Annotated in this window: 53 protein-coding genes (1 of these 53 only partly in view); 21 read left to right on the forward strand and 32 right to left on the reverse strand. The window is 66.3% G+C overall.

Annotation, left to right across the window (positions count from 1 at the left end):
• Positions 1-458: 458 nt before the first annotated feature.
• Complete coding sequence (locus ACODTJ_RS11700; protein ID WP_454654112.1) at positions 459-647, forward strand: hypothetical protein; 189 nt, start codon at positions 459-461, stop codon at positions 645-647.
• Positions 648-891: 244 nt separating this feature from the next.
• A protein-coding gene (locus ACODTJ_RS11705; RefSeq protein ID WP_454654114.1) for an IS3 family transposase occupies positions 892-2039 on the forward strand; the annotation gives its coding sequence in 2 pieces (ribosomal slippage) (positions 892-1138 and positions 1138-2039; 1149 coding nt in all).
• On the opposite strand, the gene ACODTJ_RS11710 is transcribed toward ACODTJ_RS11705, so the two are convergent.
• The 3 genes from ACODTJ_RS11710 to ACODTJ_RS11720 form a co-directional block, all read right to left on the reverse strand.
• Entirely contained in the window at positions 2031-2297 is a 267-nt protein-coding gene (locus ACODTJ_RS11710; protein WP_454654115.1) for a CopG family ribbon-helix-helix protein, read from the reverse strand. The two genes, ACODTJ_RS11705 and ACODTJ_RS11710, sit on opposite strands and share 9 nt — an antisense overlap.
• 269 nt (positions 2298-2566) lie before the next feature.
• A complete protein-coding gene (locus ACODTJ_RS11715; protein ID WP_488848975.1) occupies positions 2567-3556 on the reverse strand; it encodes a 3'-5' exonuclease in 990 nt (329 codons plus the stop codon).
• Positions 3557-3784: 228 nt separating this feature from the next.
• On the reverse strand, positions 3785-4159 hold the full coding sequence (locus ACODTJ_RS11720) for a VOC family protein (RefSeq protein ID WP_454654117.1): 375 nt from the start codon (positions 4157-4159) through the stop codon (positions 3785-3787).
• Positions 4160-5364: 1205 nt separating this feature from the next.
• Between ACODTJ_RS11720 and ybaK the strand changes: the two genes are divergently transcribed.
• Both ybaK and ACODTJ_RS11730 read left to right on the forward strand, forming a co-directional pair.
• Complete coding sequence (gene ybaK / locus ACODTJ_RS11725; RefSeq protein WP_488848885.1) at positions 5365-5838, forward strand: Cys-tRNA(Pro) deacylase; 474 nt, start codon at positions 5365-5367, stop codon at positions 5836-5838.
• 234 nt (positions 5839-6072) lie between these two features.
• Entirely contained in the window at positions 6073-7695 is a 1623-nt protein-coding gene (locus ACODTJ_RS11730; protein ID WP_488848887.1) for an ABC-F family ATP-binding cassette domain-containing protein, read from the forward strand.
• Between the two features lie 250 nt (positions 7696-7945).
• Here the strand turns inward: ACODTJ_RS11730 and ACODTJ_RS11735 are convergent, their stop codons facing one another.
• The 4 genes from ACODTJ_RS11735 to ACODTJ_RS11750 form a co-directional block, all read right to left on the reverse strand.
• Positions 7946-8875, reverse strand: a complete 930-nt coding sequence (locus tag ACODTJ_RS11735) for a glutaminase (RefSeq protein ID WP_454654120.1) — start codon at positions 8873-8875, stop codon at positions 7946-7948.
• Positions 8876-8984: 109 nt separating this feature from the next.
• Positions 8985-10178: a GGDEF domain-containing protein gene (locus ACODTJ_RS11740; RefSeq protein ID WP_488848888.1), complete on the reverse strand. Its 1194-nt coding sequence runs from the start codon at positions 10176-10178 to the stop codon at positions 8985-8987.
• 144 nt (positions 10179-10322) lie between these two features.
• Positions 10323-11117, reverse strand: coding sequence for a class I SAM-dependent methyltransferase (locus ACODTJ_RS11745; RefSeq protein WP_454654122.1), 795 nt, complete (start codon positions 11115-11117; stop codon positions 10323-10325).
• Between the two features lie 121 nt (positions 11118-11238).
• Complete coding sequence (locus ACODTJ_RS11750) at positions 11239-11994, reverse strand: Crp/Fnr family transcriptional regulator (RefSeq protein ID WP_488848891.1); 756 nt, start codon at positions 11992-11994, stop codon at positions 11239-11241.
• A 181-nt stretch (positions 11995-12175) separates the two neighbouring features.
• Here ACODTJ_RS11750 and ACODTJ_RS11755 point away from each other — a divergent pair, with 181 nt between their 5' ends.
• Positions 12176-12457, forward strand: a complete 282-nt coding sequence (locus ACODTJ_RS11755) for a hypothetical protein (RefSeq protein WP_454654125.1) — start codon at positions 12176-12178, stop codon at positions 12455-12457.
• 84 nt (positions 12458-12541) lie between these two features.
• Here the strand turns inward: ACODTJ_RS11755 and ACODTJ_RS11760 are convergent, their stop codons facing one another.
• Genes ACODTJ_RS11760 through ACODTJ_RS11770 form a run of 3 tightly spaced genes read right to left on the reverse strand, consistent with a single transcriptional unit; the run spans position 12542 to position 14992 of the window.
• On the reverse strand, positions 12542-14191 hold the full coding sequence (locus ACODTJ_RS11760) for a histidine kinase dimerization/phosphoacceptor domain -containing protein (RefSeq protein ID WP_454654127.1): 1650 nt from the start codon (positions 14189-14191) through the stop codon (positions 12542-12544).
• Positions 14191-14805 (reverse strand): sigma-70 family RNA polymerase sigma factor, encoded by a 615-nt coding sequence (locus ACODTJ_RS11765; RefSeq protein WP_454658899.1) that lies wholly within the window; start codon positions 14803-14805, stop codon positions 14191-14193. The genes ACODTJ_RS11760 and ACODTJ_RS11765 overlap by 1 nt, the downstream gene beginning before the upstream one ends.
• Positions 14792-14992 (reverse strand): NepR family anti-sigma factor, encoded by a 201-nt coding sequence (locus tag ACODTJ_RS11770; RefSeq protein ID WP_454654129.1) that lies wholly within the window; start codon positions 14990-14992, stop codon positions 14792-14794. The genes ACODTJ_RS11765 and ACODTJ_RS11770 overlap by 14 nt, the downstream gene beginning before the upstream one ends.
• 257 nt (positions 14993-15249) lie before the next feature.
• On the opposite strand from ACODTJ_RS11770, the gene ACODTJ_RS11775 reads away from it, so the two are divergent.
• The 3 genes from ACODTJ_RS11775 to ACODTJ_RS11785 all read left to right on the forward strand — a co-directional run bounded on the left by ACODTJ_RS11775 (position 15250) and on the right by ACODTJ_RS11785 (position 17211).
• Positions 15250-16044: a response regulator gene (locus ACODTJ_RS11775; RefSeq protein ID WP_454654131.1), complete on the forward strand. Its 795-nt coding sequence runs from the start codon at positions 15250-15252 to the stop codon at positions 16042-16044.
• 139 nt (positions 16045-16183) lie between these two features.
• On the forward strand, positions 16184-16348 hold the full coding sequence (locus ACODTJ_RS11780; protein WP_454654133.1) for a hypothetical protein: 165 nt from the start codon (positions 16184-16186) through the stop codon (positions 16346-16348).
• A gap of 200 nt (positions 16349-16548) precedes the next feature.
• Positions 16549-17211, forward strand: a complete 663-nt coding sequence (locus tag ACODTJ_RS11785) for an extensin-like domain-containing protein (protein ID WP_454654135.1) — start codon at positions 16549-16551, stop codon at positions 17209-17211.
• A 5-nt stretch (positions 17212-17216) separates the two neighbouring features.
• On the opposite strand, the gene ACODTJ_RS11790 is transcribed toward ACODTJ_RS11785, so the two are convergent.
• Complete coding sequence (locus ACODTJ_RS11790; protein ID WP_454654137.1) at positions 17217-17447, reverse strand: hypothetical protein; 231 nt, start codon at positions 17445-17447, stop codon at positions 17217-17219.
• Between the two features lie 181 nt (positions 17448-17628).
• Here ACODTJ_RS11790 and ACODTJ_RS11795 point away from each other — a divergent pair, with 181 nt between their 5' ends.
• Both ACODTJ_RS11795 and ACODTJ_RS11800 read left to right on the forward strand, forming a co-directional pair.
• Positions 17629-18063, forward strand: a complete 435-nt coding sequence (locus ACODTJ_RS11795) for a DUF992 domain-containing protein (RefSeq protein WP_454654139.1) — start codon at positions 17629-17631, stop codon at positions 18061-18063.
• Positions 18064-18227: 164 nt separating this feature from the next.
• Positions 18228-18608: a response regulator gene (locus tag ACODTJ_RS11800; RefSeq protein WP_454654141.1), complete on the forward strand. Its 381-nt coding sequence runs from the start codon at positions 18228-18230 to the stop codon at positions 18606-18608.
• 9 nt (positions 18609-18617) lie between these two features.
• Here ACODTJ_RS11800 and ACODTJ_RS11805 read toward each other — a convergent pair whose 3' ends face one another.
• The 5 genes from ACODTJ_RS11805 to polA form a co-directional block, all read right to left on the reverse strand.
• Entirely contained in the window at positions 18618-19973 is a 1356-nt protein-coding gene (locus ACODTJ_RS11805) for a sensor histidine kinase (RefSeq protein WP_454654143.1), read from the reverse strand.
• Positions 19974-20088: 115 nt separating this feature from the next.
• On the reverse strand, positions 20089-20511 hold the full coding sequence (locus ACODTJ_RS11810; RefSeq protein ID WP_454654145.1) for a hypothetical protein: 423 nt from the start codon (positions 20509-20511) through the stop codon (positions 20089-20091).
• A gap of 2 nt (positions 20512-20513) precedes the next feature.
• Positions 20514-20873 (reverse strand): glycine zipper domain-containing protein, encoded by a 360-nt coding sequence (locus ACODTJ_RS11815; protein WP_454654147.1) that lies wholly within the window; start codon positions 20871-20873, stop codon positions 20514-20516.
• Positions 20874-20992: 119 nt separating this feature from the next.
• Positions 20993-22126, reverse strand: a complete 1134-nt coding sequence (locus ACODTJ_RS11820) for an AI-2E family transporter (RefSeq protein WP_454654149.1) — start codon at positions 22124-22126, stop codon at positions 20993-20995.
• Positions 22127-22366: 240 nt separating this feature from the next.
• The gene (polA, locus tag ACODTJ_RS11825) at positions 22367-25411 is read right to left on the reverse strand and encodes a DNA polymerase I (RefSeq protein WP_454654150.1); all 3045 of its coding nucleotides are present in this window, start codon (positions 25409-25411) and stop codon (positions 22367-22369) included.
• Between the two features lie 95 nt (positions 25412-25506).
• Here polA and ACODTJ_RS11830 point away from each other — a divergent pair, with 95 nt between their 5' ends.
• Positions 25507-26172, forward strand: a complete 666-nt coding sequence (locus tag ACODTJ_RS11830; RefSeq protein ID WP_454654152.1) for a nitroreductase family protein — start codon at positions 25507-25509, stop codon at positions 26170-26172.
• A gap of 164 nt (positions 26173-26336) precedes the next feature.
• On the opposite strand, the gene ACODTJ_RS11835 is transcribed toward ACODTJ_RS11830, so the two are convergent.
• Positions 26337-27275: an aldo/keto reductase gene (locus ACODTJ_RS11835; RefSeq protein ID WP_336811570.1), complete on the reverse strand. Its 939-nt coding sequence runs from the start codon at positions 27273-27275 to the stop codon at positions 26337-26339.
• Positions 27276-27480: 205 nt separating this feature from the next.
• Between ACODTJ_RS11835 and ACODTJ_RS11840 the strand changes: the two genes are divergently transcribed.
• Positions 27481-28320, forward strand: a complete 840-nt coding sequence (locus ACODTJ_RS11840; protein ID WP_454654155.1) for a universal stress protein — start codon at positions 27481-27483, stop codon at positions 28318-28320.
• Positions 28321-28365: 45 nt separating this feature from the next.
• Here the strand turns inward: ACODTJ_RS11840 and typA are convergent, their stop codons facing one another.
• Positions 28366-30189, reverse strand: coding sequence for a translational GTPase TypA (gene typA, locus ACODTJ_RS11845; protein ID WP_454654157.1), 1824 nt, complete (start codon positions 30187-30189; stop codon positions 28366-28368).
• Positions 30190-30344: 155 nt separating this feature from the next.
• Positions 30345-31676, reverse strand: coding sequence for a TAXI family TRAP transporter solute-binding subunit (locus tag ACODTJ_RS11850; protein ID WP_454654159.1), 1332 nt, complete (start codon positions 31674-31676; stop codon positions 30345-30347).
• A gap of 68 nt (positions 31677-31744) precedes the next feature.
• Here ACODTJ_RS11850 and ACODTJ_RS11855 point away from each other — a divergent pair, with 68 nt between their 5' ends.
• The 3 genes from ACODTJ_RS11855 to ACODTJ_RS11865 all read left to right on the forward strand — a co-directional run bounded on the left by ACODTJ_RS11855 (position 31745) and on the right by ACODTJ_RS11865 (position 35784).
• Positions 31745-32422 (forward strand): phosphoribosylanthranilate isomerase, encoded by a 678-nt coding sequence (locus tag ACODTJ_RS11855; RefSeq protein WP_454654160.1) that lies wholly within the window; start codon positions 31745-31747, stop codon positions 32420-32422.
• 103 nt (positions 32423-32525) lie between these two features.
• Positions 32526-33743 (forward strand): tryptophan synthase subunit beta, encoded by a 1218-nt coding sequence (gene trpB / locus ACODTJ_RS11860; RefSeq protein WP_454654162.1) that lies wholly within the window; start codon positions 32526-32528, stop codon positions 33741-33743.
• Positions 33744-33900: 157 nt separating this feature from the next.
• Positions 33901-35784: a glycosyltransferase family 2 protein gene (locus ACODTJ_RS11865; protein ID WP_454654163.1), complete on the forward strand. Its 1884-nt coding sequence runs from the start codon at positions 33901-33903 to the stop codon at positions 35782-35784.
• Here the strand turns inward: ACODTJ_RS11865 and ACODTJ_RS11870 are convergent.
• From ACODTJ_RS11870 to ACODTJ_RS11900, 7 genes are all read right to left on the reverse strand, one after another.
• Positions 35729-36376, reverse strand: a complete 648-nt coding sequence (locus ACODTJ_RS11870; protein ID WP_454654165.1) for an SCO family protein — start codon at positions 36374-36376, stop codon at positions 35729-35731. The genes ACODTJ_RS11865 and ACODTJ_RS11870 overlap by 56 nt on opposite strands.
• Before the next feature lie 46 nt (positions 36377-36422).
• Positions 36423-36599, reverse strand: a complete 177-nt coding sequence (locus tag ACODTJ_RS11875) for a hypothetical protein (protein ID WP_156367053.1) — start codon at positions 36597-36599, stop codon at positions 36423-36425.
• A 234-nt stretch (positions 36600-36833) separates the two neighbouring features.
• On the reverse strand, positions 36834-38267 hold the full coding sequence (locus ACODTJ_RS11880) for an amidohydrolase family protein (RefSeq protein WP_454654167.1): 1434 nt from the start codon (positions 38265-38267) through the stop codon (positions 36834-36836).
• Positions 38268-38338: 71 nt separating this feature from the next.
• Entirely contained in the window at positions 38339-39928 is a 1590-nt protein-coding gene (locus ACODTJ_RS11885; protein WP_454654169.1) for an ABC transporter substrate-binding protein, read from the reverse strand.
• Between the two features lie 42 nt (positions 39929-39970).
• On the reverse strand, positions 39971-40894 hold the full coding sequence (locus ACODTJ_RS11890) for an ABC transporter permease (protein WP_454654171.1): 924 nt from the start codon (positions 40892-40894) through the stop codon (positions 39971-39973).
• Positions 40894-41835 (reverse strand): ABC transporter permease, encoded by a 942-nt coding sequence (locus tag ACODTJ_RS11895; RefSeq protein WP_454654173.1) that lies wholly within the window; start codon positions 41833-41835, stop codon positions 40894-40896. The genes ACODTJ_RS11890 and ACODTJ_RS11895 overlap by 1 nt, the downstream gene beginning before the upstream one ends.
• A 16-nt stretch (positions 41836-41851) precedes the next feature.
• Positions 41852-43498 carry an amidohydrolase gene (locus tag ACODTJ_RS11900; RefSeq protein WP_454654174.1) on the reverse strand — a complete coding sequence of 549 codons (1647 nt, stop codon included), beginning with the start codon at positions 43496-43498 and terminating at the stop codon, positions 41852-41854.
• Positions 43499-43823: 325 nt separating this feature from the next.
• Between ACODTJ_RS11900 and ACODTJ_RS11905 the strand changes: the two genes are divergently transcribed.
• The 6 genes from ACODTJ_RS11905 (at position 43824) to ACODTJ_RS11930 (ending at position 50984) form a co-directional block, all read left to right on the forward strand.
• Positions 43824-44402, forward strand: coding sequence for a cupin domain-containing protein (locus ACODTJ_RS11905; protein WP_454654175.1), 579 nt, complete (start codon positions 43824-43826; stop codon positions 44400-44402).
• A gap of 286 nt (positions 44403-44688) precedes the next feature.
• The gene (locus ACODTJ_RS11910; protein WP_454654177.1) at positions 44689-45552 is read left to right on the forward strand and encodes a helix-turn-helix transcriptional regulator; all 864 of its coding nucleotides are present in this window, start codon (positions 44689-44691) and stop codon (positions 45550-45552) included.
• A gap of 164 nt (positions 45553-45716) precedes the next feature.
• Positions 45717-47909 (forward strand): TonB-dependent siderophore receptor, encoded by a 2193-nt coding sequence (locus ACODTJ_RS11915; RefSeq protein WP_488848902.1) that lies wholly within the window; start codon positions 45717-45719, stop codon positions 47907-47909.
• 8 nt (positions 47910-47917) lie between these two features.
• Entirely contained in the window at positions 47918-48757 is an 840-nt protein-coding gene (locus tag ACODTJ_RS11920) for an alpha/beta hydrolase (protein WP_454654180.1), read from the forward strand.
• Positions 48754-49866 carry an ABC transporter substrate-binding protein gene (locus tag ACODTJ_RS11925; RefSeq protein ID WP_454654181.1) on the forward strand — a complete coding sequence of 371 codons (1113 nt, stop codon included), beginning with the start codon at positions 48754-48756 and terminating at the stop codon, positions 49864-49866. Before ACODTJ_RS11920 ends, ACODTJ_RS11925 begins: the two co-directional genes overlap by 4 nt.
• An 11-nt stretch (positions 49867-49877) precedes the next feature.
• The gene (locus tag ACODTJ_RS11930; protein WP_488848904.1) at positions 49878-50984 is read left to right on the forward strand and encodes a DUF2218 domain-containing protein; all 1107 of its coding nucleotides are present in this window, start codon (positions 49878-49880) and stop codon (positions 50982-50984) included.
• Between the two features lie 171 nt (positions 50985-51155).
• On the opposite strand, the gene tam is transcribed toward ACODTJ_RS11930, so the two are convergent.
• From tam to ACODTJ_RS11960, 6 genes are all read right to left on the reverse strand, one after another.
• A complete protein-coding gene (gene tam / locus ACODTJ_RS11935) occupies positions 51156-51941 on the reverse strand; it encodes a trans-aconitate 2-methyltransferase (RefSeq protein ID WP_454654184.1) in 786 nt (261 codons plus the stop codon).
• 161 nt (positions 51942-52102) lie between these two features.
• Entirely contained in the window at positions 52103-52897 is a 795-nt protein-coding gene (locus ACODTJ_RS11940) for a class I SAM-dependent methyltransferase (protein ID WP_454654185.1), read from the reverse strand.
• Positions 52897-53682 (reverse strand): ABC transporter ATP-binding protein, encoded by a 786-nt coding sequence (locus ACODTJ_RS11945; RefSeq protein WP_454654187.1) that lies wholly within the window; start codon positions 53680-53682, stop codon positions 52897-52899. Before ACODTJ_RS11945 ends, ACODTJ_RS11940 begins: the two co-directional genes overlap by 1 nt.
• A gap of 3 nt (positions 53683-53685) precedes the next feature.
• A complete protein-coding gene (locus tag ACODTJ_RS11950; protein ID WP_488848907.1) occupies positions 53686-54747 on the reverse strand; it encodes a FecCD family ABC transporter permease in 1062 nt (353 codons plus the stop codon).
• A 17-nt stretch (positions 54748-54764) separates the two neighbouring features.
• Positions 54765-55901, reverse strand: a complete 1137-nt coding sequence (locus ACODTJ_RS11955; protein WP_488848908.1) for an ABC transporter substrate-binding protein — start codon at positions 55899-55901, stop codon at positions 54765-54767.
• Positions 55902-56187: 286 nt separating this feature from the next.
• Positions 56188-56316 carry the 3' portion of a phosphotransferase family protein gene (locus ACODTJ_RS11960; RefSeq protein WP_454654190.1) on the reverse strand. It continues 909 nt past the right edge of the window, so only the last 129 of its 1038 coding nucleotides appear in the window; the start codon falls outside the window, past its right edge — the gene reads right to left on this strand; its stop codon occupies positions 56188-56190.

The raw sequence follows: 56316 nt of genomic DNA on the forward strand, positions 1-56316 counted from the left end.
AAACTTGGACGCCGATCCCCCGCCTCATGGGGTCAAACTTGCACGCCGAAACACATATGGTCGAACCGATGAGCATGGCGCCCCTATAGGCGGTAGCGTACCGCTAAGAAAAGAGGCGACCCGCAGCAGAATTTCCGCGTGGCTGAAGTAAAATTTAGCAGCAACCTAAAATTGAGCGGACCCGCAGAGGCTACTGCTGATCCCAACGCAGCGCGGCGCTCCCCGAATATGCTGCCGTGAGTCAATCTAACGCGAAGATGCAAACGCCAGGGTCCGACTTATGACTGGATCGTCCGCGCGGGAGTCCTGGTTTGGACGAAATCCGGGCCGCCTTTAGCGCTCGCAAAGCGTAAGCCCCAGCCAAGTTCGTCACGAGAACTGCCCCAGGCCGGAAAGGATTATCGACGCCGAAATTTTTTGAGGTATCACACCCCCTGAACCCATCGCTGAGGCCCATCGTGTATCAAGTTCGCTCTACCTTCCGCAGCTCAACCACCACCGACCGCGCCGCAACGGCGGTCGACGCGCTGCGGATTTTTCGCGAGGCGCAAGCCAAACCATTTCTGCGCGCCTGCGCTGTCCTGCGTAGGGGTGTGATTATGAGCCAGGACGAGCTCGAAAAAGCAGCCCGAGGCGAAAGCGCCTAAGTTTGACTGCCTTCTCGCGGTTCTCTGAACTGGCTGACCTCCGTGAGTGTGTATAGCTCGCCCGCAGCCAGCAATGACTCTGATCCCGTAGGTATCGTGCTTCCTCGGGGATGTGGGCTCTCGCCTCCGACGAACGCCAGACCTTCACCAAGAGACCTTGCTGCGAATGATTCTTTCCAGTTCTGGCCTGCTGCCGGTTTCGTGGACACCGAGATTGGGTGTTTCATGAAACCGGAGGTGGCGTATGCGGCGACGACAGTTTGGGCGTGAGTTCAAGATCGAGGCGGTTCGCCTGATCAAGGATCGCGGAGTGAGTGTGCCGCAGGCGTCTCGGGACCTGGATGTCCATGAGAACCAGTTGCGCAAATGGGTGAAGCTCTTTTCTGCCGATCCAGCGCAAGCCTTTCCCGGCCACGGCCAGATGAAGCCGGAGCAGCTTGAGATCGAGAAGCTGCGGCGCGAGGTGGCCAAGCTCAAGGCGGAGCGCGACATCTTAAAAAAGGCCGCAGCCTACTTCGCGAAGGACGTGACATGAGGTTCACGTTCATTGCGAAGCACCGGGGGATCTGGCCGGTGGCATGGCTTTGCGAAGCGCTGGATGTGTCGCGCTCGGGCTTCCATGCCTGGCTCAACCGATCACCGAGCCGTCGAGCACGCGACGACGAGGAGATCGGCAACAGGGTCCGGGCAAGCTTCCTTGGTTCGGATCGGACCTATGGTGCCAGGCGTGTCTGGCGGGACGTGCTGGCGGAAGGCATCGATTGCGGCCTGCATCGCATCGAGAGGCTGATGCGTGCCCAGGCTTTGCGTGCCAGGCCGCGTCGGCGCAGCCTGCCCAAGGACGGTGGCCAGCGATCGGCCATCGCGCCGAATACGCTCGGCCGGGAGTTCCATGCCGAGCGTCCGAACCAGCGCTGGATCGCCGACTTCACCTATATCTGGACCGCAGAGGGCTGGCTGTACGTTGCCGCCGTCATCGATCTCTTCTCCCGCCGTGTGGTGGGCTGGTCGATGAAGCCCGAAATGACCGCCGGGCTCGTGACCGATGCGCTGATAATGGCGATCTGGCGCAGAGGAAAGCCGGATGCCCTGCTGCAGCATTCGGACCAGGGCAGCCAGTATGCCAGCGAGCAGTTCCAGAAGCTCATGGCCGACAACGGCGTCACCTGCTCGATGAGCCGCTCCGGCAATGTCTGGGACAACGCCGCGATGGAGAGCTTCTTCTCGTCGCTGAAGACCGAGCGGATCAGAGGCAGGGTGTACCGGACACGTGACGATGCTCGTGCCGACGTGTTCGATTACATCGAGCGCTTCTACAATGCCGTTCGCAGGCACTCGACCATCGGCTACATCAGCCCGGTCGAGTTCGAAAAGAAGGTCGGGTTAGCTTAACTGAGCGTCCACGAAACCGGCAGCAGGCCATTCCGCGATCACGTCGTCAGAGTCGTGACCGCCGCCTTCCGCGGCCTCTTCACGTCCACGAAGTATCGCGAGGCAATCGGCTCCCTCGCTGGCCAGATACAACCGCAGCGCTCGAACGATCACCCAGGAGCGCGTGCGCTCGGAGACCTTGGCGATCTTCTCGATGTCAGCCAGGACGTCGACGGGGACCCTCAACGCGATCGGGTCGGATAGCTCAGCTTTGCTCATTTGGATAATCTCAATTTGTAATACAGCGTATAACAAAAGGGATACGCGTCAAGCTTGGCGCGCAGACTTGGCCTCACCGTCCCCGACCAAGCGGCGCGTATGTGCCGGCTGACGTCCAATCGCGATCCAGTGCTTGAGCGGATCCAACCATGGCACGTCCTGCACCCGCAGGTGATGGCGGTGTAGAGCCAGTTGGGATCGAGATTGAGGGCGTCGATCCTCAGCTACTTGAATGCGACGAGTTGGGCGCTTGAGAGAATTACGCCTACCTACGCGCGATATCGATCCAGCGCGGTTAGGCGCGAAGTGAGGGGCTCCGCGTCTTCCCAACCGTAGATGTCGGTACGAAGATAACGGAGCTCATCGTTGCAGAGCTCTTCATCGATCTCGATCCACCAGGCTCGGGGCCGACCGTCACTCCCGTCGGACCAGCGATAGCCTCGGCCTTTGAGGTGGTCCTTCATATCGAAGGGCGCGTTCTCCGCGTAGATGCGGACCCGACTCTGTTGGCTCGATCGGAGAAGCGCAGCGAAAGGCGAAAGCCCATCCTCTCCCACCGGACGGGCCAACACTTCCAGCAGCGCGTTACAATCGTCCGTCGCTCGATGCCCCTCATGAAACAGACCGGATTGTCCGACGAGGTAGCCGAGTTTGTTTCCCTCGAAGCCAAGATCCGCCCACGGGACCTCCCTGACGGAGCATGCCCAGGCCTTCGCAGCGAAAGTCCGCGAGAGGCTCTCGCAAAACGGCCTATCGAACGCAGCGTTGTGTGCGATCACCAGGTCCGCTGGATCCACCAGAGCATCGAGGGCGGGCAAGTCGATTTCCAGGCCCGCCACCAGCTCATCGGTGATCCCGGTCAGGCGCGTAATCTCGGCTGGGATCGGTTCCGACGGCTGGCGCAACCCGCTGTAGACGCCAACGACATCGCCGATCACTCCCTCGTTGTCGTAGGTGAACGCGACCGCCCCGATTTCGATGACCTCATCCTTGGCGTGGTTCAGACCCGTCGTCTCCGTATCGACCAGGACCGCAAGGTTCGGAAAGGCGCTTTCAGCCCGCGGGATGACGGCGCGCGGTACAAGCTTCCGTAGAATCCTGAAGCGCCCAGTCTGCTCTAGTCGTTGAGCGGCTTCGTCGTCGTCCCAGCCGACGTGTGGCGGCGCTGCAGGCTGACGCTTCCTCGGCGCTGGCCGCGGCGTCTCCCGGTAACCGGGCGCGTCATCAAACAGGTCGGCCTGAGCAGAGCTTGTCTTCATGTCGTTGTTGTCTATCCCTGCGCTCTGCACGCGCCGGTCACGATAGGAGCCGACGAGCCGGTGTGCCACCGTCCTTCTACCGCCGTCACTGGACTTCTAGAGCCTCGGCCTTCCTGCGTGGAGTCAGGATTTCTCGTCTCATGGATACCAGGAGTCCGATTTTTGCAGAAGAACTACGCGGAGAGACAACTATTTGCTGCGCACGGATCCCCGCGAGGCCGGCTTTGGTTAGTTCCTCGCCTGGGAGCGGGCGGTGAGCTTGTTGCCGTCGGGGTCGCGAAGGTAGGCCACAAAAGCTCCGTTCGGGCGCTCGCTGGGTGGGCTCTCGATCGCAGTCCCGCCATGCGAGGTGCCGGCCTGGTGCCAAGCGAGGACATGGTCACGGCTCGCAGCGGCGATGCCAATTGTCCCGCCATTGGCCGAGGTCGCCGGATTGCCGTCGATCGGCTTCGTGATCATCAAGCGGCCGCCTTCATGGGCATAAATCAGCCGGCCGCCGGCATCCATCTCGCCGGGCTCGCCGCCCAGCGCGGCGAATGTGGCGTCGTAGAAAGCGCGAGCCCGCTCTAGGTCGTTGCTGCCGATCATGACGTGAGTGAACATGCTTCTCTCCAATGACCTGTGCCGGACGATATCAGCGGTACGCGGAATGATCGGCTAGCCGTGGCTCGATCTGCAGAAATACCGGTTTGCCCCTCAATCCCTCGGGCACACCTTCGCAGACGGTAGCCGATTTTCCACTGTGGCGACCAACTGGGCTGAGTCAGGATTTTGCCGCTGCGGTCGGATTTGTGTCCGATTTCTGCGACAGTGTGCTCCTCGGAGGTAATCTTTTCCGTCAGCTGGGCTTCACGAGCCCAACTTACTCGTGAAGCGATCGTCAGGTCGGTAGCAGGCGTATCCTTGTGATTACGGGGATCCAGTTTGTGCAGGCGGCCCTGCCGAAATCAGCTGCCGCCTTCGGCACTGGAGATTCCCGTCGACCTGGCCGACGGTCCGTGCAGCCAACCTCCTGCATGCAATCCCCTGCCTTGAGGGCGTTTCAGCGGGCAAGTGCCGGGCTTCCGACCGCTCCGACTTGCTCAGCCATCGCCAAGCAGCCCGATCGAGACGATCGCGATTCACCGGTCTGGCGCTCGACAAGCTCTTTCGCTGTTCTGAGTCCGCTATCCGTTGAGGGAAGCCATCGAGTCCGAGTTCTGCGGGTAATCTTAGTGCTGGGGTGGCTTTTTCGGTGAACTCGGAACGATGGAACACTTTTTCGCGTGACACTCGATCTGAGAGTCGAGCGATCGTATAGCTGCGCCCAGGCAGTCCAGAGGGCATTTTTGACCTCCTCAGCAGCGGATGGGCGTCGATTCAAGGCAAAGGGCCAACGCGCCCGCTCCGGCCGAATGGGTCTGTCGCCTGCGGAGGCGCAGCGCTATCTCGGCTACGCCGGAGAAACCGCTTTTGACGTCACTCCAACACCTTGAGTCTGGCTTTCACGAGCAACCAGAGATCTTGGGGCATGGTTCTGCTGCAATTTACGCTATAGGGGCTGGCTTCTTCGACATCCCGCAAACCTGGACGCGGGTGGTTAGGCGTTAGACAGGCCGAATAGCCGTGCCAGAGAAGCCCTGGAGAGCAAAATTCTGCGGGGTTTTTCGTTGAGTCACGCTTTTGCGAGGGACCCTAGATCGAGTCTCGTAACTGCGTTTCGCGAGTCAGAGGATGTCGAACGCCTTCAGGCAAGACCCATTGATATTACGAGGAAATCTCTGCAGAGAGAGTCAGAGATTTATGTTCCCCCACACGACGTCCGGACGATGGCCCAGACGACGCCCGCCACGCTGGCGCTGAAGCAGCTCGGAATCCGTTTCGAGCTGCACAGCTATACCTACGATCCGAATGCCGAGCGCGTCGGGTTGCAGGCGGCGGAGGCGCTGGGCGAGCCGCCCCATCGCGTGCTCAAGACGCTGATCGCGCAGGTCGACGGCAAGCCGGTCTGCATCGTGCTAGCCTCCGACCGCGAGGCCAGCATGAAGAAGGTCGCAGCGGGTTTCGGCGGGAAGGCTGCGGCAATGATGCCGGTGCCGGATGCCGAGCGCCTGACCGGCTACAAGGTCGGCGGGGTCAGCCCCTTCGGCCAGAAGCGCAAATTGCCGACGATCGTGGACGAGGCGGCCTCTTCGGAAGCACTGGTCTATGTCAACGGCGGCCAGCGCGGCCTGCAGATCGCGCTGGCGCCCGCCGATCTCCTCAGCGCGGCCAATGCCCGCAGCGCGGTCATCTCGGCCTGATCACGGCCAATAGCCTTCCCCTGACCGCCTTCATCGCGTAGAGCGCTCTCCAATCAATTCATCCATCCTCCGTCATCCCGGACAAGCCGCGACGCGGCGCCGATCCGGGATCCATCGTAGAGCTTCGGCACCCCTCGATGGATCCCGGGTCAAGCCCGGGATGACGGCGCGGTTCCGCCAATCGTCGACCCACGGCGGCAATTGGCGCCGCACCTTCCAAGGTTCCCCATTTCCATGATCCGCCTCGAGAACATCAGCAAGCAGAACGGAAAGCAGATCGTCTTCATCGAGGCCTCGGCAGGGCTTCTGAAGGGCGAGAAGGTCGGGCTGGTCGGGCCGAACGGCGCCGGCAAGACCACGCTCTTCCGGATGATCACCGGCGAGGAAGCGCCCGACGAAGGCGTGGTCTCGACCGATCGCGGCATCACCATCGGCTATTTCAGCCAGGATGTCGGCGAGATGGCCGGGCGCAGCGCCGTCGCCGAGGTGATGGACGGCGCAGGCCCCGTCAGCACGGTCGCGGCCGAGCTTGCGGAGCTGGAAGCCGCCATGGTCGATCCCGACAGGGCCGACGAGATGGAAGAGATCATCACCCGCTATGGCGAGGTGCAGGGCCGCTTCGAGGAGCTCGACGGCTATGCGCTCGATGGGCGCGCGCGGGAGGTGCTCGCGGGCCTCGGCTTCAGCGAAGAGATGATGGAGGGCGATGTCGGCGGCCTCTCCGGCGGCTGGAAGATGCGCGTCGCGCTCGCCCGCATCCTCTTGATGCGCCCCGATGCGATGCTGCTCGACGAGCCGTCGAACCATCTCGACCTCGAAAGCCTGATCTGGCTCGAATCTTTCCTGAAGAACTATGACGGCGCCGTGCTGATGACCTCGCATGACCGCGAGTTCATGAACCGCATCGTCGGCAAGATCATCGAGATCGATGGCGGCGCGCTGACCAGCTATTCCGGCGATTACGAGTTCTACCAGCAGCAGCGGGCTCTGGCCGAGAAGCAGATGCAGGCGCAGTTCGAGCGCCAGCAGGCGATGCTCGCCAAGGAGATCGCCTTCATCGAGCGCTTCAAGGCGCGCGCCTCCCATGCCGCGCAGGTGCAGAGCCGGGTCAAGAAGCTCGACAAGATCGAGCGCGTCGAGCCTCCGCGGCGGCGCCAGAGCGTCGCCTTCGAGTTCCAGCCGGCGCCGCGCTCGGGCGACGACGTCGTCAGCATCAAGAACGTCAACAAGGCCTATGGCAGCCGCAGCATCTATGACGGGCTGAACTTCCAGATCCAGCGCAAGGAGCGCTGGTGCGTGCTCGGCGTCAACGGCGCCGGCAAGTCGACCCTGCTGAAGCTGGTCACCGGCACGACGGAGCCGGATGCCGGCACCGTCAATATCGGCGCCAGCGTCAAGCTCGGCTATTTCGCCCAGCACGCCATGGAGGTGCTCGACGGCGAGCGCACCGTGTTCGAGGCGCTGGAGGATCGCTTTCCGCAGGCGGGACAGGGCTCGCTGCGGCCGCTCGCCGGCTGCTTCGGTTTCTCGGGCGACGATGTCGAGAAGCGTTGCCGCGTGCTCTCCGGCGGCGAAAAGGCGCGGCTCGTCATGGCGATGATGCTCTATGATCCGCCGAACTTCCTGGTGCTGGACGAGCCGACCAACCACCTGGACATCGCCACCAAGGAAATGCTGATCACGGCGCTCTCGAACTACGAGGGCACGATGCTCTTCGTCAGCCACGACCGGCATTTCCTCGCCGCGCTGTCGAACCGCCTGCTGGAGCTGACGCCGGATGGCGTCCATGCCTATGGCGGCGGCTACACCGAATATGTCGCCCGCACCGGGCAGGAAGCGCCGGGCCTGCGGAGCTGACGGCAAGGCGCGCGTCTTTCCGCGGCAGGCCGCAGGCCTGAACCCGGAACCCATGAACACGACGCTGCTCCAGCTCGTCATGCTCGCCCTTGTGGCGAGCATCCACGTCTTGAACACCGCATGGCACGGAGGAAGACGTGGATGGTCGGGACAAGCCCGACCATGACGGAAACGCGTGTTCATGGATTCCGGGCTCGCCGCTGCGCGGCGCCCCGGAATGACCGAGAGGTTCCCGTTCGAATGGCAACCCCTACCGCGCGAAGACCGACCAGCCCGTCGCGTCCGCCAGGCGTTCCAGCGCCAGTGTGCCGAGCAGGGAATTGCCGTTGGCGTTGAGGCCGGGCGACCAGACCGCGATCGCGGCCTTGCCCGGCGCGATCGCCAAAATGCCGCCGCCGACACCCGACTTGCCGGGCAGGCCGACGCGGAAGGCGAAATCGCCCGAGGCGTCATAATGGCCGCAGGTCAGCATCAACGCGTTGATGCGCCGCGCCCGCTGGCCTGAGACGACGCGCGACCCGCCGGGCTCGTAATAGCCGCCATGCATCAGGAAGCGCCCGGCCATGGCGAGCTGGCGGCAACTCATCGCGATGGCGCATTGGTGGAAATAGACGCCGAGCGTCAGCTCGGGCGCATGGGTGATGTTGCCGAAGGCCTTCATGTAATTGGCCAGCGCGATATTGCGGAAGCCCGTCGCCTGCTCGGCCCGCGCCACCGCCTCGTCGATGATGATCGTGTCGTCATCGGCGAGATAGCGCATGAAGCGCAGCAACTCGCCGATGGCGACGCGCGGCTCGTGGCCGGCGAGGTTGATATCGGCGACGACGAGGGCGCCGGCATTGATGAAGGGATTGCGCGGCACGCCCTGCTCGCGCTCGAGCTGGACGATCGAGTTGAACGGCGTGCCGGACGGCTCGCGCCCGACCCGGCGCCAGAGCGTGTCGCCGACCTTGCCGAGCGCCTGCGTCAAGGCGAAGACCTTCGAGACGCTCTGGATCGAGAACGGCTCCTCGCTGTCACCGGACGCATGAATCTCGCCATCGGCCGTCACGACGCAGAGCCCGAACTGGCGGGGATCGATGCGAGCGAGCGGCGGGATATAGGTCGCGACCTCGCCGCGCTCCTCGGCACCGCGCATCTCGTCGGTGATGTCGCGGACCAGCCGCCCGATATCCGTCACGCTTCCCGCCCCGGCTGTTCCGTCTCGGCGCGACAGCCAAGCCCCAGCCCGCGCTTGCGGTCAAGCCGAACCGATGCCGGCGACGGAGCCTTGCGAGATCGAATAGCGGCTATTGCAGCCGCAACGAGCGCCCGCCCGAGACACGCGCGTCGAGGACGGAGCGCTGCCCGGCGATGACGCAGAGCGACTTGCCGCGCGACTTCGCCTGATAGAGCGCCGCATCGGCGGCCGTCATCAGGCTGTTCATGTCGCGGCCATGCTCGGGCGCCAGCGCGATGCCGACGGAGGCGCCGATGCTGAGCTGATGTCCGCTGTCGAGCTCGTAAGGTTCCGAGATCTCGCGCACGATACGCTCGCCGAAGCGCTGGAGCTGCACCCGCTCGGTCTGTTCGGACAGCACCACGAATTCGTCGCCGCCGATGCGCGCCGCGATATCGGTGCTGCGGACGAGGCCACGCAAGCGCTCTGCGACAAGCTGGAGCAGCGCATCGCCTGCCATATGCCCGTAATTGTCGTTGACCGCCTTGAAGCCGTCGAGGTCGAGATAGACCAGCGCCAGCCCCCGTGGCGCAGCCTCGCTTTCGAAGCGGGTGGCGAAGGCCTTGGCCAACCCGGTCCGGTTGGAGAGGCCGGTGAGCATATCGTGCCGCGCATGGAAGGCATTCTCGCGCTCGGCCCGCATGGTCGAGATCAGCATGGCGTTGAGCTTGTAGGCGGCGACCGTCATGCTGAAGAGATAGAGCGGAATCTGCATGAAGGTGATCAGCAGCATCGGCTCGGCCAGGAAGGGCGTCGCGAGCACGCAGGGGCCGAGCGTCAGCCCGATCATCACGCCGGCCATGCGCGGCGCGGCGAAGTTGCGGAAGCAGATGCCGCCGACCATCGCAGCGGCGGAGAGACAGGCGAGCGTCGCGGCGACCCAATCGCCGCTCATCAGGCACAGGAAAGTACCCGCCCCGATGCCGGCCGCCCAGGCGACGCCGAGCAGCAAATAGAGATCGGTCGGGGTCGAGGCGCCGCGCGCGGCCCGACGACGGGCATGGATCAGCACGACGAGGCGGATGCTGCAGCACACAAGCTCGAAGGCGCACCACAGCATGAAGGGCAGGGTCGGGATGCGCCAGGCGATCAGGAACGAGACCGCGAGCGAATTGATCACGCCGCCAGCAAAGATCGGCAGCGTGCCGTAAAGGCTACCGATCAGCGCGACCCGGATTTCCGGCGGCACATCCGGCCCGGCATCCGCCAGCCAACGCGTCAGGCGCCAACGCGGCAAACTGTAACGGAGGACTGCGCCACTCATCGGCTGTTTAGGCTCCTCACTGGCAGGCCGGCCAGCAAGCAGCCGGCCGCGCGTGCTGCCTAACGGCGAGGTCTTACGAATCTGTGTGGAAACAGCGACAATTCACGCGAAACGCCGATGACGCAGCGTCAATTCGGCTGAAAATCAACGAATTTGGCGATAAACCCAGACTCGCGCCGGCGGGATGTTGCGGAGCACCCAGTCGGACACGAAGGCCTTGAGCCCCGAGCCCTTGCGCGGGATCGGCGAGATCACCGAATAGGTGAACTGGATGAAGGGCGCGCCCTCGACAAGCAGCGGAAAAGCCTCGCGCGCCAGGGCCGAACGCGTGGCCGGAGGGCGGTTGAACAGCGGCAGGCTGGAGACCAGCGCGATCGCCTTCTCCTGGAGATGGCCGGCAAGCGTCGCCGAGAGGGCATAGGCATCGCCCTGCACGATCGTCGCCCGCGGAAAGCGTTTGCTCAGCAACTCGCAGAATTCGGGGCTGTACTCGACGAGGATCAGGCGGCTTTCGTCGATGCCGCGCTCGATCAGCGCTTCCGTGACCGGGCCGGTGCCGGGGCCGATCTCGATGACCGGGCCGGACTGCTCGGGATCGACGAAAGAGGCCATGCGCTTGGCCAGTGCCGGACTCGATGGCGTGACCGAGCCGGTCCGGCGGGGATCGTCGATCCAGGACTTGATGAAACGCGCCTCGTCGCCCAGCTTCGCCTTGGCCTCGCTGACGCGGCTCTTGAACTTCTCAGCGGTGTTGCGAACCTCGCCCTCGACCTTGTAGCGGACGGCAGCGACCTTCAGCTTCGCCTCGGCCACGCGATCGACGAGATCGGCGGCGGTAACGCGCATCTCGCCCTCGATCCGCGTCGCGACGCGGGACTGCCCGAGACGGGCGGCCAGCGATGCGGCGCGCGGTGGGCGATGGCGAATCGTCGAAGACATGACACCCCTTGAACGCCGCAGAGACGACGCGTCTGACGCAAATCAACGTTACCTGCGCGGCATATGGGGTCAAGAGCGGGCTGTCGCCAAGCCCTTATCCGCTCCGCCATGTGCGAAACCGTCAGATCAGCGGCCTCGGCGCCGTGATCCTTTCGTAAGCCGCAGCCATTCGGGCCGTCAGATGCGGGTTCAGCAGCACAAGCCTGCCTCCCGCGAACGAGAAAAGTCCCTCCCGGCGCAGCCGCGACCAGGTCTTGCTGGTATGGACGAGCGAGAGGCCGAGCGCATCGGCGAGCTGCTGCTGCGCGAGCGGGAAATCGAAGCCGTCATTGGTGACGAGCCCGAGCGCATCGGCCCGGTGATAGAGCGAGATGATGAGCGCCGCGAGGCGCTCGCCGGCGCTGCGCTGCCCGACCGAAGTCAGGTTGTCGTCGACCATGCATTCCTCGCGCGAGCCGAGCCAGGAGACTTCATAAGCCAGCGTGGGCATCCGCACGAAGAGGTCCCACAGGCGCTTGCGCGGGAAGACGCAGAGCTCGACATCGGTCAGGGCTTCGATGCCATGCTCGGCGGCCGAAAGCAGCGAAGCCTGCAAGCCCACGAGATCGCCGGGCAGAAGGAAATTCAGGATCTGGCGCTGCCCGTCCGGCAGGGATTTGTAGCGAAAGGCCCAGCCTGAGAAGAGCGTATAGAGCTCTGCGTCCTCCTGGCCGGGATGAATGATGTCCTGGCCGGTGCGCACGGTCCGGTGGTCGGTCTTCATCGTCTGGATGAAGCGGATCTCGTCATCGGTCTTGTCCCTGAAGGCAGGCTTGAGCCGCAAGGGACAAGCGAGGCACGGCGTTCCGAGGCGCCCCGGCCGGCTGGCGATGTTCATGGTCGAATGGCCCCCTATTGCCGGCAGGGAGCCGGCTGCGAGGTAACGCCGAGAGGGCGCTCCCGTTCCGCACGACAAGCGAGTTCCGCGACGCTCAACGCTCAGCGGGAACCGAACCGGCATTTGCAGCGTTTTCCACTCCGAAAGCCGGCCAATCGGCCGGTCAGCCCTGGAGACATCCATGCCGAAGTCCAGCCTCGCGCCGGCCATGCGCGCCATCGTCTTCTTCGGCCTCATGGGCACGGCCGTTTCGGCGCTGACCCTGGGCGCCGGACTCCAGATGCCTGATGACCAGAGCTCGACGACCGTCGCCCTCGCCAAGGCCGAGCGCGGCCATGTCGATAGCCTGCAATTCGCCGCCGTCGACCGCGCCGATCGCCCGCGCAGCGCCGCCCGGCGCGCCATCGCCCTGCCGTCGCAGCAGGCGATGGCCGATGGGCCGGTCACACATATCATTCGCTGAGCCCCTGCCGGTACGGCACGAGAACGCGTCCTCATCCGGGCAGAACCCGAATGGCGGCGCGTTTTCTTATGGGATCAGCCCGTTTCAGGAGCCGTGGTCGATCCGCCAGCGGCCCAGGCTGCGGCCTCGAGGCTCCTGCGTCTGCACGGCCCCGACCTGCGTCAGCAACCCCGCGAAAAGCCGCGGCGGCATGGTGTGCTGGATCTCGCGATCGACCTCGAGCGTGACCTCGATCGCAGACGCATCGATATCCCGGACCTCGACGACGATCCGGACACCCGGCGTGCCTCTCAAAGCCCGGGACGCGACATCCGCTACCAGAAAGCCGAGCGGAATGATCCGGTCCACGGAGAGCGTCGCGACAGTCTCGATCCGGCTCGTCACCCACTGGTCGCGGCTGCGGATGAGATTGGAGATCATCGTAACGACATCGTCGAGGAAGAGATCGACGCGGACCGGCTGCATCTCACCATCGGCGAGGGTGAAGCGATAGGCCGCCGACAGCACATGCACCCGGCATTCGGCATCGGCCAAAGCCAGCCTCGCCTCATCGCGATGGTCGCGCTTGCTCAATCCGATATAGCTCTGCACGACCTGCAGGCTGTTCTTGACCCGATGGTGCAGTTCGCGGACGAGAAAACGGTTGTCGTCGAGCGCGGTCTGGAGGCGGCGCTGGCGAACCTCTTGCTCCTCGACCATGCCATTGAAGGCTTCGGCGACGCTGCGGATGTCGCTGGGCATGCCATCCGCCACCGCGACCCTTACCCGGTTGGTGGAGGTCCTCGATCGGGCGGCCGTCTCGATGTCGCGCAGCCAGCGCAGGCAATGCCTGTCGATCGCCCGCATGCAGACGAGGCAGAGCAGGCCGAGCGTCAGGAGCGGGGCGAGCAGCAGCACGATGAATTGCAGCCGGGCCGCCTCGGCCGGCCGGTCATCGAAGCTCGCAACGATATAGAAATCCGGCTCGGCGACCATGCGGGCTGCAAAAGCGCTCTCTTGCCCGGCCCGGTTCGGCCCCACCCAACGCTCGTGTCTTTCGGGAACGCGGCTCGTGCGCGGCATCCAGGACAGGTCGCGGCCGTCTCCCCGGACAGCGACGACGCCAGCCTCGCGCCCGACCAATGCAACATTCAGGACCTGGCCGTCCTCGCCGAGATCGAAGACGTTCTCAAGCAGTTCAGGGGCGGCCAGGAGAAGCGCCTGCTGCAGCCCTGCGCTTGTCGATGGAATGGATGCGAGAATAGCAAGATAGCGACGGGCACCAACCGTCACCTGATCATAGCGCATCCGGCCGATATCAGCACCATTCCACATCCCGACCGGAGACCGGCCGGCAAGCTGCTGCGCGATTCCGTCCAGCGACTCTGTGGTGAGATCGGCATCGAGCGACCCCGCACAGATCCGCCCGTCCGTATGACGCAGCAGGAAGGCACGGAAACCTGCGGTGCGATCCATCGCTTTGGAGCCGGCATTCGAGCAACCCGCCGTGTCGAGGCCGAGTTCGCTGGCTACGGCGCCGAAGACAAGCAAGGCACGCGACATGCCCCGGTACCAGACGCGGGTGCGTACCGCGAAATCATCGACGGCGCGCGCCTGCGCCGCCTCGATCGCGACGATCGCGGCCCGATAGGTCGCATAGGCCGCAAAAGCGGAGGCACAGGCGATCGGAACGGCGATCACGACCAGCAGGGCCAGCAGACGCGTCCTGACAGTGCTGAAACGCCGCAAACGCATCAGGAGCCAACGGGTTCGGAACCAACTCTCTGCATCGCGGCCGCATTGGTGCGGCCCGGCCCGAGATCGTCGACGCTGCCGATCGAGAGCAGTTCGGCGAGTTTCGTGCGGGCACGGTTGACCCGGCTCTTGATCGTGCCGATCGCCACGCCGCAGATCTCCGCCGCCTCCTCATAGGACAGCCCGGTGGCGCCGACCATGATCAGCACCTCGCGCTGTTCCTCCGGGAGCTTCGCGAGAGCCTTGCGGAAGTCGGCGAGGTCGAGATGGCTCTCCTGGTTGCCATGGGTCGCCATTCGCTCGGCATAGGTCCCCTCGCTGTCTTGCACCTCGCGGCCGCGCTTGCGGTACAGCGAGTAGTAGGTGTTGCGCAGGATGGTGAAGAGCCAGGCGCGCAGGCTGGTGCCCGGTTCGAACTTGTCCGAGTTGCCCCATGCCTTCAGGAGCGTATCCTGAACCAGGTCGTCGGCCAGCTGCATGGAGCCCGAAAGCGAGGCGGCGAAGGCGCGCAGATTGGGAATCTCGCGGATCAGCCCATCCTTGAAGTCTTCGGTCCGGCGTTCCTGGGCCAGAGTCGGGGCCTGGCCGGCAGGCGTCGTGTCACTGGGACTCATCACGCGACACTCCAGCTGCACGCTGCTCGGTCGCCTCAAGCTGCGCGAGCAGCACGAGAAACTTGTCGGGCACAGGTGCGTTCACGATGTCGTCGTAATGGGCCTTGAGGGAGCGGCCGATGGATTCCTGCACCTTCGGGTCCAGAACCAGATCGAAGCCTTCTTCAGGATCGTCCGGTTCAGTCATCGCTGCATCCGACCTGTTCATGTCAGCCCTCGCACCACCGCCGGGCCGGCTTTTCCAGCCGATCCCGCAATCTCAAACCTTGCCATCTCTGGTCTTGCCACGTCCCGCCAGCGTGTCGAAGCCAGGTCGCGATGGCGACACCAATACGCCTTAATAACGGGTATCCTCGGCCAAGGTTCCACGGTTTCGCGAAAATAAATTTCTTGTTTCCGACGCATCCTAAGCCATTATTTCAGCACGTTAAAAGGGACGCGTTCATGTCGATTGCCAAAGAAATTGCGCCTCATCTTCCGTATCTGCGGCGCTTTGCACGGGCGCTCTGCGGCAGCCAGCCGAGCGGCGACGCCTATGTCGTCGCCATGCTCGAAGCGCTCGTCGCGGACCCATCCGGATTCCCGCGTGAGGTCGATCCACGCATCGGCCTGTACAAGACCTTCCTGAAACTGTGGTCCTCGGCCAGCGTCGATGCCGCCGCGCCCGTGGTCGAGCTCTCGCGCGCACCAGCCGAGCGCAATCTCGAGGCGCTGACCCCGCGGCCGCGCCAGGCCTTCCTGCTGCGGACGGTGGAGGGTTTCCCACTCGACGATGTCGCCACCGTGATGGACATCACCGCCGCGGAAGCGTCCGCGCTGATCCAGACCGCCGGCCAGGAAATCGCCGAGCAGGTCGCGACCGAGGTCCTGATCATCGAGGACGAGCCGATCATCGCGCTCGATATCGAGACGATGGTCGAGGAGCTCGGCCACACCGTCACGGGCGTTGCCCGCACGCAGCGTGAGGCGCTCGCGCTCGTCGCCAAGCGGCGGCCCGGCCTCGTGCTGGCCGATATCCAGCTTGCCGACGGCAGCTCCGGCCTCGACGCCGTCAACGAGATCCTGTCCTCGATCGACGTCCCCGTGATCTTCATCACCGCCTATCCCGAGCGGCTCCTCACCGGCGACCGGCCGGAGCCGGCCTTCCTGATCACCAAGCCGTTCCAGCCGGAAGCCGTGAAGGCCGCGATCAGCCAGGCCCTGTTCTTCGACCGCCGCGCCGGCCGCAAGGCCGCCTGACGCCTCGACCACCGTCGAAAGCGATCAAGGCCCGCGGCGCTATCCGCGGGCCTTTTTTCTTGCTGTTCGGAACCCGAACGGAAATGATGCGTTCCGCGTTGAATGACAGTTTGGTTTGCAGTTGGGGAGGGCGTAGATCATGGCGACGACCTGCTTCTCGGCCGCGATCGCGGCACTATCGATCGGGACTGCCCTCTTCTCAGGATTCATCCAACCGGGAGCCCCGAGCGCGGAGTTTCTCTCCCTTGCGCTCGCCGGCCTGACCAGTCTGGCGATCGCCAGCGCCTCGGCCCTGGACAGCTAGGTCACCCCAACCAGCCCGACACAAGCAGGCCGGCCGCACCCGGCGGCGGAGTGCGGTGCCATGACCGCGTCAAAGCGGTCGTGTCGGGCATGGTTGTCGTTGGAATCTGGTTTGCTCCGCTGGACGCTACCGCAGCGCCGGCAACCGCACCGATTTCTCAGCAGCGCCCTCCGTCCCGCCCACCTGAGCTACGGCCATCCATGCCGAACGCCCCGGCGCCGACCGAAGCGCCCACAGCCGCGCCAGCACCTTCGAGTGCAACAAGCGCAGACGCGCCGTCCGGACAGGCGTCATGCCTGGCATCGCTGGGCTCCATACCCGGCAACCGGGTCCTGCCGGCCAGCCCTGATCCCAACAGCAGTGAGCCGGCCTGCCGCGTCAGCGAGCCCGTCCGGGTCGAGGCCCTCGCCATCAGGCGGCCGGGCGGCAGCGCCAGCGTGACCTTCGACCCCCCGCCTGTGCTGAGCTGTGCCATGGCGAAGACCCTGGCCGGCTGGCTCGACGGCAGCGTCCAGCCCTTGGCGCGCGGCCATTTCGAGCGCGACCTCGTGGCCTTGCGCGTCGGTGGCGGTCACGAATGCCGGCGGCGCAACCGGGCCTCGGCCGGCCCTGTCAGCGAGCATGCGACCGGGCAGGCTCTGGATATCTTCGCCTTCAGGCTGGGAAGCGACGGCAACGCGTCGCAGGTCGTGGTGGAGAAGCCGGAGGGTCTGACGCAGAGCCGCTTCCTTGATGCCATCAGGCAATCCGCCTGCGGCGCCTTCATGACCACGCTGGGGCCGGGCTCGGACGCGGCCCATGCCAATCACGTGCATGTCGATATTCAGGAGAGACGCTCGCGCGCCTCCCGCTTCTGCCAGTGACAGGTTTAGTGCGGAAACTCGGCCGAACCGAAGCGGAGGAGGAAACTCTGCCGATCATCGCCCGGAGCGATGTCGCCGACCAACCGGGGGCCGCTGCGGCGCGCGACCATGACCGCCAGCGCAGCCTCCTGATCGAGCCCGGAGGCGACGAGATCCTCCAGCTCCCAGAATGGCGGCAGCGCCATCACGAGATCGGGATCGATTATTGTTGGGGTTTCCCCAAGACGACGACTCACGGACATCGACATTCCCATGCCAAGATGAAACGCCAACGCTACAAACTCCTCCCGGTTCCCTATCCTGGAACTGTGGGTTTCTTGGGGCGTTCGTCCCGCCAGTTCACGAGGAGCATTCGCGATGAGCCGAGGGCATTCCCGATCCTGTCTAACCGCCCTTGCCCTCGCCGGCGTCCTAGGAATGCATGAGCCTGCCGCGGCGCAGAATCTCGGGCCGCCGACGGGGCGCCTGTCCTGCACCGTCGGCACCAATTTCACCGCCATCGCCAAGTCGCAGCGCCCGACCGAGTGCCGCTTCAGGCCGCGCCGCGGGCCGATGCAGCATTATACGGGGATCGTCCGCAGCTTCAGCCTGGATCTCGGCTCGGTCCGGACCGCGACCATGGTCTGGCGCGTGTACGGTCCCTATGCGCGGGCCCCACTTGGCGCCCTGAGCGGGTCCTACAAGAGCGGCAGCGCGAGCGCTCCCTCCGCCCCCGGCAACGCGCTGTCCGGCGGCAAGGACAATGAAGCGACCCTGCTGCCGCTGCCGCTCCAGGGCAATCGGGGCATCAATGTCGCGATCGGCGTCACCGCGCTCGAATTGACTCTCGTCGAACCGGGCCGGCGGCGCTGACCCGGCGAATTGGTGGCGAGATTACTCTTTGCTAACCTTGACCGCTCAAAATCGACTCAAATTCCAAGCTTTCCGCCATGCTGGGGCGCCGGAGCAGGAACATCGCCAATCCTGTCACGTTGAGACCACGTAACAGAGATTGCAGTGAGCGAGAGAGCCGGTTGATGGCTGATATCCGCGTACTCATCGTCGAGGACGATCCGTTCATCGCGATGGACATCGAAAGCGCCGTGGCCGAGCAGCTTGGCGATAGCGTCGAGCTGATCGTGGTCGAATCCGTGGCCGAAGCGCGGCGGATGACCGCCAAGCAGCTCGCCTGTGCCCTGCTCGACATCGACGTCGTCGACGGCAAGACCTTCGATATCGCGAGCGCCCTCCAGGAGACCGGTACGCCCTTCGCCTTCGTCTCGGGATCGGCGCCACATGAAGTGCCGGCGACGCTGCGCGACGTCCGCTTCCTGCGCAAGCCGTTCTCCACGCGCGAGATCGCAGCCTTCGTGAAAAGCGCCGTGGGCGCACGGGCCCTGAAGGCTGTACGAGCCTGATATCCGGCGTCAGGCCTGAGCCGGAAGAGCTTCCCGCTTCGGAAAAACGATCGTCACCTGCGTGCCCGGACGCTCGGCCCGTTCCGGGTGAGCCGGCTCCGAGGTCATCGTCGCCCGCATGCTGCGCAGCAGGCTGGCGATCACCGTCTGACCAAGGCCCTTGCTCGCCGTTTCCTGGGGCATGCCGACGCCGTCATCCTCGATCGACAGCGCGAGAGCCGGTTCCCCTTCCTGCTCCGTCGGCGCGAAACGGATGACGATCCGCCCCGACATGCCCTCGGGAAAGGCATGTTTGATGGCGTTGGTCACGAGCTCGTTGACGATGACGACGAAGGACACCGCATCGCGGCCGGGCAGGCGGATCGATTTCATGTCGAGATCGATCCGGATCGGCCGGCCTTCCGCCGATTTTCCGATCTCGGCGAGCAGGTCTTCCATATAGGGCCGCGCATCGATCTCGTCCGTCTCGATGTCGAGGCGCAGGCGCCGCTGGCCGGCCGCGATCGCCTGGATGCGCGACTGCGCCTGCGCCAGCGCCGCCTTGACCGCGGGCTCGCGCGTCTGCCGGCTCTGCACGTTGAGCAGCGCCGAGACCATGGCGAGATTGTTGCCGACGCGGTGATTGACGTCGCGCAGCAGGGCCTCGATGCGCAGACGCTCGCTTTCGAGCTGCCGCGTGCGCTCGCTGACGATGCGCTCCAGCTCGGCATTGCTGATCGCGAGCGCGGTGCTGCGGCGCTGGCGGCGGCGCAATTGCTGCCAGGCGGCGAAGGCGAGCCCGGCGAGCGCGACGACGATGCCCGTGCTGCCCCAGAGGCGACGACGCTCCTCCCGGCTATAGAGCGACCTCAGGCGGATATTCTCGCTCTGCTGGATCGCCTGGACGGTATCGCGCAGCCGGTCCATGGCGGCGATGCCGCTTTCGCTGCGGACCAGCGTCAACGCCTCCGCCCGGCGACCGGCCCGCTCCAACGAGATCGTGCGGTCGAGCTCCGTGAACTTGACCGCCATGTCCGCGCGCAATGCCGCGACGCGCTCCTTCTGGGTGGGGTCGGCATCGACCAGCCCCGCCAGGATGTCGAGTTCCGGACCGGCCGCGGCCCTTCCCTCGGTGAAGGGGTCAAGATACGCAGCCTCTCCGGTCAGCAGGAAGCCGCGCTGCCCGGTCTCGGCATCGCGCATGCGGCCGAGGAAGCGCTCGGCCCGCTCGCGAATCTCGATCGCATGCGAGACGCGATCCGCCGTCTGCCGCGCCTGCCAGTTGATCCAGGCGGCCAACACGACCGCCACCGCAACCACCCCGATCGCGATGATCGTGGTCGTCGCCGAGCGAAGGCGCGCGCCGATGACCGGAAAAACCGGCATCGGAAAGCGGTTGCGAGGCCTCACCCGAGCAGACATGCAGGTCTTGTTAAGGGACGCATGCCGACATCCCTATGTAAAAAGACATGCTGCGTCCACGCCGCCGCTTGGCGCGGAATCAAGCTTCCGCATCATCATCACCACCCGCGACGATCTGGCGGCCCAGAATCGCACCAAGCACGACGATGCCGCCGGCGACCGCCATGCGCCAGCTCAGGCGAGAGCCGATGAGCTTCGCCGCAAGCGGCGCGGCTGCGAGAGCCGCGGTCGCGGCCGGGCGCGGCGGCCGGCGGCGGCCCTTGACGATGAGCGCGATGCAGATGGCGAACAGCCCGGCCAGAAACAGGCCGCCTGCGACCCAAAGGCTCGCGGCGACCGCGCCATAGCGCTGCTCCAGCACGGTATGCAGGGCATTCAGCGCATAGCCGCCGGCGCAGAGCATGAGCAGGACGGCGAGGCCGAACAGGCCGTAGACGGTGATATTGCGCCTCACCACCCCGGACACCTCCGAGGCGATGAAGGAACCGATCCCCCCGAACATGGTCAGCGCGCCGACAGGAAGCCGACGAACAGGCCGATCGCGGCTGCCACGCCGAGCGCACGCAACGGCCGCTCGCGGATCTCGTCCTCGATCAGCCGCTGCAATTCGGACGCCTGTTCCTTGGCGACGTCGACCATCTTGTCAGTGTCGACGCCGACGGCGCGCAGGCGCTCGTTGACGGTGGCGGCGATGTCCTCGGCGCTGCGGGTCAGCGTGTCCTCCAGCGCGCTCGCCTGACGCTTGGCGCGGGCTCCGGCCTGGCGCGTCTCGGCGGCGACATCATCAGTGCCGGCCTCGACATCGGCCTTCGCACGTTTGGCGGCGGCGGCAGCCTGACGTTTCGCGGATGTCGTGGTGGCCATGGCGGTGTCGTCCTGTCGCTGGTGGGAATTTCGATGGTGGCGGGGAGAAGCGGTTGCCGCAAGGGCTTCCGCCTTGTCACGGGAACGCATCGGCGTGGCTTCTGTTCCGAACCCAGCCTTCAGGCGGCCTTCGCCTCGCCGGCCTCCTCGGCATCCGCCTTCGCCTTCTCGCGGCGATAGCGCGCGAATTCCTCCTGCGCGACCATGGCGACGATGACGATCGGCGTCGAGAGAACAGCGCCGACCGGTCCCCAGAGCCAGAGCCAGAAAATGAAGGCGACGAAAACGAGGAAGGGCGAGATCGTCAGACGGTTGCCGACGAAGACGGGCGTGACCGCGTTGCCCTCGATCAGGTGCAGGACGTAATAGGCCGTCGCCGGCCAGAGCGCCGCGAGGATGGAGGGGGCATCCAGCAAGGCGCCGGCCAGGAGCAGGATCGCGACGACGATCGGGCCGATGAAGGCGAGATAGTTGAGCAGGAAGGCCAGAGCCCCCCAGAACACCGGAAAGGGCAGCCCGGCGAGCCAGGCGATCGCCATGGTGAGGACGCCCATGCCGAGATTGATCGTGGTCACCAGCGCGAAATAGCGGGCAACGCGGGCCTCGATCTCCTCGAAGAACGAGCCGGCCGAGCGGCGCGCGCCCCGGCCGAGGCAGAGCCGGAGCACCCGCGCCTTGAGATGGCGGCGGGTTGCCAGCCAGAAATAAATCGTCGCGACGAAGATCATCATGCCGCCGGCCGCCGTCGACGAAGTCATGGCGATATCGAAGAGCGGATTGCCCTGGGAGACGCTGAGCTCGGCGCCCTTGCCGGTGATCGAGGCGATGCCGCGCTTGAACTCGTCCATGAAGGCGAAGACGCCCGCGAGCTTGGTCCTGAGCGCCCCCATCATGGCCGGGGCCTGATCGCTCCAGCCGGCGACCGGCACAGCAAGGATGGCGATGGCTCCCAGCAGCAGGCCGATGAAGAACAGCACGACCAGAGCCGCCGCCGCATGCTGTGGAACCCGGTGTCGCGCCAGCAGGTCGACGAGCGGGCCGAGCACCAGCCCAAAGATGATGCCCGCCATGATCGGCATGGCGATGACCTTGGTCAGCGCCAGCGAGGCCGTCGCCAGGATGACGAAGATGCCGACGATGGCATAGCGCACGATGAGGTCATGCTCATGGGCCGTGACCTCCACGTTGTCCTCTTCCGGTTCCGGTTCCGCCCTATAGCGCGGAAACGGCCGCCAGGCCGATGAGCTGAGCATGTCCCCGATTCCAACGCGCAAACCGCGCCCCCCTGGCGCGTCGGAGGGGTCAACGCCGGAAGGATCGGCCGGGTTCCGGCTGCTCAGCATCCCCGTGAGCCCTCATCCTGAGGAGCCGCGCCAGCGGCGTCTCGAAGGATGCTTCAGGAGGCTCTGGTGATCGCTGGAGCATCCTTCGAGACGCGAGCCTTTGGCTCGCTCCTCAGGATGAGGGCTTGCAGGAGTCGTGCAGCCCGGCCGTCAGTGCGCCTCGTCCCAGTTATCGGCGGCGCGGGCTTCGACCGCGAGCGGTACCCGGAGCTGCACGGCTGGATGCGGCGCCTCCACCATCACCTTCTCGATGATCGGCAAGGTCTTCTCGACCTCCGCGTCCGGCACCTCGAAGACGAGTTCGTCATGGACCTGCAAGAGCATGCGGGCACCCAGCCGGTTGGCGGCGAGGGCATCGTCCATGCGGGTCATCGCCCGGCGGATGATGTCGGCGGCCGAGCCCTGGATCGGGGCGTTGATCGCCTGGCGCTCGACGAAGGCGCGCTCGGACGGGTTCTTCGAGGCCACCGCCGGGAAATGGCAGACGCGGCCGAAGATCGTGGTGACCTGGGCGTGGGCGCGGACATGGGTCTTGGTCTGATCCATGTAGTCGCGGATGCCGGGGAAGCGCTCGAAATACTTGCGGATATAGGCGCTCGCCTCCTCGCGGCCGATGCCGAGCTGGTTGGCGAGGCCGAAGGCGGAGATGCCGTAGATGATGCCGAAATTGATCGCCTTGGCGCGGCGGCGCACCTCGCTCGGCATGCCCTGAACCGGCACGCCGAACATCTCGGAGGCCGTCATCGCGTGGATGTCGATGCCATCGGCGAAGGCCTGCCGGAGCTGCGGGATCTCGGCGATATGGGCGAGCAGGCGCAGCTCGATCTGGCTGTAGTCGGCCGAGACCAGCTTGAAGCCCTTTTCCGGCACGAAGGCGGTGCGGATCTTGCGGCCAGCCTCGGTGCGGATCGGGATGTTCTGGAGGTTCGGCTCGGAGGAGGAGAGCCGACCCGTCGTGGTCGCGGCCAGCGCGTAGGAGGTGTGGACCCGGTTGGTCTGCGGATTCACATAGCCAGGCAGCGAGTCGGTATAGGTCGATTTCAGCTTGGCGAGCTGGCGCCATTCCAGAATCTTGGACGGCAGCGCATGGCCCTGCTCGGCGAGCTCTTCGAGCACGCCCGCCCCCGTCGCCCATTGGCCGGTCGCGGTCTTCTTGGCGCCTTCCAGCCCCATCTTGCCGAACAGGATGTCGCCGAGCTGCTTGGGGCTGCCGATCGTGAATTTCTCGCCGGCCAGCTCGTAGATCTCGTCCTCCAGCCGGGCGAGCCCTTGCGCGAAATCGCCGGAGAGCCGGGAGAGGATCTGCCGGTCGATGGCGATGCCGCGGCGCTCCATCTTGGCGAGCACCTCGACCATAGGCCGCTCCAGCACCTCGTAGACCGCCGTCTTCTTCTCGGCCGCAAGGCGGGGCTTCAGCGCGAGCCAGAGCCGGAGCGTGACGTCCGCATCCTCGGCAGCGTAGTCGGTTGCGCGGTCGAGCGGTACCTTGTCGAAGGTGACCTGGTTCTTGCCGGTGCCGGCGACCTGCGCATAGGGAATCGTCTCGTGGCCGAGATGCAGCTCGGCGAGCTTGTCCATGCCGTGCGTGTTGTTGCCGGCATCGAGCGCATAGGAGATCAGCATGGTGTCCTCGATCGGGGACACGCTGAGGCCATGACGCTCCAGGATGAGCAGGTCGTATTTCAGGTTCTGGCCGATCTTGAGCACGCCGGGATCGGCGAGCAGCGGCTTCAGAGCGGCGACGGCCTGCGCCAGCGGAATCTGGTCGGCCAGTAATCCCTCGTCGAAGAGCCCGCCATCGCCGGCGCGATGCTGGAGCGGGATATAGCAGGCGCGGCCCGGCGCGACCGCCAGCGAGATGCCGACGAGATCGGCCTGCATCGCGTCGAGCGAGGTGGTCTCGGTGTCGAGCGCGACATGGCCGACCTCATAGGCCCAGCCGATCCAGCGTTCGAGATCGGCGAGCGTGCGCACGCATTCGTATTTGGAGCGATCGATCTTGCCGGCGATCGCTTCGTTCTTGCGGGATGTGGCGAGGTCGGCCGGCTTCAGCCAGCCGTCTTCACCAGCCGGAGTGCCTGAGGCTGCGGCGGCAGGCGCCGGAGAGGCGGCAGCTGCGATGCCCATGGCCGCATCCCCGGCGGCATCGGCACCGGCATAGAGTGCCTTGAGCTCGGCCGCGCGAGCGCCGCCCGGCGCCAGCGCCGGGTCGGCATCGACGGCGCCGACATCCGCCTCATAGGCCTCGGCGACGCGCTTGGTGATGGTGGTGAACTCCATCGCCTTGAGGAAGGCGATGAGCTTCGCCGGGTCCGGCTGCTCCAGCGTCAGATTCTCCAGCGGCGTCTCGACCTTCACATCGTCGACGAGGCTGACGAGCTTGTGGGAGATGCGGACCTTCTCGATCACCTCGGGATTGGTCAGGGTCTCGCGGCGCTTCGGCTGCTTGATCTCGCCGGCGCGCGCCAGCAGGGTTTCGAGATCGCCGTATTCGCCGATGAGCTGGGCCGCCGTCTTGATGCCGATGCCGGGCGCGCCCGGGACGTTGTCGGTGGCATCGCCAGCGAGCGCCTGCACATCGGTGACCTTGTCGGGCATGACGCCGAAATACTCGACCACCTCGGGCTCGCCGATGCGGCGCTCGGCGCGGAAGCCGGCGCCCTTCTTCTGATCGCCGGAGGCCGGGTCGTACATGGCGACGCCCGGCTTGACGAGCTGCATCAGGTCCTTGTCGGCGGAGACGATCAGGACGTCGGCGCCAGCCTCGCGGGCCTGTTTCGCATAGGTCGCGATCAGGTCGTCGGCCTCATAGACATCCTGCTCGACCGGAATCAGGCCGAAGGCCCGCACGGCCTCGCGCATCAGCGGGAACTGGGGAATGAGATCGGGCGGCGGCTCGGAGCGGTTGCCCTTGTAGGCGGGATAGATCGCCTTGCGGAACGAGTTCTCCGACTTGTCGAAGACGATGGCGAGATGGGTCGGCCGGACGCCGAGAACGCCCTCGCGCACGAACTGGAAGAGCTTCGTCGCGAAGAGCCGGACGGCGCCCGACGGCAGTCCGTCCGAACGGGCATTGTACTTCCGGTCCTGGTTGATCGACTGGAAATAGGCCCGGAAAATGAAGTTCGAACCGTCGACCAGGAAAAGATGGTCGCCGGGTTTCAGGGCGGGGGCGGTGGTGGCTTTCTCGCTCATGGCGCGGACCATAGGCGGGCCGGCGCAACGGGTCCATTGCATCCGGCCGGCGATTCGCAGCAAGCTGACCAAATTGCGTCAGGAGCGAAGCGCCCGTGAGTCCCTATGTCACCATGCCCCTCGCGTTCGAGGGTGTTCCGGAAGCAGAGATGCAGGGGCGGGCCGACGCCTTCCTCGCCCGCATGCGCAAGCGCCGCACGGTGCGCGACTTCTCGGACAGGCCGGTGCCGCGTGAATTGATCGAGACGGCCGTGCGCGTCGCCGGCACCGCACCTTCCGGCGCCAACCAGCAGCCCTGGAGCTTCGTCTGCATTTCCGACCCCCGGCACAAGACACTGATCCGCGAGGGCGCGGAAGAAGAGGAGCGCGCCTTCTATGCCGGCCGCGCCGGCGAGGAATGGCTGGATGCGCTCGCCCATCTCGGCACGGACGACCAGAAGCCATTCCTGGAAACCGCCCCCTGGCTGATCGCGATCTTCGCGCAGCGCTGGGGCGTCGATGCCGAGGGCAACAGGATCAAGCACTATTACGTGCCCGAGTCGGTGGGCATCGCCACCGGCTTCCTGATCGCGGCGCTGCATGATGCGGGGCTTGCGACGCTGACGCATACGCCGGCCCCGATGAATTTCCTCAACGAGCTCTGCGGGCGGCCCGACAACGAGAAGGCCTTGATCCTGCTCGTCGTCGGCTATCCCAAGGAGGGTTGCCTCGTGCCCGCCATCGGCAAGAAGCCGCTGGAGGAGATCGCGACCTTCCTGTGAGCTGCCGGATCGGAGCACGCTGATTTCCATCAGATGTGGGACGTCATCCCGGACAAGCTGCGCAACAGCGCCGATCCGGGATCCATCGTAAAGCTCCGGAGCCCTTCGATGAATCCCGGGTCAAGCCCGGGATGACGGTGTGTTTCCGAGGAAACTCAACGACCTCAGGCGGTGATCTTGTCGATCTCGGCGAGGTCTTCCGCGCTCAGCGCCCAGTCGGCCGCCTTGACGTTGGCCGCGACCTGCTCCGGCCTGGTCGCGCCGGCAATCACGCTGGAGACCACGGGCTGAGCCGCCAGCCAGGAAAAGGCGAGCTCGACCAGTGTATGGCCGCGCTGCTCGGCGAAGGCCGTCAGGCCCTCGATGCGGCGCCAGTTATCCGCGCTGAATATCTCGTCGGCGCGCTGGGGCAGCTTGGTCAGGCGCGCGCCCTCCGGCATCGCCGCGCCGCGCTTGTACTTGCCGGTGAGGGCGCCGTTGGCGAGCGGGAAATAGGGCAGCAGCCCCATGCCGTAATGGGCGATGGCGGGGATCAGATCCTTTTCGGCGCCGCGCTTCAGCAGGCTGTACTCATCCTGCGCCGAGGCGAAGCCGGGAATGCCGAGATCGCGCGCCGTCCACTGGGCATCGGCGACCTGCCAGGCGACGACGTTGGAGCAGCCGATATAGCGGACCTTGCCCTGGCGGACGAGATCGTCCATGGCGCGCAGGGTCTCCTCGATCGGGGTCAGCGGATCGGGCCGGTGGAGCTGGTAGAGATCGAGCCAGTCGGTCTTGAGGCGCCGCAGCGAATCCTCGACAGCGTTCATGATGTAGCGGCGCGAACCGCCCTTCTTCACGCCCTCGGCATCCATATCCATGCCGAATTTGCTGGCGAGCACGATCTGCTTGCGGCGCGCGCCCAGCACCTCGCCCAGCGCCGTCTCGGAGCCGCCGCGCTCGCCATAGATATCGGCGGTGTCGAACAGGGTGATGCCATGCTCGATCGCGGCATCGACGACCTTGCGCGTCGCGTCGAGGTCGATGCGGCCGCCGAAATTGTTGCAGCCCAGCCCGACGAGCGAGACGCGCAGGCCCGAGCGGCCGAGATTGCGGAATTGCATGGTGGTGATCCTCCTCCGGAAGCCGCACACAGGATCAGAGCCGGCAAGGACCGACAAGCTCGGCCTTCGTCATCCGCGCACTGCACCGGGCGCAGAGCAGAGGCCCAGGAAACGACTACCATGAGGACAATTGACCCAGCGCAAGGCGCGATCACGACGATTTGGCGAACGTGTACCGAGTTCCATGCAGCAACCGGAGATATCCATGGCCCCGTTGATCAAGAGCATCTTCACCGCCTACACCGAGGAAGGTCAGGGCGAACGCGAATCCGCACTCGCCTATGCCCTCTCGCTCGCGCAGGAGACGGGCGCGCATCTGACGATCCAGGCGGCTGCGATGCTATATGCCGTCCCCGCCTCGCTCATCGGAGATTTCGGCGTCGCCTTCGTCCACGCCGAGAACCGCCGCATCGGCGTGCTGGCGGAGCGCTTCGCGGAACTGGCGCGGACCAGCGCCGGCCTGGCCGGCGTCACCAGCACGATCGAGACGCCCCGGCTGGTCTATGCTGAGCTCGACAGCCATCTGGTTGCCCATGCCCGCGTCCACGACCTCAGCGTGCTCGACCTGGAGAAGAATGCCGCCGAACGTGACCGCGGCCTCATCGAGGCCGCGCTGTTCGACAGCGCCCGGCCGGTGATCATCGTCCCGCCGGGCTGCGAGACCTTCGCGGCCAAGCGCATCCTGATCGCCTGGGACGGCAGTGCCAGCGCCGCCCGGACCGTCGCCGAGCTCAGGCCGTTCCTGCCGGGAGCCGAGGTCGAGATCCTCTCCGTCACCGGCGAGAAGGATCTGTCGCGCTTCGTCGCCGGCGCCGAATTGGCGCCGCATCTGTCGCGGCATGGCGCCTCCGTCACCGTGCGCAACGTCGCCGTGTCCGGCGGGAACGACGTGGCCGAGACGATACGGCAGGCGGCAATCGATTTCCGGGCGGACCTCATCGCCTGCGGCGCCTACAAGCACTCGCGGCTGCGCGAGTGGCTGCTCGGCGGCGTCACGCAGTCGCTGCTGAAGTCGACCCCGCTCCCGCTCCTGATGAGCCACTGATCCAGGTCGAAATGAAAAGGGCCGCCAGATCGGCGGCCCAGCTCCTCAGGCCACTTCGGCCTTCTGCTTCTGCGAGCGCTTGCGCTCGTTCGGATCGAGGATGCCCTTGCGCAGGCGGATCGACTTCGGCGTGACCTCGACGAGCTCGTCATCGTCGATCCAGGCCAGCGAACGCTCCAGCGTCATCCGGATCGGCGGCGTCAGGCGAACGGCCTCGTCCTTCGACGTCGTGCGGATGTTGGTGAGCTTCTTGCCCTTGAGCACGTTCACCTCGAGATCGTTCTCGCGGGTGTGCTCGCCGACGATCATGCCCTGATAGACCTTCCAGCCCGGCTCGATCATCATCGGGCCGCGGTCCTCGAGGTTCCACAGCGCGTAGGCCACGGCCTCGCCGGTCTCCATCGCGATCAGCACGCCGTTGCGGCGTCCGCCGATCTCGCCCTTGTAGGGCAGGTAATCGTGGAACAGGCGGTTCATGATCGCGGTGCCGCGCGTGTCGGTGAGCAGTTCGCCCTGATAGCCGATGAGGCCGCGGGTCGGAGCGTGGAACATCAGGCGCAGGCGGTTGCCGCCGGAGGGGCGCATCTCCAGCATGTCGGCCTTGCGCTCGGACATCTTCTGCACGACGACGCCGGAATGCTCCTCGTCGACGTCGATGATGACCTCTTCGATCGGCTCCAGGAGCTGACCCGAATCGTCACGCTTCAGCACGACGCGCGGACGCGACACGCCGAGCTCGAAGCCCTCGCGGCGCATCGTCTCGATCAGGATGGCGAGCTGGAGTTCGCCACGGCCGGAGACGATGTAGCTGTCCTTGTCGGAGGCTTCCTCGATCTTCAGCGCGACATTGCCCTCGGCCTCCTTGAACAGGCGGTCGCGGATGACGCGGGTGGTGACCTTGTCGCCCTCGGTGCCGGCGAGCGGGGAATCGTTGACCATGAAGGTCATCGACACCGTCGGCGGGTCGATCGGCTGGGCTTCGATCGGCTCGGTGACGGAGGGGTCGCAGAAGGTGTCGGCGACGGAGCCCTTCACCAGGCCAGCGATCGAGACGATATCGCCGGCGACGGCCTCCTCGATCGGCTGGCGCTCGAGGCCACGGAAGGCGAGGATCTTCGAGATGCGGCCGGTCTCGACGGTCGAGCCGTCGCCCGAGAGCACCTTCACGGTCTGGTTCGGCTTCGCCGTGCCCGAGGTGACGCGGCCGGTGATGATGCGGCCGAGATAGGGGTTGGCCTCAAGCAGCGTCCCGATCATGCGGAACGGGCCTTCCTCGACCTTGGGCTCCGGCACATGCGAGAGGATGAGGTCGTACATCGGGGCGAGGCCGTTATCCTGCGGGCCTTCCGGCGAGTGGGCCATCCAACCCTGCTTGCCCGAACCGTAGAGGATCGGGAAGTCGAGCTGCTCGTCGGTCGCGTCAAGCGCGGCGAAGAGGTCGAAGACCTCGTTGATGACTTCGGTGGTGCGGGCGTCGGGCTTGTCGACCTTGTTGATCGCCACGATCGGCTTGAGGCCGAGCTTCAGCGCCTTGGAGACCACGAACTTGGTCTGCGGCATCGGGCCCTCGGCGGCGTCGACCAGCACGATGGCCGAGTCGACCATGTTCAGGATGCGCTCGACCTCGCCGCCAAAATCGGCGTGGCCGGGAGTGTCGACGATGTTGATGCGCGTATCCTTCCAGACGACCGAGGTCGCCTTGGCCAGGATGGTGATGCCGCGCTCCTTCTCGAGATCGTTGGAATCCATGACGCGCTCGATGACGCGCTGGTTGTCGCGGTACGTGCCGGACTGCTGCAGCAGCTTGTCGACGAGGGTCGTCTTGCCATGGTCGACGTGCGCGATGATGGCGATGTTGCGCATGGACATGCGGGTCTGGGCCTTGCTTTCAAGGCCACGAGCCGGCCAGGTTCGAAGCCCTGCCGGCGCAGCCTGTTTCACGTGAATCTGGAATTCGTTGCGCTGCACATAAACGCTGACGGGCTTTTCGGCAACCGCCGAGCCTGCCGAAAAGTAAATGCGCCTCAGTCTTCCGCCAACGCCCGCTGGCGTTCGGCGACTGCCCGGCCGACCTGATCGATGGCAAGGCGGTAGGCGGCGAGCGCCGCCGTGTCGAGATCACCCTTGGCATAGTCGGCGAGCACGCGGGTGAGAATCTGGTCAGCCTCGCGGCCGAGCCGCATCAGCTCCTCCTCGTCTTCGCAGGCACGGATCAAGGCGAGCAATGCCAGCAACTCGTCGAGACCCGACATGGCGCGCCGACGCCGGTTGGCGCTCTCGCGGCCGAGCAGCGCGGCACCGCCCGTGCCCAAAGCCGAGAGGGCCATGGCGCCGATATAGAACCAGTCGCCATAGCGGTCGAAGAAGCTCTCCTGCTCCCCGTCGATATAGGCGGCGGCGCCCGAATGGACCGGCAACGGCGCGTCCTTGTCGGTCGAGGGCGTCTCCAGCGCCTGCACGGCAGGGAGTTCCGAGGCCAGCGTCAGGCGCAGGCCCAGGATGTCCTTGGTGAGTTCGCCGACGAGATTGTCGTCGAGGCTCTGCGCCGCGACGAGGCGCGACGTGATCGATATCGTCTGGAGGCTCTCGGCCGGACGCGGCGGATCGCCGCCCAATGCGCCGCGCACGATCTCGCCGGCTTCGATCGCCCGGTAGCGCAAGGCGAGCGCATCGGCCTCGCGGACGGGGATCAGGACGGGGTCGTTGCCCCAGGCCTCGCGCAGGCGGCGCAAGGCGTCATTATTGGTGTGCGAGCCCACTGCATTGATCGAGAAGAAGACATCGATGCGCTTCTCCTTCGCCGCCGGCACAATCTCCTCCTGGCTGAGCTTGACGATCTCGACCTCTTCCGGCCTGACCTCGTATTGCGCCAGCACCCGCTTCAACAGCGCGGCATTGCCGGCCGGATTGCGCCCGACTCCGATCTTGCGGCCACGCAACTCGGCAATGCGGCCGATCGCGGTCTCGGCTCTGGTGATGAAGAACGGAAAGGTCCGGCGGGTGATCAGCACCGTGTCGGCGGTCGAGGGCATCGCGATGTCGGCGCGCAGCATGGCGAGATCGGCCTGGCCCGCATCGATCTTCCTGGCGCTGTCCTCGGAACCCTCGGTCAGGACGAGGCGCAGGCGGATGGAAGCCTTGTCGCGGTTGAGGCCCTGCACGAAAGCCGCCGCCATCCGGGCATCCTCGGAGCCGAGCGGCCCGACCGCAAGGCGCAGGGTCCGCGGCTGGCCGACATAGTAGAACACGGCCACGACAAGTCCGGTGATAGCGAGCAGGCCCGCCATCATCGTCAGCCCGCGCCTGCCCATGTCCAGCCGGATCAACCCGCCCCCCTCTTCGCCCTGTCCGAACATGGCTTCCTTCGTCATCATGTCGCAAGTACGGCATGCGCCCGCGAACAGACCGTGCTAAACGCCGGGCCATGTCCACTGGTTCGCCCTTCCTGATCAAGATCTGCGGCCTCTCGACGCCCGAGACGCTGGAGGCCGCGCTCGCGGCCGGCGCGGACATGATCGGGTTGAATTTCCACCCGAAAAGCCCACGCTACGTCACGCTGGAGCGCGCCAGGGAATTGGCGGCGATCGCCCGCGGCAAGACGGAGATCGTCGCGCTCGTCGTCGACTGGAGCGAGCCGCAGGCGGCGGAGCTCGCGGAAGTGCTGAAGCCCGACTGGTTCCAGTTCCATGGCCGCGAGACCCCGGAACAGACCGCCGCGCTGCGCCGCGCCGTCGACCGGCCGGTGATGAAGGCGCTCGGCATCGCGACGGCGGAAGACCTCAGGGCCGTCGCGGGCTATCGCGATGCCGCCGATCTCATCCTGCTCGACGCCAAGCCGCCGAAGGACGCGGCCTTTCCCGGCGGGCATGGCAAACCGTTCGACTGGGCGCTTCTTGCCAGCCTCGACCCCTCGCAGCGCTTCATGCTATCGGGCGGGCTCGATCCGGCGAATGTCGCCGAGGCGGTTCGCATCACCAGGCCGGCGGGCGTCGATGTCTCCTCGGGCGTCGAAAGCGCGCCGGGGATCAAGGATCCCGACCGGATCGCGAAATTCATCGCATCGGCCCGCAAGGCCGCGGCGCTGGATCGCCGTGCGTCCTAGCGGACGCGACAACGGTGATCCATAATTTGGTCGTTGCATCGGATTCTCCCGAAAAGTGCGATCCACTTTTCGGTCCGATGCCAGTGCAAGAAGGTTTGACGGCATGAACGCCCCCTCGACCCCGAACAGCTATCGCAACGGCCCCGACGAGAACGGCCGCTTCGGCCTGTTCGGCGGCCGCTTCGTCGCCGAGACGCTGATGCCGCTGATCCTCGAGCTGGAAGAGGCCTACAAGGCCGCCAAGGCCGACCCGGCCTATCACGCCGAGATGACCAGCGGGCTGAAGCACTATGTCGGCCGGCCCTCGCCGCTCTATCTCGCCGAGCGCCTGACGGACCATTTCGGTGGCGCCAAGATCTACCTGAAGCGCGAGGAGCTGAACCATACCGGCTCCCACAAGGTGAACAACGTGCTCGGCCAGATTCTGCTGGCGCGGCGCATGGGCAAGAAGCGCATCATCGCCGAGACCGGCGCCGGCCAGCACGGCGTCGCCACCGCGACGCTCTGCGCCCGCTACGGGCTGGAATGCATCGTCTACATGGGCGCGGTCGACGTCGCCCGGCAGGCGCCCAACGTGTTCCGGATGCAGATGCTCGGCGCCACCGTTGTGCCGGTCGAATCCGGCACCAAGACGCTGAAGGACGCGATGAACGAGGCGCTGCGCGACTGGGTCACCAATGTCGCGACGACCTTCTACTGCATCGGCACGGTCGCAGGCCCCCATCCCTATCCGGCGATGGTGCGCGACTTCCAGTCGATCATCGGCAAGGAGACCCGCGAGCAGATGCAAGAGGCCGAAGGCCGTCTTCCCGATTCGCTGATTGCCTGCATCGGCGGCGGTTCGAATGCGATGGGGCTGTTCCACCCCTTCCTCGACGACTCCTCCGTCGAGATCTACGGCGTCGAGGCGGCCGGCCACGGCATCCCGAGCGGACTGCATGCGGCCTCGCTCACCGGCGGGCGCCCCGGCGTGCTGCACGGCAACCGCACCTTCCTGCTGATGGACGATGACGGGCAGATCAAGGACGCCCATTCGATCTCGGCCGGACTCGACTATCCCGGCATCGGCCCGGAGCATTCCTGGCTGCACGATATCGGCCGGGCGACGTATCTCTCGGCCACCGACGAAGAGGCGCTGGAGGCGTTCCAGCTCATCTCAAGGTTGGAAGGTATTATTCCAGCGCTGGAGAGCGCGCATGCGCTCGCCCGCGTCGCCGATCTCGCCCCGCAGAAGCCGCAGGATCACCTGATGGTGGTCAATCTCTCCGGCCGCGGCGACAAGGACATCCCGCAGGTCGCGGAGATTCTGGCGGCGCGCTGACGCCTGAAGGCCCCGCCCAAAGTTCTAGGCGCGGCCCCTCGACTTCCGTAGCGTCAACAGCAACCATCGGTTGCGCCCGGTGCCTCCGCACCGGGCATCGTTGCGTGGAGCGGGACCGGGGCCAGTGGGGGGCAGCGGTAACGACGACAGTCCGGATGTGTCTGGGCCTGCCTCCGCAGGCCTGCCGATCGAACTCGCCTTCCTGACGCGGCATGGCCTGCCGCCCTCGCGTCTCACGGATGTCGCGGAGAAAGCCCGGCGGAACCACACCGAACCGGCCCGCGAAACGATCGCGCAGGGCTTGATCGACGAGAGCGGCTTCTACCGGGCGCTGGCCGCCGAGATGGGGCTCGCCTTCCTGGCGCAGCCTCCGCCGCTCAAGCCCGGCGGTGGGCACGACGCCATCCTGCGCCAGGGCATCGCGCCGACCGACGGAGCCGCCCGCTTCCGCTTCATTCTCGCGCCCGAGGGGCCGTCGCTCAGGCGGATGCTCGAGGCCGGGCCGCGCGACCGAGACGACATCGCGGTGACGACGCCACGCGATTTCGGCGACGCCCTGCGCCGCAGCAATGCCGAGCTATTGGCCGAGCACGCGGCCGGGCTCGATCCCGCCGGCCTCGCCCGCGACAGCGCCCGGACCGGCGCCAGCCGCGGCCAGGGGATCGCCGCCGGCTGCGGCATCTCCGCTGCCGCGATCGGCGGCGTCTTCGCCCCGCTCGAAACCTTCTTCGGGCTCGCGCTGCTGCTCGGCCCGCTCTTCCTCGGCCTGATCCTGCTGCGGCTTGCGGCCTCGCTCGAGCGCACGGCGCCCGATCTCTGGCGCAGCCATCGCTGGCGGATCGACGATGCCCGCCTGCCCGTCTACACGGTCGCAGTGCCGCTCTATCGCGAGCTTGCCGTGCTCCGGCAATTGACGGATGCGCTCAGTGCGCTCGACTATCCCGCAGCCAAGCTCGACATCCGCCTGCTGATCGAAGCCGACGACACCGCCATGAGCGGCGCGCTGGCGCAGATGGCACTGCCGCCGCATTTCTGCGTGACCGTCGTTCCACCCGGCTTTCCGCGCACCAAGCCGCGTGCGCTCAACCTCGCCCTGCTCGAAGCGCGCGGGGCGCTCTTCACGATCTACGACGCCGAGGACATTCCCGATCCGCAGCAATTGCGCATGGCGGCAGCGCGCTTCCTCGGCGGCCCGAAGGAACTCGGCTGCCTGCAGGCGCGACTGGTGATCGACCATGCCGAGGAGGGCGTGCTGCCCGGCCTGTTCGCGCTCGAATATGCCGGGTTGTTCGAGGTGCTCAACCCCGGCCTGCTGCAGTTCCAGCTACCGATCATGCTGGGCGGAACCTCCAACCATTTCCGCACGGAAGCGCTACGTGCGGTCGGCGGCTGGGATGCCTGGAACGTGACCGAGGATGCCGATCTCGGCTTCCGGCTGGTGCGCGCCGGCTATCGCATCGGCGACCTGCCCTCCAACACTCGCGAGGAGGCGCCGATCTCTATCCCTGCCTGGCTCAAGCAGCGCTCGCGCTGGATCAAGGGCTATATCCAGACGCTGGTGACGCATTCGCGCGCGCCCCTGCGGCTGGTGCGCGAGGCCGGGGTCGCGGCGACACTCGCCTTCCTGTCGCTGGTCTTCGGCACCGTCGCGACGGCGCTGGGCTATCCTGCTTTCGCGATAGCCGCCTTGATCGCCTATTGGGACGGATCGCTGTTCGAACCAGTCGGCACCGCCGCGACCCTGACCTCGATCATCGCGCTCGGCGTCTGGCTGCTCGGCAGCGTCGCGCTGTTCGTGCCGCCGATCGTCGGCGCGCTGCGCCGGGGCTCACCGGGCCTGCTGCTGCTCGTGCCGCTGCTGCCGCTCTATTACGCGCTGGTCTCGGTCGCCGCCTGGATGGCGTTCTACGAGTACTTCAATCGCCGCTTCGTCTGGAACAAGACCGAGCATGGACTGGCGCGCCAGCGCGCGCCGATCGAACCGACTACGAGTGACGCAGCCATTCCGCGGCCGCCTGCGCAGGAGGCTGCTCGATATTGAAGGCGCCGACGAACTTGCCGTCCTTGCCCATCAGATAGACCAAGGCGGTATGGTCCATCGTATAGTCGCCATCCTTCAGCGGCACCTTCTTGGCATAGGCGCGATAGGCCTTGACCACCGCGTCGATCGCCGGCCGGTCGCCGCTCAGGCCGACGATACGAGGGTCGAAGGAGCCGAGATAGCTCTTCATCGCGTCCGGCGTATCGCGCTCGGGATCGACCGTGATGAAGAGCGCTTTGAGCCCCTTCGCCTTGGCGCCGTCACCGGCCGCGCGCAAAGCCTCGGAAATCTCGAAGAGTTTGGTCGGGCAGATGTCCGGGCAATGGGTGAAGCCGAAGAAGACCAGGAAGGGCGAGCCCTTCAGGTCGGTATCGGAGAGCGGCTTGCCCTCCTGCGTCGTCAGCGTGAACGGGCCGCCGACGCTGGCGACGCCGCTGCCACTGCCCTGGCGGCCGGGCGAGAAGGTCAGGATCGCGGCTGCGGCGAGCGCGAGCGCCCCGACCAGGAAGACGACGAGGGGCAGGACGAGACGGCGGTTCACGGAGAATTTCCCGGGCAGGCGGCGATAGCCGCTAGACAGCGATTTTTCCATGCATCGGCCGGATCCGAAAACCGGCTCCCACTTTTCGGGCCGATGCCTAGAAGCATGCGACGATGGCGGCGATCAGACCGTCGGTGAAGAGCCGATCGCCTTCGCGCCACCAGAGCAGCAGGCCGGTGAGGAACAGGGCGAAGAAGCCTCCGCCGATCAGCATGAGGCCAAGACGGCTCGACGAGCCGGCCTCCGTCTGCGTTGTCTCGTCTGCCTGCGACATGGGCACAACCTATCGCGGGATCGCGCCGTCCGAAAGCGGGCGGCGTGACGCAGGGGCCTCACGATGCAGCGATGCGCCAGCATGTTGCGTCTCATCAAGCGCGGGTCATCCCGGACGCAGCGAAGCGGAGATCCGGGATCCATGCCTGAACCTTGTTCGGAAGCGCTCCGGCATGGATCCCGGGTCAAGCCCGGGATGACGCCGTGTTTCCGCGCAAAATGGGGCCGCTCCCGTTCACTTCACCGGGAAGGTCAGCGGCGAATAATCCGTCACCGGGCGCTTGATCCAGTCGTTGCCGGGCGCGGCCGCCTCCGTCCGCTTCTGGCCTTCGTGGAGGCGCAGGGCCGCAGCCGGATAGTCCATGGTCAGCACGGTGCCGTCGCGGACGACCAGCTTGCCGTCGACATAGACGCGGTCGACGGCGCGCTCGGCGGCGGCATAGACCATGCTGCGCACGGGGTCGCGACGCGGCTGCATCATCGGGTGCTTGAGGTCGACCATGACGAGGTCGGCCTTGCAGCCCGCTTCGAGGCGGCCGATGTCGTCGCGGCCGAGCGCGGCGGCGCCCGCCGTGGTCGCGGCTTCGAAGATATCGGTGGTGGTAAGCGTGCGCGGGTTCTCCGCCATCATGCGGGCGACGTAGCCGACATGGCGCATCTCCTCGAGCATGTTGTGCGGATAGGTGTCGGTACCCATGCCGATGCGGATACCGGCGCGGCGATAGCGCCCGAAATCGTCGAGCGCGATGCCGCGGCGCATGAACACCGTCGGGCAATGAGCGACCACCGTGTCGGTCTCGGCCAGCAGCGAGAGATCGCGGCGGCTGTGCCAGCCGACGCGCGGGTAATCGTCGAGGAAGATGCCGTGGCCGACGATGCTGGTCTTGCCGAGCACGCCGAGCTTCTCCAGCCACTGGATCGGCGTCACGCCATGGCGGCGGGTGATCTCGTGGAACTCGACCGTCGACTGGGCCGCGTGGATCTGCCAGGGCAGGCCACGGCGCTTGGCTTCGGCGTGGCTGTCCTTGATCAGGCCCTCGCTGCAGGTGTCGATCTGCGCCGGGCAGACCATGCCGAAGAGGCGCCCTGAAGGGTGTTTCTGCGCCTGCTCGATGACATCGAAGGCGGTCTCCATGGCCGCCTCGCCAGCCTTCTCGTCCCACTCGTACTCAACGACATGGCCGTTCTTGGTGTACCAACGCGCCGAACGGAACATCGGCGAGACGCAGACGCGCAGGCCGCTATTGGCCGCAAGATCGATCCAGCCGGGATGGGCGACCGAGAGATCGGCGAGCGTGGTGACGCCGGAGAGCAACAGCTCGGAATAGGCGACCTGCACGCAATCCGGCACCGTCTCGGCATCGGGCCGCAGGATCGGCATGAATTCGTAGAGCGAGGAATTGTAGAGCGCGGGCGAGCCGAGCTCGTCGAGGAAGCCCTTGTTCAGCGCCTCGCTCGAGGGATGCGAATGGATGTTGACGAGGCCGGGCATGACCATGCGCCCGCTGCCGTCGACGGTCTCGTCGGCCTGGCCTTCATAGCGCGGCCCGACATAGCGCAGCGTGCCGTCCTCGAAGGCGACATCGGCATTGTGCAGATAAACGTGCCGGGAGGCTTCCGCATCCCAGGCGACAACGACTTCGGCGTTCTTGATGACCGTGATCGTCATGACATTTCCTCCCTAGCGGCCAGACATAGAAAAAGCGCCGCGCGGTTCTCGCCGCGCGGCGCCGAAGAAGTTCAGCGCTTCAGTTTGAGGTCGAGCCCCTTGTAGAGGCCGGCTCCGTAGAGACCGTGGGCGCGCGCGCCTTCGACCCGATCGGTCGCGACGACCCAGAGCGGCTGCGAGACCAGCGGCACCCAGACATTCGCCTCGGTGAGCTGGGTCTGGACCTCGGCCAGGGCCTGCTTGCGCTTGTCCGCATCGGTCGCCATCGAGGCAGCCTTGAGCAGTTCGTCCGTCTTGGGGTTCTTCCAGTTCATCCGGTTGGGCGTCGGCGCCTGCTGGCTGCGGAAATAGAGGCTCATCGCCTCCGTCGCCGTCACATAGGGGTAGGACATCAGGAAGGCGTCGAACTCCTGCGTCGCCAGCTTGCCCCAGGCGACGGTCGCGTCCCAGAGCTGGATCTTCATGTCGATGCCGACCTTGCGCAGATCCGCCTGCATCGCCTCGGAGATCCGCGGATTCGAGTCGTTGCGGATGCCGTAGACCGTGAAGCTGGCCTTCTGGCCATCCTTCTCGCGGATGCCGTCGGCGCCCGGCTTCCAGCCGGCCTCGTCGAGCAGCTTGGCCGCGCCGGCCGGGTCGTATTTCGGCATCTTGTCGGCCGAGGACTTGTCGTAGTCGACCACCGCCGGGTTGAGCAGCGAGGGCAGGGTCTGGCCCTTGCCGAAGAAGATCGCCTTGGCGATCGCTTCCTTGTTGGTCGCCATGTTCGCGGCCTGGCGGATGACCTTGTCGCTCGCCACGGGCTTGTCGACCTTGAAGCCCATGAAGACGTCGTAGATGTAGTTTTCCTGCCGCTGCACCGTCATGCCAGGGATGCGCTGCATCGTATCGAGCGCGATATAGGGCATGTAATAGGTCACGTCGGCCTGCTTGGCCTGGATCGCAGCCATCAGCGTATTCGACTCGGGAATGACCTTCCAGACGATCTCGTCGATCTGCGGCTTCGGGTCCTTGTAGATCGGCGGGCCCCAGGAATAATGCGGGTTCTTCTTGAGCACGAGCTCCTGGCGCGGGGTCCATTTCGACCAGCAATAGGGGCCGGTGCCGTTGAAGCCCTGGACGCCGAAATTCGGCCCGAGCTTCTCGACGGTCGCCTTGTCGACCACCGAGGCGAAGGACAAAGCGAGCTGGAACATCAGGTCGCTATAGGGCTCCTTCAGCTCGTAGATCAGCGTGGAATCACCATCGGCGCGGATGTCCTTGACCGGCCCGGCGCGGAACGACACCGGCGACTTGTTGGCCGGGTCGGTCCAGCGCTTCAGCGAGTAGACGACGTCGTCGATCGTCATCGGCCGGCCGTCGCAGAACTTCACGTCCTTGCGGATCTTGAAGGTGTAGGTCGTGCCGTCGGGCGAGACCGTCCAGCTCTCGGCGAGGCCTGGCTTGATCGTCTTCATGTCGAAATCGACCGTCACCAGCGTGTCGGCCAGCATGTACATGACCTCGGCCGCCGCGGTCGCGGTGGTGCGGATCGGGTCGTAGTTGTCGGCATCGATGACGCGCAGGATCGAGAGCGGCGCCTTCTGCTGGGCGACCGCGGGCAGAGCCGCGAAACTTGCGGCAGCGGCGCCGGCGAGAAGCAGAGTTGAGAGTTTCAGCATCGAGCAAGTCCCCTTTTTGACGCTTCTTGGTTGATGACGGCGCTATTTGCGCAGCTTGGGATCGAGGGCGTCCCGCAGGGAGTCGCCAAGCACGTTGAAGGCCAACACCACCGCGAAGATCACCAGGCTCGGCAGGACCGAGACATGGGGCGCGAAGAACAGGAAGTTGCGCCCGTCCGCCGCCATGGCGCCGAGCTCGGCGGTCGGCGGCTGGGCGCCGAGGCCCAGGAACGACAGCGCCGCGCCGAGCAGGATGACCTGGCCGAAGCGCAAGGTGACGAAGACGAAGATGGCCGAGAGGCAGTTCGGCAGGACATAGCGCAGGATGATGCGCAGGTCGCTCAGGCCCAGCGAGCGCGCCGCCTCGATATAGCCCTGCTGCAGCACGACCAGCGCCGAGCCGCGCACGACGCGCGCCATCAGCGGGACGGTCGCGATCGAGAGCGCGATGATGACCGCGAGCAGGCCAGGGCCGAAGATCGCGGCGATGGCGAGGCCGAACAGGATCGCGGGAAAGGACAAGAGTACGTCCATGAACCGCATCAGCACGCCGGACAGTTTCGGATAGTAGGCGGCGGCAAAGCCGATGATGCCGCCAATCGCGCAACCGAAGACAACCGAGGCGAAGCCCATCAGCAAGGTCGTGCGCAAGCCGTAGAGCAAGCGCGTGATCATGTTGCGGCCCTGCCCGTCCGTGCCGAGCAGGCCCATCTCGCCGGGCGGCTTCAGCGTGTTGGCGAGGTCGTTGCCGAAGGGGTCGGTCGGTGCGAGCCAGGGAGCGAAGATTGCACCGAGGATGGCGAGGACCACGAGCGCCAGCGCGATGCAGGAGCCGACATCGGAAATCAGCATCCGGAGCACGGTCTTGCGGCGGACGGGCGTTGCGGCGGCGACGCTGACGGCCGCCTCGACCGTCTTGGCGCCGGGCTGGAGCGCGTTGCGATCGAGCTTCATGGGGGAGTTCATCAGGTGCCCCTCACGCGCGGATCGAGTACGGCATAGAGAACGTCCACCGCGAGATTGACCAGAATGAAGCCGAGCGAGAGCATGATGATCGTGCCCTGCGCCATCGGCAGGTCGCTCGACAGGATGGCGCCGACCGCGAGCCGGCCGATACCCGGCCATGAGAAGACGGTCTCGGTGACGACGGCGCCGCCGAGCAGAAAGCCGATCTGCAGACCGATCAGCGTGACGACCGGGACCAGCGCGTTGCGCAGGGTGTGGCGCAGCACGACCGTGGCCTCGCCGAGACCCTTGGCGCGGGCGGTGCGGACATGGTCGGCGCCGAGCTCGTCCAGCACCGAGGTGCGGGTCATGCGCGCGACCGGACCGACGAAGACGCCGCCCAGCGTGATCGCCGGCAGGATGATCCCCTGGATGCCCTCCCAGGTCCAGAGCGGGCCGGTGCGGCCGGTGAAGGGCAGGATTGGGTAATAGAAGCCGAAGAGCCAGATCAGCCCGAGGCCGAGGAAGAAGACCGGCAGCGAGACACCGGCAACCGAGAAAGCCATGATCGCCCGGTCGATCAGCGAGCCCCGGTAATAGGCGCCGACCGTGCCGAGGAACATGCCGAGCGGGATCGCCCAGATCAGCGAAGCCAGCATCAGCTCCAGCGTCGGGCCGATGGTGTTGCCGAGTTCCTGCGTCACCGGGACGTTGTTGATGATGGAGACGCCGAGATCACCCTGCGCCAGGCGCCCGATATAGATCGCGAACTGCTTCCAGAGCGGCTGGTTCAACCCGAGTTCCTGGCGGATCGCCTCGACCACATCCTGGGTCGCGGTCGGGCCGGCGCGGACCTGGGCCGGATCGGTCGGCACGACCTGCATCAGCAGGAAGCCGATCAGCAGCACGCCGAGCATCACCGGCAGGACCAGCAGCAGCCTTTGCAGCGTATGTTTGAGCATCGCGGAGGTCCCCGGCCTATTGCGCGGCAGCCGCGAGCTGGCCATGCCGGTCGAAGACGACCTCGCCGCCGAGCAGGGTCAGGTCGCAACGCACCTCGTTCTCGACCTTCTCGACGGGGATCGCGAAGATGTCGTGCGAGAGCACGGCGATGTCGGCGAGCTGGCCGGGCATCAGCCGGCCGAGCTTGTCCTCGGCGAACTGGGTATAGGCGCCGAGCAAGGTATAGGCATGGACCGCCTCCTCCATGCTCAGTTTTTCGGCGCCGCCGATCTCGGTATGGCGCTTGGTCTGTCGGGTGACCATCGTGAAGAGGTTCTTGAACGGGTCTGTGGCGCAGACGGGAGCGTCCGAGCTGGCCGCCGCATGCAGGCCGCCATCGAGCCATTTGCGCATCGGATAGGAGGCGCCGGCGCGCTCTTCGCCCAGATTGATCACGTAGAGATCGCCGAACTCGTAGATGAAGGCCGGCTGCGGCACCGGGTCGATGCCGGAGGCAGCCATGCGGGCGAGCTGGCCGTCGGTCAGGAAGCCGCAATGCTCGATGCGGTGGCGGCGGCCCTTGATCGGATGCGCGGGGCTGTCGGCCTTCTCCATGCCGGAGAGCACCTGCTCGATCGCGGCGTCGCCGATCGCGTGGATCGCGAGTTGGTAGCCGAGCTCGTGGTAGTGCCGGAGATAGCGATGCATGTCGGCATCGGAATAGATGAAGATGCCGCGATTATCGGGGTCGCCGACCAGGTAGGGCTCGGTCATTGCCGCGGTCAGACCGCCGGCACTGCCGTCGCCGAAGACCTTCATCGCGCCGTAGCGCAGGAGGCCGGTCTCGCGGCCGAAGCGATAGCCCGCCGCATGGGCCTCGTCGCCGATGCCGTCGGCATTGCCATAGATGCAGACCCAGGTGCGGACCGGCAGGGTGCCGGCGCGCGCGACCTCCTCATAGGCCTCGATCTCGGCCATGCCGGCGAGCATGCCGACGCCGGCATCCATCACGCTGGTGAAGCCCTGCGCGAGCATGTAGTGCCCGGCCTTCTCGATCGCGGCCTTGAGTTCGGCGGCGCTCGGCTTCGGCATCGCCTCGACGATCAGGCGCATGGCGCTCTCGGCCAGCAGGCCGGTGAGCTTGTTGTCGCGACGCTCGATCAGGCCGCCATCGGGGCTCGGCGTGTTGTGGCCGATCCCGGCCGCCGCCATGGCGCGGCCGTTGACGACGCCGACATGGCCGCAGGTGCGCTTGATATAGACGGGGTTGTCGGGCGCGACGCGGTCGAGTTCCTCGGCCGTGGGATGGCGGGCCTCGGCCAGCTCGTTATGGTCATAGCCGCGGCCGGTGACCCATTCGCCGGGCTTCTTGCCCTTCACCGCGGCGGCGATGCGGCGCAGGATCTCGTCGATGCTGTTGACGCCCTCCTCGGGGCGCAGATTGACCTCGCTCATCGCGAGACCGAGCGGCAGCAGATGCATATGCGCATCGTTCAGGCCGGGAATGGCCACGCGGCCTGCGAGGTCGATGACCTGGGTAGCCGGCCCTTGCAGGGTGGCGACATCGGCGGCCGGGCCGGCGGCCAGAACCTTCCCCCCGCCAATCGCCAGGGCTTCGACGAAGCCTTCCGCCAAGCCGCAGAAGATGCGGCCATTCAACAAAACGGTCTCGGCTTGCGTCATCGGCCTGGATTACCCTGCTTTCCCTGTTGAATTCTCGCCGCGAGGCATTGGCGAGGCGATAGTCTTCGGCAAGCATCTCCCGTGCCATGCGCGCGATCATCCGCGAGCCGGCAGCCCTCTCGTATCGAATGAGGTTTTTAGTCTGGACGGTGTGCTTTGAACGCGAAAACTATTCCACTCCGCCGGTTCCCCATGACACTATTTTCTTATTGGCTTTCCGGCAGCATTGCTCAGAATATTGAACATGGCAAGGGCCGTCGAGCAAGCGGCCCCTGCATGACGCGCAGGAACGACAAGGCGCGCAGGATGGGGGAACGGAACAACCATGAGCTTTGACGTCGGCGGCAGGCTAAAGGAAATCAGGTTGGCGGCCGGGCTTTCCCAGCGCGAACTCGCGGCGCGTTCAGGCGTGACCCATAGCCTGATCTCGCTGATCGAGCAGAACCGGAACAGTCCCTCCGTCGCGTCGCTGCGCAAGATTCTCGGCGGCATTCCGATGACGATGGTGAGTTTTTTTGACGAGGAACGGACGCCGCGCGACAAGGTGTTCTTCGAAGCCTCAGACCTGCTGGACCTGACCTCGCGCCTGCACCAGGTCAATGGCGGCGAGAGCCGGGGCCAGATGTCCTTCCGCCAGGTCGGGGACGCGCAGGCCCATAACCTGCAGATCCTGCACGAATCCTACGATCCCGGCGCCGATACCGGCGCCGCCATGCTCAAGCACGAATCCCATGAAGGCGGCGTGGTGCTGGCCGGCGAGCTCGAGATCACCGTCGGCGATCAGATCAAGGTGCTGAAGCCCGGCGATGCCTATCTCTTCGACAGCCGCATCCCGCATCGCTACCGCAATATCGGGACGGAACGCTGCATCGTCGTCAGCGCCTGCACGCCGCCCTATCTCTGAGGCGCCAGCCCGACATCCGCCCCTACCCCTTCGCTGATCAACGAACGCTCAAGGCCCACGACGCTCGACCAGAAGACGCCGTCATTCCGGGCGGAGCGAAGCGGAGACCCGGAAGCCATCGCGGGCGTGAGCGCCCTTCGATGGATTCCGGATCGGCGCGGCTTCGCCGCTTGTCCGGAATGACGCCGGAGGGCGGTGAGCGCACCTTAGAATTCATTTAAACTATTGATATTGTTTGTTTTTTACTCCAGCTTCGGATAGACGTCACCTCCTCACAGAGGTCGCGATGCACGCCGGTTCCAGCCCCGTACAGAAATCTGCCACGAGCCTGGAGCTGTTCTCGCGCAATCTCTCGCTCTCCGCCGGCACGTTCCTGATCCAGGAAGGCGAGCGGATCGTCGGCCCGATGCGGCCAGGCCTCAAGGTCGCGGTCATGCTCGAAGGCCGGCAGGCACTGGAGCTCGACGACCGCCCCGCCGTCGTTCTCGACGGGCCGACAGTGCTCGTCGCCGCCAATGGCGGCGAGCATATGCAGCAGCGCACCGGCCTCGCGGACGGCGCGCTGCGCTGCGCGCTGATGCAGTTCGACTTCGATTTCGTCGCCCGCGAGTTCGGGCCGGATGTCGCCAAGGCCGCGCGCCTCGCCTGCTCCGACGATGCCGGCGTCTGGGTGCGCCCGGCCGATGCCCCGATCCGCTCGCTGGCGCTGCAGATGGCGGAATGCCCGGTCGGCGAGGCACTGCGCCCGCTCTATCTCGCCGGCAAGGCGCTCGAACTCGGCGCGCTGGTGCTGGACCGGATGCTCGGCGAGCGGCCCGTCCGCCCGGCAAGGCTCAACCCGCGCCTGCGCGAGCAGGTTCATGCGGCCCGCGACCGCCTGCTCGAAACCTTGCGGGAGCCCCTCAGCCTGGCGGAACTGGCGCGCGAAAGCGGGCTCAACCCGACCAAGCTCACATCGGCCTTCCGAACGGAATTCGGCGCCAGCGTCTTCGAGTATCTGCAGGAGCAGCGCCTGCAGCAGGCCTATGCGATGATCGCGAGCGGGGAGACAACCGTCGCCGTCGCCGCTTTCCAGGTCGGCTATAGCCCGGCGCATTTCTCCGGGCTGTTCCGCAAGCGTTTCGGCGTCGCGCCGAGCTCGCTGCGCTGATCCAGGCCATGAATCTGCCCTCCCGTTCTTGCTTGGACGCGTTCGAAACGCGACCGAAAGAAATACTGCCGCGATCGAAAGCCAAGCGCGTTGCCGGCCCGGCAGCCTTCCTGAAAGAACCCCGGAGACGAGGGCGCGCAGGCGCCAGGGGCAGGATTACGGGTATGATCGGGATCAACAGCAGCAATCGCGCGATGGGACGGGCTGGCGTGGCACTGGTCGCGCTTCTCGCCGGCCGAGCGGGCACGGCGCTGGCGCAAGGCGCCCAACCGCAGTCGGCAGGCACCGCGATCGGCCTCGATACGATCGAGGTCCAGGGCGAGCGCGCCGGCGGCCCGGTCAACGGCTATGTCGCCCGCCGCAGCGACACCGCGACCAAGACCGATACGCCGATCATGGAGACGCCGCAGTCGATCACGGTCGTCACGCGCGACCAGATGGACGACCAGGGCGCGCAGAATGTCAGCCAGGCTCTGCGCTATACCGCCGGTGTGGTCGGCGAGACCCGCCTGTCGATGGGGCGCTATGACAGCGTCTTCATCCGCGGGTTCGGCGGCTCGGGGTCCGGTGCCGGCTTCGTCAACAATCTCGACGGATTGCGTTATCAGCGCGGCGTCAACTTCCTGGTTCCGACCTACGAATCCTGGGGGCTGGAGCGGGTCGAGGTGCTGCGCGGCCCGTCCTCGGTGGTGTTCGGGCAGGTGAAGCCCGGCGGTATCGTCAACATGGTCAGCAAGCGCCCGAAGGAGGAGCGGCACGGCGAGGTCCAGCTCCAGTTCGGCAGCCATGAGCGCGCCCAGATGGCGTTCGATTTCGGCGGACCGATCGACTCGCAGAAGACCTGGCTCTACCGGGTCGTCGGCCTCGGCCGGGCAGCGGACACGCAGGTCGACTACACCCGCGAGGAGCGCATCTTCATCGCGCCTTCGCTCACCTACCGGCCGAGCGGCGCGACGAACTTCACCCTGATGGCCTCGTTCCAGCGCGACCCGGAAACCGGCTTCTACGGCTTCATCCCGGCGGTCGGCACCGTGCTGCCGAGCCGCGCCGGCCGCATCCGCAGCGAGTTCTTCCCGGGCGAACCGAATTTCGAGGGCTATAGCCGCAACCAGGCCAATCTCGGCTACGCCTTCGAACACCGCTTCAACGACGTCTTCACCTTCCGCCAGAACGTCCGCATCTCCGACCTCGAGTCGCGCAACCGCACCGTCGCGGTCGGCGGCATCGCGGCCGACCAGAAGACGCTGACGCGCCGCGCCACGATCTCGAACGAGCGTGCCCGCACCGCCGGCATCGACAACCAGCTCCAGGCCGATTTCCGCACGGGGCCGCTGACGCACAAGGTGCTGTTCGGTGTCGACGGCTACTGGACCGATGCCAAGGCCGCCACCGGCGCCGGCGGCACGGTGCAGTCGCTCGACTTCACCAACCCGGTCTACGGGCGGTTGCCCTTCGTCCTGCCAACCGTGCCGAGCACCAATCAGACCACCGCGCAGTACGGCATTTACCTGCAGGACCAGATCAAGCTCGACCGGCTCTCGCTGCTGGTCGGCGGCCGCTTCGACCGCGCCGAGGCCCGCACCCGCGCGCTGTCCACCGGCGTCCTGACCAAGCAGGACGACACGGCGCGGACCGGCCGCGTCGCGCTGATGTACAATTTCGACAACGGCTTCGCGCCCTATGCCAGCTACTCGACCTCGTTCGAGCCGGTGGCCGGCACGGCCTTCGGCGGTACGCCGTTCAAGCCGACCGAAGGCGAGCAATACGAAGCCGGCTTCAAATACGAAGTACCGGGGACCAACGCCTTCCTGCAGGCGTCGGTCTACCAGCTGACCCAGAGCAACGTCACGACGACCGACCTCGCCCACCCGACCTTCCAGATCCAGACCGGCGAGATCCGGGCGCGCGGCGTCGAGGTCGAGGCTCGGGCAACCGTATTCGACAATCTCGACCTCGTCGCAGCCTATACCTATACCGATGCCGAGGTGACGAAGAGCAACGGCGTCGACCTCGGCAGGCGCCCGCCGGTCGTGCCGCGCCACACCGCGGCGCTCTGGGCGCATTACACCTTCCGGACGGGGACGCTCTCGGGCCTCGGGCTCGGCGCCGGCGTGCGCTATGTCGGCGGCGGCGCGGGCGATCCCGGCAACACCTTCTCCACACCGGACTACACGCTGGTCGATGCCGCGATCAGCTACGACCTCGCAGCGGCGAACCCCGCACTCAAGGGCTGGAAGGTGCAGGTCAACGCCCAGAACCTGTTCGACAAGGAGTATATCTCCGGCTGCTACGGCACGACGCAGTGTTCCTTCGGCCTGCGCCGCACGGTGCTCGCGACACTGTCCTATCGCTGGTGATGTCGCCGATGCAGCCAGGCAGCCTTTCCGACCCCGCATTCGCCCCCGTCGCGCTGCCGCAGGCCTGGCAGCGCGAGTTCGAGGCGCGGGACGGCTCACGCTACCGGCTGCTGATCTCCGTGCCGGAACAGCCCGCTCCGGCATGCGGCTTCCCGACCCTCGTGCTGGTCGATGGCCATGCGCTGTTCCCGGTGGCTGCCACCGCCGCCCGCCTGCAGGCGCAACGCCCGGAAGCGACCAGCGTCGGCCCGGCCGTCGTCATCGGGATCGGCTATCCCCATGAGCGGCCCTTCGATGCCGAGCGGCGCCAGCGCGATCTCCTGCCCGTCCCCGGCGGCGCCGATCGCTTCCTCGACATGATCGTCGAGGAGATACTGCCGGCCGTCGCGCGGATCGCTCCACTCGACCCGGCAAGGCGCGCGCTCGCCGGCCATTCCTATGGCGGGCTCTTCGTGCTGCACACGCTGTTCACCCGACCCGGCCTGTTTACGTCCCTCGCCGCCGGCAGCCCGTCGATCTGGTGGCAGGACCGCGCCATCCTCGCGAGCGAGGACATGTTCCGGCGCGGTGGTTCGGCTTCGGCCGGACGGCTCCTGATCACGGTTGGCAGCCATGAGCAGGACCCGGTGCTCGCCGTCACCCCGCAACGGGCCGAGCGTCTCGCGCGGGCAAGGATGCGCGACAACGCGGCGGAAATGGCGGCGCGCCTGACCGCGTCAGGCCGCCTCGATTGCAGCTTCACCGAATTCCCCAGCGAGAACCACGTCTCGGTGATCCCAGCGATGCTCGCGCGCACCGTGGCCTTCGCACTTGCCGGCACGGCCCAGGACAAGGCAGCAGCCGCATGATGCTCGACAGGCGCTCGCTGCTCCTCGCCGGCTTAAGCCTGCCGGCGCTGCCGGCCATGGCGGCCGATCCGGTCGTCGCGACCGATATCCTCGGCCGCACCGTCAGGCTCGCGGCGCCGGCCAAGCGCATCGTGCTGGCGCAGGGCCGGCAACTCAACGCGCTCGGCCTGATCCATCCCGATCCCGTCAGCATCCTCGCCGGCTGGGGCAGCGATCTCGAACGCCAGAATCCCGATGGGCTCGCCCGCTACCGGGCGCGCTTCCCGGCGATCAATGCGCTTCCCCTCGTCGGCGATGGCGGGACCGCCACCGGCTTCTCGCTGGAACGAGCAATCGCGCTCGGCCCCGATCTCGTCGTGCTCAGCAAATCGCTCGCCGGCACGCGCCGCGGCCCCGGCGACCTCGTCGAAAAGCTGGAAGCCGCCGGCGTCCCCCTCGCGGTCGTCGATTTCTACCTGGAGCCGCTGCGCGACACCGTGCCGAGCCTCAGGACGCTCGGCATCCTCATCGGCCAGCAGGAACAGACCGAGCGCCTGATCGCCTTCTACGAGGGGCGGATGAAGCGGATCGCGAGCCGCGTCGCGGACGCGAAGCGCCCCTCCGTCTTCATCCACGCCCATGCCGGCGGCTACGATTGCTGCATGACGGCCGGACAAGGCACGTTCAACGAGTTCATCCAGGCCGCCGGCGGGCGCAACATCGCCGCCGCGATGCTGCCGGGCGCGACCGGGCAGATCGGCCTCGAACAGCTCATCGGCGCCGATCCTGACGTCTATATCGCGAGCGGCGGCACGCATCTCAGCAAGCTCGGCGGGCTCGTCCTCGGCCTCGGGGTGAGCGAGACGGATGCTGCGGCGAGCTTCGCCAAGCTCTTGGCCACGCCCTCGCTTAAGATGCTCAGCGCCATCGAGAAACGGCGAGCCTTCGGCTTCTGGCACCTGTTCAACGATACCCCGCTGCATGTCGTCGCGATCGAGGCGCTGGCGAAATGGCTCCATCCGGAGCGCTTCGCCGATATCGACCCCGCCGCGACACTTGCCGAGGGCGCCCGCTTCTCCGCGATCCCGCTCGACGGGACGCTCTGGATCGCGACACCGCCCAAGCCTTGACGGAGACCATCATGCTGGCCACCTCGACCCGGATCACGCTCGCCAACCCGGCGGGCGTCCTGAAGCCGCTCTGCGAGCATCTCGTCGAGCACGAGGCCGTGATCACGGAGCAGGACGGCACGACGATCATCGCTCTCGACGGCAGCCGGGCGTGCATCGAACTGTCGGTCAACGCGCTCGATGTCCACGTCGAGGCGCCGGACGCAGCCACGCTGCTGGGCATGAAGCGCGCGATCGCCAGCCATGTCATCGAGTTCGCTCCGAAGGACGCAACGCCCGAGATGCGCTGGAGCGGCGACGGCACCGGCCCCGCTTTGCCGCCCGAATTCCGCATCCTGACGGTGATCGGCGTCGAGCGGATCACGCCACATATGGCCCGCATCCGCTTCAAGGGCGACGATCTCGCCCGCTACGACCATATCGACGCGCTGCATGTGCGCCTGTTCATCCCGCCGGAGGGCGTGAGCGAGCCGAGCTGGCCGATGGTCGGCGATGACGGGCTCCTGCTGTCCTCGCCTGCGGAGACCCGCCCGCTGGTGCGCAAATACACGATCCGCGAGATCGACGTCGCTGCCGGCACGGTCGCGCTCGATTTCGTACTGCACGAGGATGCCGGGCCGGGCTCGGCCTTCGCCTTCCGGGCCAAGGCCGGCGACCGGATCGGCATGGCAGGCCCCGGCGGGCGCGGGTTCAAGCCGGCCGAGCGCTATGTCTTCCTCGCCGACGAGACCGGCATGCCGGCCGCGGCACGGATGCTGGAGAACCTGCCGGCCGAGGCCGTGGGCCAGGTCTTCATCGAGGTCGCCGATGCCAGCGAGGAACAGCCCCTGCGCCACCCTACCGGCATCTCGCTGACCTGGCTGCATCGTGGGAACGCCGCGCCGGGCAGCCTACCGCTGCTGCAGGATGCCTTCGCCACCATCGACTGGCCGGAGGACGGTCCCCCGACCTATCTCTGGGCGGCAGCAGAACATGCCGCGTTCAAGGCGATCCGAGCGGCGTCGCGCGGCAAGCTCAGGCCGGAGCGCGACCAGAACCTCGTCGTCAGCTACTGGCGCGCTGGCGCCTCCGACGAGGAGCATGTCGCCGCCAAGAAGACGGAAGCGGCCCGAAGCTGACCGCTTCGGAGCTTGGCCATTCTGATGTGACTCGGAACCACGCGGGTCATCCCGGGCTTGACCCGGGATCCATGCCGGAGCGCTTCCGATGGAGGTTCAGGCATGGATCCCGGATCTCGGCTTCGCTGCGTCCGGGATGACTCCGCGTTTCAAATCAAAAGGCTGTAGGCCCTAACCTTCTCTAACGGCGACCACGAACAGGCGCGGGAAGCGCAGCAGCACCTTCCCGTCGCTCTCGACCGGGTAATGCGGCGCGATGCGTTCGAGATAGCGGGCGAGGAAGTCCTTCTGCTCCTCGGCCGTCAACCGGTCGAGATAGGGCTTCAGGCCGGTGCTCTTGAACCATTCGGCGATGGCTTCGAGATTGGCGAGCGCGTGGACATAGGTCGTCTGCCAGATATCGACGCGGCAGCCAGCCTCGATCAGCCAGCGCCGGTAATCGCCGAAGCTACCGATCGTCGCGCGCTCGGCCTTGGCATTCGCGAGCTTCTCGGCCCAGGGGCCTTCCGCCGCGACCTCGCGCATCGCGACATGCGAGGGCTCGTTGAGATTGTTCGGCATCTGCACGGCCAGGCAGCCGCCGGGCGTCAGCGAACCTGCCAGCCGCGGGAATAGCGCGGCGTGGTCGGGCAGCCATTGCAGCACGGCATTGGCGAAGATCACGTCGCAGCCCGCCGCATCGGACCAGGTGTTCACGTCGCCGAGGATGAAGGAGAGACCGGGCAGGCGCTTGCGCGCCTTCTCCAGCATGTCCGGCGAGGAATCGAGGCCTTCAGTGACCGCGTCGGGGTAACGGGCCGCGACCAGCTCCGTGCTGTTGCCGGGGCCGCAGCCGAGATCGATGCAGCGCTTCGGAGCGCTCAGCGGGACGCGGGCGAGCAGGTCGATCGAGGGCCGCGTGCGCTCGTCCTCGAAGCGCAGATACTGCGCGGCGTCCCAATCCGGCCTGGCGTTCATCGCTCGCTCCTGTCCCGCGACACCGCCTGAAGAAGCGGCGCGCTGTCCGTTCCTGTAGAGGATGCTGCCCCTTAACGGAAACATATCGTCATCCCGGACAAGCGGCGAAGCCGCGCCGATCCGGGATCCATCGGAGGGCTCCGAAGAGTAGCCGGCAGGCGCTAGCGCGAAATGGCGACAGCGGCAGGCTTGCACGCGAGAAGGGCAAAACGGGTCGATGAGGCCAGCCTGATCGCGTCATGCAGCGGCGCCGCACGCTGCTGCTCGCGCACGACCTGATGGTAATCGGCCGGGACGATATCGGTGAAGCCCGCGGCGGTCAGCATCGCTTCGAGACGCTCCCGGCTCAGGCCGCCCTTGAAGTAGAAGCGGCTGGTAATCGAGGCATGGGTATCGGCGTCGATCTGGTGGACGGCCGCGCCGCGCTTCTCGCGCAGCCAGTTGCCGAAACGGTTGACCAGCGCCTGCCAGCGCGTGCGGTTGACCCAGTCGCCGTCGATCACCAGCAGACGACCGCCGGGGCGCAGGACACGGAACCATTCGCTGAGCGCGGCTTCCGGATCGGTCAGCGTCCAGACGAGATGGCGGGTGATCGCCGCGTCGTAGCTCGCGTCTTCGTCGAGCAGGCGCTCGGCATCGCCGAGGCGGAAACGGGCGGCCTTGCCATGCTTGGCGCGGGCACGCTCCAGCATCGCCTCGGAGAAGTCGAGCGCGGTGACGCGGTGGTTCAGCGAGAGCAGGGCGCGGGTGATCTCGCCGGTGCCGCAGGCGAGGTCGAGCACGTCGAGCGGTTCGGGGCCGAAGGAATCACCGATCAGGCGCTGGAAGGCCTTGAGCTCGCGATCCGACTTGATCGCGTGGCCGAAGGAGAGATCGAAACTCTCGGCCCGCGCCGACCAATAGGCGCGGATCTCTTCCTTCAGGGTGAAATTGTCGTGCGTCGAGGGAGCGGACATCAGTGAACCTGGATATAGGGCTCGACCAGAAGTGTGCCCCGGGCCGACTGCTCCAGATGCACGCCGACCGCATATGTCTCCGAGACCGCCTCATGCGCAAGCACCTCGGCCGGCGCGCCGGCCTGCGCGATGCGTCCTGAATTCATCACCAGCACCCGGTCGGCGAAGCGTGCCGCGAGCGAGAGGTCGTGGATCGCCACCACGGTGACGATGTCGCGCCGGCGCGTCGCCTCGCGGATCGTCGCCATGACGTCGAGCTGGCGGCGGACGTCGAGCGCGCTGGTCGGCTCGTCGAGCAGGAGGACATCGGGCTCGCGCACCAGCGCCTGTCCGATCGCGGCGAGCTGGCGCTGACCGCCCGAGAGCGTGGCGATGTCACGCGAGGCGAAGGGGGCCAAGCCCAGCTCCTCGATCACCGCCTCGACGGCGTGGGTATCCGCGGGCGAGGCCGCGAGCGCATAGCCGCGGTGCAGGCTCTTGCGGGCGAGCAGGATGATGTCGAAGACCGAGAGCGCGACGCGCGCGCCGGTATCCTGCGCGAGATAGAAGACCTTGCGGGCCCGCTCGCGCTGCGAGAGCTGCGAAAGGTCATGGCCATCGAGCGCGACCGTGCCGCGCTCAGGCCGCAGCAGGCCGGCGGCGCAGCGGAACAGGGTCGACTTGCCCGAGCCGTTGGGGCCGACCAAAGCGGCGAGTTCGCCACGCGGCAGCGCTTCCGTGCCAAGCCCCTGCAGGACCGGCGTCGCGCCATAGCGGAAATCGAGATCGCGGATCAGCAACGCCATCGCTCAGACTCCCCGCCCGCGGATCGACATGACCAGGCTGATGAAGAAGGGCACGCCGATCAGCGCCGTGATGATGCCGATCGGATAGATCACGCCGGGTGTGATCACCTTCGAGACGGTGGAGGCGAGCGAGAGCAGCACGGCACTCGCAATCGTCGCGGTCGGCAGGAAGAAGCGCTGATCCTCGCCGACGAGAAGCCGCGCGATATGCGGGCCGACGAGGCCGATGAAGCCGATGCCGCCGACGAAGGAGACGGAGACGGCGGCAAGCAGCGAGGTTGCGACGAGGATTTCCAGGCGCAGGCGGTCGACGCGGACGCCGAGGCTCTCGGCCCGTTCGTCGCCGAGACGCAGCGCCGTCAGCGCCCAGCCGCGCATCAGGAAGAACGGTAAGGCGAGCGCGATCAGCAGCGCGGCGACGCCGACCTTCTCCCAGCTCGCGCGGGCCAGGCTGCCCAGCGTCCAGAACACGATCTGGGTGAGCTGCACCTCGTTGGAGCGGTATTGCAGCAAGGCGGTGATGGCGTTGCAGGTGAAGAGCAGGGCGATGCCGACGAGGATCATCGTCTCGGCGCTGACGCCGCGCAGCTTGGTCATGAAGAACAGGACGAGCGAGGCCGCCAGCGCGAAGACGAAGGCATTGGCGGTGACGATATAGGGCCCGGCGCCGGGAATGACGCTCCAGCCGAAGACGATCGCGACGGAGGCGCCGACCGTCGCGGCGGCGGAGACGCCGAGCGTGAAGGGGTCGGCCAGCGGATTGGCGAGGATGGTCTGCATGCCCGCTCCGCTCAGGCCCAGCATGGCGCCGACGGCCATCGCCATCAGCGCGATCGGCAGGCGCAGGTCCCAGACGATGACGGAGAGCCGCGGCGTCGCCGATTGCGGATCGACCAGCGTGCGCAGGACATCGCCAAGCGGGAGATTGCCGGGTCCGATCGAGACATCGAGCGCCAGCGCAACCGCCAGCGCGACGACACCGAGCAGGACGAGCTTCAGCCGGCGCGCATTGCGCCGGCGATAATCCCCGGTGGCGGTTGCCGTCATGGGCAGGGTCGCGGCCATCGTCGCTCAGGCCGCGTTCACTGGAGCTTGGCCCAGAACACGCCGGAATAGGGGATCGGCAGGAATTTTTCGTGGAATTCCTTGAAGACCGCCTCCGGGTCGACGTCCTTGAAGCGGTCCGGATAGAACTCCTTCGCCATGGCGAGCTCGGCAATGAAGTAATAGGGCGCGTCGTAGAACTGGTGGTAGAAGGCCATCACCTTCTTGGCCTGCACGGCCTTAAGCTGCTGGAAGCCCGGGCGGCTCATCAGCGCCGCCATTTCCTTCTGCACCTTCTCCGGCGTCGCGTCATAGCCGAGGCTGACGGCGCTGCTGCCGGGATTGCTGCCGTACCAGTTGGCGCCGGTGAGGAAATAGACGTCCGGGTTGTCGGCGAGCACCTTCTCCTGCGCGGCCTGCGCCTGGAAGGCGGAGAAGAACTGGCTGCCCCAGTTGCGCCCGCCGGATTCCTCGATGAAGCGGCCGAAGTTGAACGGGCCGAAGGTGGCGCAGCAGGGCAGGAGGCCGGCGGCGCGCTCGACGAAGACCAGCGGCTTCTGCTTGTCGGGAATCGAACCGACGCGGGCATAGATGCTGCGGGTCTGGCGCATGTAGTAGTCGGCGAAGGCGTTCGCTTCCTTCTCGAGGCCGAGGATGCGACCGAGGAGCTGCACGCTCGGCAGCACGTTCTGGGTCGGGTCCTGGCGGAAATCGACGAAGACGGTGGTGATGCCGGCCTTCTCGAGCTTGCCGAGCAGGCCGGTCTCCTGCGCCTTGAAGTAGTTGGAGAGGTCGAGGATGTAGACCTCGGTGCCGAGCGAGGCGATCTTCTCCATGCTGACATCGGCGGCATAGGGATTGCCCATGTTCGCGATGTCCCTGGCCTTCGGGAACTTGGCCAGATACTTCTGCCAGGCGCCCGGATCGTTCTCGATGAGGTCGTTGCCCCAGCCGACGACGCGCTTGAACGGGTCATCGCGGTCGAGCATCGCGAGCGTATAGAGCTGGCGGCCTTCGCTGAGGGCGATCTTCTGGGGGTCGCGCGTGACATTGACGACGCGCCCGGCGAGATCGGTGACCTCGATCGTCTCGGCGCTGGCTGCGCCGGCAAACAGCACGGACGCGCCGAACAGGACGGCGGAAGACAGACGGGCAAGCCAAAGGGGAGCGGGCATCGGACAACATCCTGCCGGGGAAGATACCCTCGCGCTAACACAGCCCGCCTCAGGTCGGCAAAGCAAATCTAACTGTTTTGAATCAATCTAAATTTGAATTACTTTAGAAGAGAGACAGATTTCAAAAGCAACCAACTTGTCTTGAGCTTGCCAAATCCTGACAGATCAGGGCGTCATCCCGGACAAGCTACGCAGCAGCGCCGATCCGGGATCCATCATAAAGCGTCGCGCCCTCCGACGGGTTCCGGTCAAGCCCGAAATGACGGCGCGGTTCCGCAGGAGACTCTCAGGGCAGCCTCTCGGCTCCCACCATTGTTTCGTGCGCCCGTACGGCGAAACGCCGGGCGAGAGGCGCGACCTCGGCCGCATTGGCCGCGGCGGCCGTGCCGGCACGGACCCGGTCGGCGATCCCGAC

This window comes from Allobosea sp. FG18 (assembly GCF_057809495.1).

Coding starts and splice junctions, on each gene's coding strand:
- ACODTJ_RS11710 (WP_454654115.1), bottom strand. CDS start 2,297: ATGAGCAAAGCTGAGCTATCCGACCCGATCGCGTTGAGGGTCCCCGTC.
- ACODTJ_RS11760 (WP_454654127.1), bottom strand. CDS start 14,191: ATGCGTTTGCGGCGTTTCAGCACTGTCAGGACGCGTCTGCTGGCCCTG.
- ACODTJ_RS11905 (WP_454654175.1), top strand. CDS start 43,824: ATGAGCTTTGACGTCGGCGGCAGGCTAAAGGAAATCAGGTTGGCGGCC.
- ACODTJ_RS11855 (WP_454654160.1), top strand. CDS start 31,745: ATGTCCACTGGTTCGCCCTTCCTGATCAAGATCTGCGGCCTCTCGACG.
- ACODTJ_RS11950 (WP_488848907.1), bottom strand. CDS start 54,747: ATGGCCGCGACCCTGCCCATGACGGCAACCGCCACCGGGGATTATCGC.
- ACODTJ_RS11770 (WP_454654129.1), bottom strand. CDS start 14,992: ATGACTGAACCGGACGATCCTGAAGAAGGCTTCGATCTGGTTCTGGAC.
- ACODTJ_RS11900 (WP_454654174.1), bottom strand. CDS start 43,498: ATGACGCAAGCCGAGACCGTTTTGTTGAATGGCCGCATCTTCTGCGGC.
- ACODTJ_RS11755 (WP_454654125.1), top strand. CDS start 12,176: ATGCCGAAGTCCAGCCTCGCGCCGGCCATGCGCGCCATCGTCTTCTTC.
- ACODTJ_RS11925 (WP_454654181.1), top strand. CDS start 48,754: ATGATGCTCGACAGGCGCTCGCTGCTCCTCGCCGGCTTAAGCCTGCCG.
- ACODTJ_RS11915 (WP_488848902.1), top strand. CDS start 45,717: ATGATCGGGATCAACAGCAGCAATCGCGCGATGGGACGGGCTGGCGTG.
- ACODTJ_RS11930 (WP_488848904.1), top strand. CDS start 49,878: ATGCTGGCCACCTCGACCCGGATCACGCTCGCCAACCCGGCGGGCGTC.
- ACODTJ_RS11870 (WP_454654165.1), bottom strand. CDS start 36,376: ATGGAAAAATCGCTGTCTAGCGGCTATCGCCGCCTGCCCGGGAAATTC.
- ACODTJ_RS11740 (WP_488848888.1), bottom strand. CDS start 10,178: ATGAGTGGCGCAGTCCTCCGTTACAGTTTGCCGCGTTGGCGCCTGACG.
- ybaK (WP_488848885.1), top strand. CDS start 5,365: ATGGCCCAGACGACGCCCGCCACGCTGGCGCTGAAGCAGCTCGGAATC.
- polA (WP_454654150.1), bottom strand. CDS start 25,411: ATGAGCGAGAAAGCCACCACCGCCCCCGCCCTGAAACCCGGCGACCAT.
- ACODTJ_RS11765 (WP_454658899.1), bottom strand. CDS start 14,805: ATGAGTCCCAGTGACACGACGCCTGCCGGCCAGGCCCCGACTCTGGCC.
- ACODTJ_RS11880 (WP_454654167.1), bottom strand. CDS start 38,267: ATGACGATCACGGTCATCAAGAACGCCGAAGTCGTTGTCGCCTGGGAT.
- ACODTJ_RS11730 (WP_488848887.1), top strand. CDS start 6,073: ATGATCCGCCTCGAGAACATCAGCAAGCAGAACGGAAAGCAGATCGTC.
- ACODTJ_RS11920 (WP_454654180.1), top strand. CDS start 47,918: ATGCAGCCAGGCAGCCTTTCCGACCCCGCATTCGCCCCCGTCGCGCTG.
- ACODTJ_RS11810 (WP_454654145.1), bottom strand. CDS start 20,511: ATGTTCGGGGGGATCGGTTCCTTCATCGCCTCGGAGGTGTCCGGGGTG.
- ACODTJ_RS11785 (WP_454654135.1), top strand. CDS start 16,549: ATGCCGAACGCCCCGGCGCCGACCGAAGCGCCCACAGCCGCGCCAGCA.
- ACODTJ_RS11805 (WP_454654143.1), bottom strand. CDS start 19,973: ATGCCGGTTTTTCCGGTCATCGGCGCGCGCCTTCGCTCGGCGACGACC.
- ACODTJ_RS11940 (WP_454654185.1), bottom strand. CDS start 52,897: ATGTCCGCTCCCTCGACGCACGACAATTTCACCCTGAAGGAAGAGATC.
- ACODTJ_RS11715 (WP_488848975.1), bottom strand. CDS start 3,556: ATGAAGACAAGCTCTGCTCAGGCCGACCTGTTTGATGACGCGCCCGGT.
- ACODTJ_RS11835 (WP_336811570.1), bottom strand. CDS start 27,275: ATGCAATTCCGCAATCTCGGCCGCTCGGGCCTGCGCGTCTCGCTCGTC.
- ACODTJ_RS11750 (WP_488848891.1), bottom strand. CDS start 11,994: ATGAACATCGCCAGCCGGCCGGGGCGCCTCGGAACGCCGTGCCTCGCT.
- ACODTJ_RS11895 (WP_454654173.1), bottom strand. CDS start 41,835: ATGCTCAAACATACGCTGCAAAGGCTGCTGCTGGTCCTGCCGGTGATG.
- ACODTJ_RS11820 (WP_454654149.1), bottom strand. CDS start 22,126: ATGCTCAGCTCATCGGCCTGGCGGCCGTTTCCGCGCTATAGGGCGGAA.
- trpB (WP_454654162.1), top strand. CDS start 32,526: ATGAACGCCCCCTCGACCCCGAACAGCTATCGCAACGGCCCCGACGAG.
- ACODTJ_RS11910 (WP_454654177.1), top strand. CDS start 44,689: ATGCACGCCGGTTCCAGCCCCGTACAGAAATCTGCCACGAGCCTGGAG.
- ACODTJ_RS11780 (WP_454654133.1), top strand. CDS start 16,184: ATGGCGACGACCTGCTTCTCGGCCGCGATCGCGGCACTATCGATCGGG.
- ACODTJ_RS11850 (WP_454654159.1), bottom strand. CDS start 31,676: ATGTTCGGACAGGGCGAAGAGGGGGGCGGGTTGATCCGGCTGGACATG.
- ACODTJ_RS11745 (WP_454654122.1), bottom strand. CDS start 11,117: ATGTCTTCGACGATTCGCCATCGCCCACCGCGCGCCGCATCGCTGGCC.
- ACODTJ_RS11885 (WP_454654169.1), bottom strand. CDS start 39,928: ATGCTGAAACTCTCAACTCTGCTTCTCGCCGGCGCCGCTGCCGCAAGT.
- ACODTJ_RS11795 (WP_454654139.1), top strand. CDS start 17,629: ATGCATGAGCCTGCCGCGGCGCAGAATCTCGGGCCGCCGACGGGGCGC.
- ACODTJ_RS11945 (WP_454654187.1), bottom strand. CDS start 53,682: ATGGCGTTGCTGATCCGCGATCTCGATTTCCGCTATGGCGCGACGCCG.
- ACODTJ_RS11815 (WP_454654147.1), bottom strand. CDS start 20,873: ATGGCCACCACGACATCCGCGAAACGTCAGGCTGCCGCCGCCGCCAAA.
- ACODTJ_RS11955 (WP_488848908.1), bottom strand. CDS start 55,901: ATGCCCGCTCCCCTTTGGCTTGCCCGTCTGTCTTCCGCCGTCCTGTTC.
- ACODTJ_RS11875 (WP_156367053.1), bottom strand. CDS start 36,599: ATGTCGCAGGCAGACGAGACAACGCAGACGGAGGCCGGCTCGTCGAGC.
- ACODTJ_RS11800 (WP_454654141.1), top strand. CDS start 18,228: ATGGCTGATATCCGCGTACTCATCGTCGAGGACGATCCGTTCATCGCG.
- ACODTJ_RS11890 (WP_454654171.1), bottom strand. CDS start 40,894: ATGAACTCCCCCATGAAGCTCGATCGCAACGCGCTCCAGCCCGGCGCC.
- ACODTJ_RS11720 (WP_454654117.1), bottom strand. CDS start 4,159: ATGTTCACTCACGTCATGATCGGCAGCAACGACCTAGAGCGGGCTCGC.
- tam (WP_454654184.1), bottom strand. CDS start 51,941: ATGAACGCCAGGCCGGATTGGGACGCCGCGCAGTATCTGCGCTTCGAG.
- typA (WP_454654157.1), bottom strand. CDS start 30,189: ATGTCCATGCGCAACATCGCCATCATCGCGCACGTCGACCATGGCAAG.
- ACODTJ_RS11775 (WP_454654131.1), top strand. CDS start 15,250: ATGTCGATTGCCAAAGAAATTGCGCCTCATCTTCCGTATCTGCGGCGC.
- ACODTJ_RS11840 (WP_454654155.1), top strand. CDS start 27,481: ATGGCCCCGTTGATCAAGAGCATCTTCACCGCCTACACCGAGGAAGGT.